This window comes from Nocardia pseudovaccinii NBRC 100343 (assembly GCF_001613225.1).
In the GTDB taxonomy this organism is placed as follows: domain Bacteria; phylum Actinomycetota; class Actinomycetes; order Mycobacteriales; family Mycobacteriaceae; genus Nocardia; species Nocardia pseudovaccinii.
Window position 1 is genome coordinate 1 of record NZ_BDBY01000106.1, and the last position, 53,969, is coordinate 53,969.

Annotated in this window: 54 protein-coding genes and 1 pseudogene; 36 read left to right on the top strand and 19 right to left on the bottom strand. The window is 65.4% G+C overall.

Annotation, left to right across the window (positions count from 1 at the left end; translation table 11 throughout):
* The 3 genes from NP3_RS12325 to NP3_RS51450 all read right to left on the bottom strand — a co-directional run.
* Nucleotides 1-564: phosphoadenylyl-sulfate reductase (locus NP3_RS12325; protein ID WP_174566204.1), on the bottom strand; the 564-nt coding region annotated here is incomplete at its 3' end.
* A 14-nt stretch (nucleotides 565-578) separates the two neighbouring features.
* The gene (locus NP3_RS12330) at nucleotides 579-2,378 is read right to left on the bottom strand and encodes a nitrite/sulfite reductase (RefSeq protein ID WP_084508505.1); all 1,800 of its coding nucleotides are present in this window, start codon (nucleotides 2,376-2,378) and stop codon (nucleotides 579-581) included.
* A 177-nt stretch (nucleotides 2,379-2,555) separates the two neighbouring features.
* Nucleotides 2,556-2,648, bottom strand: a complete 93-nt coding sequence (locus NP3_RS51450) for an Ms4527A family Cys-rich leader peptide (protein ID WP_357470198.1) — start codon at nucleotides 2,646-2,648, stop codon at nucleotides 2,556-2,558.
* A gap of 212 nt (nucleotides 2,649-2,860) precedes the next feature.
* On the opposite strand from NP3_RS51450, the gene NP3_RS12335 reads away from it, so the two are divergent.
* The 4 genes from NP3_RS12335 (at nucleotide 2,861) to NP3_RS12350 (ending at nucleotide 6,074) form a co-directional block, all read left to right on the top strand.
* Nucleotides 2,861-3,250, top strand: coding sequence for an SgcJ/EcaC family oxidoreductase (locus NP3_RS12335; RefSeq protein ID WP_063040794.1), 390 nt, complete (start codon nucleotides 2,861-2,863; stop codon nucleotides 3,248-3,250).
* A gap of 44 nt (nucleotides 3,251-3,294) precedes the next feature.
* Nucleotides 3,295-4,500: a radical SAM family heme chaperone HemW gene (hemW, locus tag NP3_RS12340; RefSeq protein ID WP_174566205.1), complete on the top strand. Its 1,206-nt coding sequence runs from the start codon at nucleotides 3,295-3,297 to the stop codon at nucleotides 4,498-4,500.
* Nucleotides 4,501-4,716: 216 nt separating this feature from the next.
* A complete protein-coding gene (locus NP3_RS12345) occupies nucleotides 4,717-4,932 on the top strand; it encodes a hypothetical protein (protein ID WP_063040796.1) in 216 nt (71 codons plus the stop codon).
* A gap of 338 nt (nucleotides 4,933-5,270) precedes the next feature.
* Nucleotides 5,271-6,074 (top strand): alpha/beta hydrolase, encoded by an 804-nt coding sequence (locus NP3_RS12350; protein ID WP_063040798.1) that lies wholly within the window; start codon nucleotides 5,271-5,273, stop codon nucleotides 6,072-6,074.
* A 19-nt stretch (nucleotides 6,075-6,093) separates the two neighbouring features.
* Here NP3_RS12350 and NP3_RS12355 read toward each other — a convergent pair whose 3' ends face one another.
* Nucleotides 6,094-6,765, bottom strand: coding sequence for a hypothetical protein (locus NP3_RS12355; RefSeq protein ID WP_063040800.1), 672 nt, complete (start codon nucleotides 6,763-6,765; stop codon nucleotides 6,094-6,096).
* A 252-nt stretch (nucleotides 6,766-7,017) separates the two neighbouring features.
* Here NP3_RS12355 and hrcA point away from each other — a divergent pair, with 252 nt between their 5' ends.
* The 3 genes from hrcA to NP3_RS12370 all read left to right on the top strand — a co-directional run bounded on the left by hrcA (nucleotide 7,018) and on the right by NP3_RS12370 (nucleotide 10,038).
* Complete coding sequence (hrcA, locus tag NP3_RS12360) at nucleotides 7,018-8,049, top strand: heat-inducible transcriptional repressor HrcA (RefSeq protein ID WP_063040803.1); 1,032 nt, start codon at nucleotides 7,018-7,020, stop codon at nucleotides 8,047-8,049.
* A 93-nt stretch (nucleotides 8,050-8,142) separates the two neighbouring features.
* Complete coding sequence (dnaJ, locus tag NP3_RS12365; protein ID WP_063040805.1) at nucleotides 8,143-9,294, top strand: molecular chaperone DnaJ; 1,152 nt, start codon at nucleotides 8,143-8,145, stop codon at nucleotides 9,292-9,294.
* A gap of 3 nt (nucleotides 9,295-9,297) precedes the next feature.
* Nucleotides 9,298-10,038 carry a 16S rRNA (uracil(1498)-N(3))-methyltransferase gene (locus NP3_RS12370; RefSeq protein WP_063040807.1) on the top strand — a complete coding sequence of 247 codons (741 nt, stop codon included), beginning with the start codon at nucleotides 9,298-9,300 and terminating at the stop codon, nucleotides 10,036-10,038.
* Between the two features lie 3 nt (nucleotides 10,039-10,041).
* On the opposite strand, the pseudogene NP3_RS12375 reads toward NP3_RS12370, so the two are convergent.
* Nucleotides 10,042-11,142, bottom strand: a pseudogene (locus NP3_RS12375) (hypothetical protein); the annotation flags it as partial.
* Nucleotides 11,142-12,074, bottom strand: coding sequence for a metal-dependent hydrolase (locus tag NP3_RS12380; RefSeq protein WP_063040809.1), 933 nt, complete (start codon nucleotides 12,072-12,074; stop codon nucleotides 11,142-11,144). The pseudogene NP3_RS12375 and the gene NP3_RS12380, both read right to left, overlap by 1 nt.
* Nucleotides 12,075-12,304: 230 nt before the next feature.
* Between NP3_RS12380 and NP3_RS12385 the strand changes: the two genes are divergently transcribed.
* Nucleotides 12,305-12,931 carry a TetR/AcrR family transcriptional regulator gene (locus tag NP3_RS12385; protein WP_063040810.1) on the top strand — a complete coding sequence of 209 codons (627 nt, stop codon included), beginning with the start codon at nucleotides 12,305-12,307 and terminating at the stop codon, nucleotides 12,929-12,931.
* Nucleotides 12,932-13,036: 105 nt separating this feature from the next.
* Here NP3_RS12385 and NP3_RS47865 read toward each other — a convergent pair whose 3' ends face one another.
* Together NP3_RS47865 and NP3_RS12395 are read right to left on the bottom strand one after the other, a co-directional pair.
* Nucleotides 13,037-13,519, bottom strand: a complete 483-nt coding sequence (locus NP3_RS47865; protein WP_063824752.1) for a zinc ribbon domain-containing protein — start codon at nucleotides 13,517-13,519, stop codon at nucleotides 13,037-13,039.
* A gap of 381 nt (nucleotides 13,520-13,900) precedes the next feature.
* The gene (locus tag NP3_RS12395; protein WP_063040811.1) at nucleotides 13,901-15,136 is read right to left on the bottom strand and encodes an MFS transporter; all 1,236 of its coding nucleotides are present in this window, start codon (nucleotides 15,134-15,136) and stop codon (nucleotides 13,901-13,903) included.
* Between the two features lie 88 nt (nucleotides 15,137-15,224).
* Here NP3_RS12395 and NP3_RS12400 point away from each other — a divergent pair, with 88 nt between their 5' ends.
* The 14 genes from NP3_RS12400 to NP3_RS12465 all read left to right on the top strand — a co-directional run bounded on the left by NP3_RS12400 (nucleotide 15,225) and on the right by NP3_RS12465 (nucleotide 31,531).
* Complete coding sequence (locus NP3_RS12400; RefSeq protein ID WP_063040812.1) at nucleotides 15,225-16,145, top strand: LysR family transcriptional regulator; 921 nt, start codon at nucleotides 15,225-15,227, stop codon at nucleotides 16,143-16,145.
* Between the two features lie 196 nt (nucleotides 16,146-16,341).
* Nucleotides 16,342-17,628, top strand: coding sequence for an RNA-guided endonuclease InsQ/TnpB family protein (locus tag NP3_RS12405; protein ID WP_063040813.1), 1,287 nt, complete (start codon nucleotides 16,342-16,344; stop codon nucleotides 17,626-17,628).
* Nucleotides 17,629-17,853: 225 nt separating this feature from the next.
* The gene (locus tag NP3_RS12410; protein ID WP_063040868.1) at nucleotides 17,854-18,918 is read left to right on the top strand and encodes a PhoH family protein; all 1,065 of its coding nucleotides are present in this window, start codon (nucleotides 17,854-17,856) and stop codon (nucleotides 18,916-18,918) included.
* Between the two features lie 64 nt (nucleotides 18,919-18,982).
* Nucleotides 18,983-19,537, top strand: coding sequence for an rRNA maturation RNase YbeY (gene ybeY, locus NP3_RS12415; protein WP_040688009.1), 555 nt, complete (start codon nucleotides 18,983-18,985; stop codon nucleotides 19,535-19,537).
* On the top strand, nucleotides 19,534-20,883 hold the full coding sequence (locus tag NP3_RS12420) for a hemolysin family protein (RefSeq protein ID WP_063040814.1): 1,350 nt from the start codon (nucleotides 19,534-19,536) through the stop codon (nucleotides 20,881-20,883). Before ybeY ends, NP3_RS12420 begins: the two co-directional genes overlap by 4 nt.
* Nucleotides 20,880-21,239 (top strand): cytidine deaminase-like protein, encoded by a 360-nt coding sequence (locus NP3_RS12425; protein ID WP_063040816.1) that lies wholly within the window; start codon nucleotides 20,880-20,882, stop codon nucleotides 21,237-21,239. Before NP3_RS12420 ends, NP3_RS12425 begins: the two co-directional genes overlap by 4 nt.
* Nucleotides 21,208-22,143: a GTPase Era gene (era, locus tag NP3_RS12430; protein WP_063040818.1), complete on the top strand. Its 936-nt coding sequence runs from the start codon at nucleotides 21,208-21,210 to the stop codon at nucleotides 22,141-22,143. The genes NP3_RS12425 and era overlap by 32 nt, the downstream gene beginning before the upstream one ends.
* 151 nt (nucleotides 22,144-22,294) lie before the next feature.
* A complete protein-coding gene (locus tag NP3_RS12435) occupies nucleotides 22,295-23,761 on the top strand; it encodes a serine/threonine-protein kinase (protein WP_063040820.1) in 1,467 nt (488 codons plus the stop codon).
* Nucleotides 23,748-25,007, top strand: coding sequence for a DUF7373 family lipoprotein (locus NP3_RS12440; protein ID WP_063040822.1), 1,260 nt, complete (start codon nucleotides 23,748-23,750; stop codon nucleotides 25,005-25,007). The genes NP3_RS12435 and NP3_RS12440 overlap by 14 nt, the downstream gene beginning before the upstream one ends.
* Nucleotides 25,004-26,563, top strand: a complete 1,560-nt coding sequence (locus NP3_RS12445; protein WP_063040824.1) for a serine/threonine-protein kinase — start codon at nucleotides 25,004-25,006, stop codon at nucleotides 26,561-26,563. Before NP3_RS12440 ends, NP3_RS12445 begins: the two co-directional genes overlap by 4 nt.
* 24 nt (nucleotides 26,564-26,587) lie before the next feature.
* On the top strand, nucleotides 26,588-28,084 hold the full coding sequence (locus NP3_RS12450; RefSeq protein ID WP_063040826.1) for a serine/threonine-protein kinase: 1,497 nt from the start codon (nucleotides 26,588-26,590) through the stop codon (nucleotides 28,082-28,084).
* Nucleotides 28,085-28,103: 19 nt separating this feature from the next.
* Entirely contained in the window at nucleotides 28,104-29,345 is a 1,242-nt protein-coding gene (locus NP3_RS12455) for a DUF7373 family lipoprotein (protein ID WP_063040828.1), read from the top strand.
* A gap of 3 nt (nucleotides 29,346-29,348) precedes the next feature.
* Nucleotides 29,349-30,890, top strand: coding sequence for a serine/threonine-protein kinase (locus NP3_RS12460; RefSeq protein WP_063040830.1), 1,542 nt, complete (start codon nucleotides 29,349-29,351; stop codon nucleotides 30,888-30,890).
* A 53-nt stretch (nucleotides 30,891-30,943) separates the two neighbouring features.
* Nucleotides 30,944-31,531, top strand: a complete 588-nt coding sequence (locus NP3_RS12465) for a hypothetical protein (RefSeq protein ID WP_063040832.1) — start codon at nucleotides 30,944-30,946, stop codon at nucleotides 31,529-31,531.
* On the opposite strand, the gene NP3_RS12470 is transcribed toward NP3_RS12465, so the two are convergent.
* A complete protein-coding gene (locus NP3_RS12470) occupies nucleotides 31,487-32,917 on the bottom strand; it encodes an amidase (RefSeq protein WP_063040834.1) in 1,431 nt (476 codons plus the stop codon). The two genes, NP3_RS12465 and NP3_RS12470, sit on opposite strands and share 45 nt — an antisense overlap.
* A gap of 163 nt (nucleotides 32,918-33,080) precedes the next feature.
* Between NP3_RS12470 and NP3_RS12475 the strand changes: the two genes are divergently transcribed.
* Both NP3_RS12475 and NP3_RS12480 read left to right on the top strand, forming a co-directional pair.
* Nucleotides 33,081-33,947: an alpha/beta fold hydrolase gene (locus NP3_RS12475; protein WP_063040836.1), complete on the top strand. Its 867-nt coding sequence runs from the start codon at nucleotides 33,081-33,083 to the stop codon at nucleotides 33,945-33,947.
* Nucleotides 33,934-34,533 carry a TetR/AcrR family transcriptional regulator gene (locus NP3_RS12480; RefSeq protein WP_063040838.1) on the top strand — a complete coding sequence of 200 codons (600 nt, stop codon included), beginning with the start codon at nucleotides 33,934-33,936 and terminating at the stop codon, nucleotides 34,531-34,533. Before NP3_RS12475 ends, NP3_RS12480 begins: the two co-directional genes overlap by 14 nt.
* 111 nt (nucleotides 34,534-34,644) lie before the next feature.
* Here the strand turns inward: NP3_RS12480 and NP3_RS12485 are convergent, their stop codons facing one another.
* The 3 genes from NP3_RS12485 to NP3_RS12495 are packed head-to-tail and all read right to left on the bottom strand — an operon-like array spanning nucleotide 34,645 to nucleotide 37,449.
* The gene (locus tag NP3_RS12485) at nucleotides 34,645-35,418 is read right to left on the bottom strand and encodes a M15 family metallopeptidase (protein WP_063040840.1); all 774 of its coding nucleotides are present in this window, start codon (nucleotides 35,416-35,418) and stop codon (nucleotides 34,645-34,647) included.
* A 7-nt stretch (nucleotides 35,419-35,425) separates the two neighbouring features.
* On the bottom strand, nucleotides 35,426-35,926 hold the full coding sequence (locus tag NP3_RS12490) for an HIT family protein (RefSeq protein ID WP_218024845.1): 501 nt from the start codon (nucleotides 35,924-35,926) through the stop codon (nucleotides 35,426-35,428).
* 38 nt (nucleotides 35,927-35,964) lie between these two features.
* Nucleotides 35,965-37,449: an AAA family ATPase gene (locus NP3_RS12495; RefSeq protein ID WP_063040844.1), complete on the bottom strand. Its 1,485-nt coding sequence runs from the start codon at nucleotides 37,447-37,449 to the stop codon at nucleotides 35,965-35,967.
* A gap of 232 nt (nucleotides 37,450-37,681) precedes the next feature.
* Between NP3_RS12495 and recO the strand changes: the two genes are divergently transcribed.
* From recO to NP3_RS12530, 7 genes are all read left to right on the top strand, one after another.
* The gene (gene recO, locus NP3_RS12500) at nucleotides 37,682-38,467 is read left to right on the top strand and encodes a DNA repair protein RecO (protein WP_063040846.1); all 786 of its coding nucleotides are present in this window, start codon (nucleotides 37,682-37,684) and stop codon (nucleotides 38,465-38,467) included.
* A gap of 53 nt (nucleotides 38,468-38,520) precedes the next feature.
* Nucleotides 38,521-39,345, top strand: coding sequence for an isoprenyl transferase (locus tag NP3_RS12505; RefSeq protein WP_063040848.1), 825 nt, complete (start codon nucleotides 38,521-38,523; stop codon nucleotides 39,343-39,345).
* Between the two features lie 31 nt (nucleotides 39,346-39,376).
* The gene (locus NP3_RS12510; protein ID WP_063040870.1) at nucleotides 39,377-39,787 is read left to right on the top strand and encodes a CesT family type III secretion system chaperone; all 411 of its coding nucleotides are present in this window, start codon (nucleotides 39,377-39,379) and stop codon (nucleotides 39,785-39,787) included.
* An 84-nt stretch (nucleotides 39,788-39,871) separates the two neighbouring features.
* Nucleotides 39,872-40,834 (top strand): ABC transporter ATP-binding protein, encoded by a 963-nt coding sequence (locus NP3_RS12515; RefSeq protein WP_084508509.1) that lies wholly within the window; start codon nucleotides 39,872-39,874, stop codon nucleotides 40,832-40,834.
* A 1-nt stretch (nucleotide 40,835) separates the two neighbouring features.
* Complete coding sequence (locus tag NP3_RS12520; protein WP_063040850.1) at nucleotides 40,836-41,615, top strand: ABC transporter permease; 780 nt, start codon at nucleotides 40,836-40,838, stop codon at nucleotides 41,613-41,615.
* A gap of 504 nt (nucleotides 41,616-42,119) precedes the next feature.
* Nucleotides 42,120-43,277, top strand: coding sequence for a sensor histidine kinase (locus NP3_RS12525; protein WP_063040874.1), 1,158 nt, complete (start codon nucleotides 42,120-42,122; stop codon nucleotides 43,275-43,277).
* Between the two features lie 212 nt (nucleotides 43,278-43,489).
* Nucleotides 43,490-44,095, top strand: a complete 606-nt coding sequence (locus NP3_RS12530) for a response regulator transcription factor (RefSeq protein ID WP_063040851.1) — start codon at nucleotides 43,490-43,492, stop codon at nucleotides 44,093-44,095.
* Nucleotides 44,096-44,171: 76 nt separating this feature from the next.
* Here the strand turns inward: NP3_RS12530 and NP3_RS12535 are convergent, their stop codons facing one another.
* On the bottom strand, nucleotides 44,172-44,792 hold the full coding sequence (locus NP3_RS12535; RefSeq protein ID WP_063040876.1) for a TetR/AcrR family transcriptional regulator: 621 nt from the start codon (nucleotides 44,790-44,792) through the stop codon (nucleotides 44,172-44,174).
* 102 nt (nucleotides 44,793-44,894) lie between these two features.
* On the opposite strand from NP3_RS12535, the gene NP3_RS12540 reads away from it, so the two are divergent.
* Complete coding sequence (locus NP3_RS12540) at nucleotides 44,895-45,875, top strand: hypothetical protein (RefSeq protein ID WP_063040852.1); 981 nt, start codon at nucleotides 44,895-44,897, stop codon at nucleotides 45,873-45,875.
* Nucleotides 45,876-46,085: 210 nt separating this feature from the next.
* On the opposite strand, the gene NP3_RS12545 is transcribed toward NP3_RS12540, so the two are convergent.
* From NP3_RS12545 to NP3_RS12555, 3 genes are all read right to left on the bottom strand, one after another.
* Nucleotides 46,086-47,045: a hypothetical protein gene (locus NP3_RS12545; RefSeq protein ID WP_063040853.1), complete on the bottom strand. Its 960-nt coding sequence runs from the start codon at nucleotides 47,043-47,045 to the stop codon at nucleotides 46,086-46,088.
* Nucleotides 47,046-47,158: 113 nt separating this feature from the next.
* Entirely contained in the window at nucleotides 47,159-47,599 is a 441-nt protein-coding gene (locus NP3_RS12550) for a Fur family transcriptional regulator (RefSeq protein ID WP_373864744.1), read from the bottom strand.
* Entirely contained in the window at nucleotides 47,596-47,946 is a 351-nt protein-coding gene (locus NP3_RS12555; protein WP_062991218.1) for an ArsR/SmtB family transcription factor, read from the bottom strand. Before NP3_RS12555 ends, NP3_RS12550 begins: the two co-directional genes overlap by 4 nt.
* A gap of 194 nt (nucleotides 47,947-48,140) precedes the next feature.
* Here NP3_RS12555 and NP3_RS12560 point away from each other — a divergent pair, with 194 nt between their 5' ends.
* A complete protein-coding gene (locus NP3_RS12560; RefSeq protein WP_040688036.1) occupies nucleotides 48,141-49,532 on the top strand; it encodes a glycine--tRNA ligase in 1,392 nt (463 codons plus the stop codon).
* A 72-nt stretch (nucleotides 49,533-49,604) separates the two neighbouring features.
* Here the strand turns inward: NP3_RS12560 and NP3_RS12565 are convergent, their stop codons facing one another.
* A complete protein-coding gene (locus NP3_RS12565) occupies nucleotides 49,605-50,045 on the bottom strand; it encodes a DUF1707 domain-containing protein (protein ID WP_063040854.1) in 441 nt (146 codons plus the stop codon).
* Nucleotides 50,046-50,168: 123 nt separating this feature from the next.
* Between NP3_RS12565 and NP3_RS12570 the strand changes: the two genes are divergently transcribed.
* Nucleotides 50,169-51,089, top strand: a complete 921-nt coding sequence (locus NP3_RS12570; RefSeq protein ID WP_063040856.1) for an NADP-dependent oxidoreductase — start codon at nucleotides 50,169-50,171, stop codon at nucleotides 51,087-51,089.
* Here the strand turns inward: NP3_RS12570 and NP3_RS12575 are convergent.
* A complete protein-coding gene (locus NP3_RS12575; protein ID WP_063040858.1) occupies nucleotides 51,086-51,712 on the bottom strand; it encodes a TenA family protein in 627 nt (208 codons plus the stop codon). The two genes, NP3_RS12570 and NP3_RS12575, sit on opposite strands and share 4 nt — an antisense overlap.
* 96 nt (nucleotides 51,713-51,808) lie before the next feature.
* Here NP3_RS12575 and NP3_RS12580 point away from each other — a divergent pair, with 96 nt between their 5' ends.
* Nucleotides 51,809-53,050 (top strand): phthiocerol/phthiodiolone dimycocerosyl transferase family protein, encoded by a 1,242-nt coding sequence (locus tag NP3_RS12580; RefSeq protein WP_245720908.1) that lies wholly within the window; start codon nucleotides 51,809-51,811, stop codon nucleotides 53,048-53,050.
* Between the two features lie 12 nt (nucleotides 53,051-53,062).
* Here NP3_RS12580 and NP3_RS12585 read toward each other — a convergent pair whose 3' ends face one another.
* A complete protein-coding gene (locus tag NP3_RS12585; RefSeq protein ID WP_063040860.1) occupies nucleotides 53,063-53,458 on the bottom strand; it encodes a PPOX class F420-dependent oxidoreductase in 396 nt (131 codons plus the stop codon).
* Between the two features lie 48 nt (nucleotides 53,459-53,506).
* On the opposite strand from NP3_RS12585, the gene NP3_RS12590 reads away from it, so the two are divergent.
* On the top strand, nucleotides 53,507-53,929 hold the full coding sequence (locus NP3_RS12590; protein WP_174566206.1) for a MarR family winged helix-turn-helix transcriptional regulator: 423 nt from the start codon (nucleotides 53,507-53,509) through the stop codon (nucleotides 53,927-53,929).
* Nucleotides 53,930-53,969: the final 40 nt, after the last annotated feature.

Sequence of the window (53,969 nt, forward strand, 5' to 3'; positions counted from 1 at the left end):
CTCGTCGTCGGACCAGGCGGCGATCGGGTTGATCTTCACCAGTCCGAACGCCTCGTCGAACGAGATGAGCGGGGCGTTGGCCCGGGTCGGGGCCTCCACGCGGCGGATGCCGGTGACCCAGGCGTTGTAACCGCCGAGCGAGCGCTTCAGCGGCACAACCTTGCGCAACCGGCAGCATTCACCGGCGTCGCGCGCGAACAAATCCTTGCCGAGCAGCTGATCCTGTTCGGCCACAGTGCTTTCCGGCCGCACATTGATCACATTCACGCCGTATACGGCCTCCACCGCATCCCGGGTGCCGATGGTCTCGGCGAAGTGGTAGCCGGTATCCAGGAACAGCACGTCCACACCCGAATGCACTTGGGCGGCAAGGTGAACCAGCACGCCGTCCTGCATATTCGAGGCGACGATGTAGCCGGTGCCGAAGACGTCCTCGGTCCACCGCAGCAAATCCAGTGCCGTGGCGTCGGCACCGAGTTCGGCCGCGCCCTTTTCGGCGATCGCCCGCAATTCGTCTTCCGACAGCTTCACGGGCAGGTCCGCCGTTACTTGATCCGTTGTCACGCTAGTTCTCCCATTTACCGAAGGTCGGCCTCGTCGGCACGAACCGCCCACTGAGCGAACCGTTCGCCGTCCTCGCGGTGCTTGATGAAGTTGCGCACCACCCGTTCGATGTAGTCACCGAGCTCGTTGGTGGTCACCTTGTGCTGACGCAATTTGCGACCGAAGGCGCTGTCGAAGCCGAGGCTGCCACCGAGATGAACCTGGAAACCCTCGACATGATTCCCGGCGCCGTCATCGATCAGCTGACCCTTGAAGCCGATATCGGCGACCTGCGCACGCGCGCAGGAGTTCGGGCAGCCGTTGATGTTGATGGTCACCGGAACGTCCAGCTGCGCATTGAGATCCGCGAGCCGCTCCTCCAACTCCGGCACCAGCGCCTGGGAACGCTTGCGGGTCTCGGCGAAGGAGAGCTTGCAGAATTCGATTCCGGAGCAGGCCATCAGGTTCCGGCGCCACAGCGACGGACGTGCCTGCAGGCCAAGGGGTTCCAGCTCGTCGATCAGCGCGTCGACCTTGTCGTCGGCGATATCGAGCACGATCAGCTTCTGGTACGGGGTGAACCGGATCCGGTCCGAGCCGTACTTCTCCGCCGCCTCGGCGACCTTGGTCAGGACCGTGCCCGAAACCCGGCCCGCGATGGGAGAGAAGCCGACCGCGTTGAGCCCGTTGCGCAGCTTCTGCACGCCGACGTGGTCGATCGGCTTCTTCGGCTGCTCCGGCGCGGGACCGTCGATCAGCTTGCGCTTCAGGTACTCGTCCTCGAGCACCTGACGGAACTTCTCGATGCCCCAGTCCTTGATGAGGAACTTCAGCCTGGCCTTGGTGCGCAGGCGGCGGTAGCCGTAATCGCGGAACAGCGAGACGACGGCCTCCCACACATCGGGAACCTCGTCCAGCGGCACCCACACGCCGACGCGCTGGGCCAGCATCGGATTCGTCGACAGACCGCCGCCGACCCACAGATCAAGACCCGGGCCGTGTTCGGGATGATTCACCCCGACGAACGCGACATCATTGATCTCGTGCACCACATCCTGCTGGCCCGAGATCGCGGTCTTGAACTTGCGCGGCAGGTTGGAGTACTCCTTCTTGCCGATGTAGCGGCGCACGATCTCGTCGATCGCGGGCGTCGGATCGATGATCTCGGTGAGTGATTCACCGGCCAGCGGCGAGCCGAGCACCACGCGCGGGCAGTCGCCGCACGCCTCGGTGGTCTTCAGGCCGACGCCTTCGATCCGCTTCCAGATCTCGGGGACGTTCTCCACCTCGATCCAGTGGTACTGGACGTTCTCGCGGTCGGACAGGTCGGCGGTGTCGCGGGCGAATTCCGTGGAGATCCCGCCGAGGGTCTTCAGCTGCGCGACATTCAATGCGCCGCCATCGCAACGGATGCGCATCATGAAGTACCTGGCCTCGAGAATGTCGATGTTCTCGTCACCGGTCCAGGTGCCGTCGTAGCCCTGCTCGCGCTGGGTATAGAGACCCCACCAGCGGAACCGGCCGCGCAGATCGCCCTTGTCGATGCTGTCGAAGCCCTGCTTGGAATAGATGTTCTCGATCCGAGCCCGGACATTGAGCGGGTTGTCGTCCTTCTTGGACTGCTCGTTCGGGTTCAGCGGCTCGCGGTAGCCGAGCGCCCACTGGCCCTCGGCCTTGCGGCGCACCGGCTTACCGGTGCGGACCCGCGGACCCGCCGCTGCCTCGGTCCGGGGACGGTCCGGGCGGACCCGTCGTTCGGAGGCCGGGCGCTGCGGGCGCGCGTGGGGCCCGGAACCGGGCTGATCCGTGGGACCGGCGTCGGTGCTCGACGTCATGGGGGTCGCTCCTGCTGGGTGAGGGTACATCCGTGCTGAAGGCGTCTAGGGGGTGGTAGCTGGCGGAGCCAGCGGGGTGGGTAGACGCCGTGCTGACTCACGCCTGCGGTGTCAGCGGGCCGATGTCCGTCGAAATCGGGGAATCACCGGGCAAACCCGGGAATGCGCGCCGCTGAGCTACCGAAGAGAACCGGGCAGACAGCAGGCGCTACAGACGCGCTTGTAGTCGACGTGGCGACGTGCCACAAGTCGTACTCCAGATCCGCGCATGCGGCCTATTGTGCCACGTCAGGGTGGCCCTTCCGACCGCGCGGCCATATTTCCCGCGAAATCGAGGGAAATTCCCTGGACTATGCGGGCCGATTGTGATGGCTGTCATAGTTAGCGGTCGCAATGCGTCGCATGATTCGTCAGGATCATCGCCAGTGAAGCGAGTCACTCGGATTGACCTCGAGTTAGGTCGAGGTAGCAAGCTCGGTGGCATGAGTACCGATACCGATCTGGACGCCATCCGCGAGGTCGTCGCCACCATTCAACATTCCCAGCAGAACGAGCTCGTCGACGAATTCGTCGGTGTGTTCCGCGAGGACGCCATCTGGACGACCGGAGGCGGCAAGCGACTGTTCGGCCGCGCGGCCATCGGTGAGGTCACCGCTCAGGTGCTGCCGGGTGCGATGCGGGACGGTACCGCGACCTACGAGGTCGAGCATGTGCTGTTCATCCGTCCGGACGTGGCCGCGGTCAAGGTGGTCCAGCGGTACTTCGACGGCGCGGGCCAGCTGTCCGGTCAGGGCTCGCCGATGTACGTCATGGCCAAGGAGGACGGACGCTGGCTGCTCACCGCGAATCAGAACACCGTGGTCGCCGACTGAACCCGCCCGCAACGGCCCAGGGGAGCGGCGGTCAAACTGGAGGGGTGAGTTCCGCCGCCGCCCCGATCGAAGCCGAGACGCCCGCCCTGGTGTTGCGCGACTTCGGCGGCGGGCCGTTCGGGATCTACATCCACGTTCCGTTCTGTGCCACACGCTGCGGATATTGCGATTTCAACACCTATACCGCTGGCGAGCTGGGCACCTCGGCGTCGCCGCAGTCCTGGCTAGAGGCGCTGCGCGGTGAGTTGGCCACGGCGGCCGAACGGTTCGCTGCGCTGCCGACCGCCACGCCCGAGGTGGCGACGATCTTCGTCGGCGGTGGCACGCCGTCACTGCTCGGCGGTGACGGCTTGGCGGACGTGCTGGACTCGGTGCGTGCGAACTTCGCCCTCGCCGCCGATGCCGAGGTGACCACCGAATCCAATCCGGAGTCGACCGCACCGGAGTTCTTCGAACGTATCCGCGCGGCCGGATTCACTCGGGTGTCGCTGGGCATGCAATCCGCGGCCCAGCATGTGCTGAAGGTGCTGGACCGCACCCACACGCCGGGCCGAGCCGTCGCCGCGGCGAAAGAGGCTCGCGCTGCCGGATTCGACCATGTGAACCTCGACCTGATCTACGGCACGCCGGGCGAACGCGACAGCGATCTGGACGCGAGCCTGGACGCGGTGCTGAGCGCGGGTGTCGACCACGTCTCGGCCTACTCGCTCATCGTCGAGGACGGCACCGCACTGGCCCGTCGCGTGCGTCGCGGCGAACTGCCCGCTCCCGATGACGATGTGCTCGCTGCCCGCTATGAGCGCATCGACTCTCGTCTCGATGCGGCAGGCCTGACTTGGTACGAGGTATCCAATTGGGCCGCAGGCGATTCCGCGCGCTGTCGGCACAACCTCGGGTACTGGGACGGCGGCGACTGGCTCGGCGCGGGGCCCGGCGCGCACAGCCACGTCGGCGGCGTGCGGTGGTGGAACGTCAAACACCCTGCGCGCTATGCCGATACCGTCGCGCGCGGTGGTTTTCCCGCGGCAGGCTGGGAAATGCTCACTGCCGACGAACAACACACCGAACGCGTCATGCTCACCGTTCGCTTGCGCACCGGTCTGCCGCTGGAGGAGCTGGCCCCGAAGGAATCAGCCGCCGCAACCCGAATCATCGCCGACGGTCTGGCAGTTCGCTCCGGCGACCATCTGATCCTCACCGACCGCGGCCGCCTACTCGCCGACGGTGTCGTTCGAGACCTCCTGACCTGACTCCGCTCGGGCATTTCGTCGCCGTCTCGATCACCCACACGGCGCGGCGACAAGGTCATCGTCGAGTTGCTGGATACCTGCGAAAACGGCACGCAGGCACCGGCATAGCGGCATTGTGACTTACCCCCACTTCACGGCCGGGTTCATGCATACCGGCCGTTGCGCTATCACAGATCGGTAAAGACGCGTAGGCTTCGGACCAACCCAAGGAGTCTTATGCCATCGGCACGACACATCACCCTGATCCCTGAGCAGAGCGAGTTCGCCGAGGCGCGCGCCGCCGAGAAGGCCGAAAACGCGAGACAGTGCGCGATAGCCGCCAGGACGGTCGCCAGCCACGCCGAGAACGCAGCGGATTGCGAGTCCTTACTCGCCATGCTCGGCCTCGACGCACTGGCGGGCAAGATGGCAAGAACCGCGTCCGAGCTCTAGCAGCGGGCTCGTCCGCCCGCACTCCGTGCCGCCTCGGGGTGGCATCCGCCCCCGGGTTGCGCTCCCGCGCACGCCGTCACTATCTCGGACATATCTACTGTGTGCGAGATAGTCGTCGGCTATGCGAGGTGCTCGAGCCTTTGCGACAGCGCGGAGTCAGCGCCACAACCGCTCCGGGCTCCGCGTCGTCGTGCACCAATTCGGGCGGGTTGATGCGCGATGGTCGGTGCTCACGCAGAGCGCCGTAACCGACTGATCAGTCCGTCTGCCTGTCGGGGCTCGGCAAAAGGTGACAACATCATGAGCCGACAGCATCAACGACGACAGGCAGGACTCCGATGAAAATCACCCGTAGTCTCCGCGCCTGCATCGCGGCGCTCACCTTGGCTTTCACGCCCGTCCTCGCGGTCGCCCCCGCGACTGCCGAACCCGTCCCGACGATCGTGCTCGTGCACGGCGCCTTCGCCGACACCACGAGTTGGAACGGCGTAGCCGCGACGCTGCGCGACCGCGGTTATCAAGTGGTTGTTCCCGACAACCCGCTGCGCGGCCCCGCCTTCGACGCCGCGGCCATCCAGCGAACCCTGGACACCATCGCCGGACCTGTTGTCCTGGTGGGCCATTCGTACGGCGGCTTCGTCATCACCAATGTCCACGACCCGAAAGTCCAAGCGCTGGTCTACATTGCGGCCTTCGCCCCAGTGCAGGGCGAAACCGGTCTCCTCGAACTCAACCCGATCAGCTTCCCCGGCAGCCAATTACTGCCTCCGGCGCTCCAGGTGCGCGTCGTCGACGATCCAAATGGCTTGGCAGGCAAGAACGTCGACGGCTACGTAGCCCCTGCCTACTTCAACTCCGTCTTCGCCCAAGACGTATCCCCAGAAGTAGCCGCCGACATGCTCGCCCACCAACGCTCCCTGGCGGTGTCCGCCAACATCGAACCCTCCGGCGCTCCCTCCTGGTCCGCAACCCCCAGCTGGTACCTCGTCTCAGCCAACGACCGCATAATCCCCCCTGTCTCCCAACGCTTCATGGCAAACCGCATGGGTGCCCACACCAGCGAAATCGACGCCTCCCACGCCTCCCTGGTCTCCCGCCCCACCGAGGTCGCCGCCGTAGTGGAAGCCGCCGCCGGTCGATAACAGGGCCCGATCGCCGGGCCTAGTAGGTGAGCACTTGGTAAGCGCCGAGCACCATGGCCAGGATCGCTATCGAGGTGAACAACAGCCAGCCGATGATGCCAGGGATCCAGCGCTGTGGTTGTGGTCCGAGTCGGCCCGGAGTGCTGACGGCCATGGAGGCCCGGGAGTAGACGCGGGTCTGGTGGCCTGCGGTGACCGGCACCATGATGTCGGCGGGCATGGGGTGGCTGCCGAAGCGGGACCAGGGCGCTCGCCATGGTGGTGGTCCGACGCGCAGATGGTGTAGGCCCGGTTCGGCCGGGATGAAGGTGGTGCCCCAACCAACCTTCTGCGGCAGGTGCTGGCCGTTGAGCACGACTTCCGGGCGGGTGAACAGATGCGCCAAGACCCTCGGCATGCAGGACGCCACCAACGCGATTCCGGTCTCCGCGGGCTCCGGCTGGAAGCGGGGCATCGGATCGTTCTCGTCGACGCCGTGCGCCAGGATGAAATTGAACGGCAGGAGGGTGCCTCGGTAGGGCGGCATCGGGGTCTGGGGGAGCGAGCCGTCGCGCAGCACATAGTCGGCAGGCTGCAGCACGCGGTAGTCCGGCGCTTTCGGCGGCAACCCGAAGGGGCGGAAGCCGATCGGTGGAGTCGCCGGACCGCCGAGGGCGGGCGCGAGGATTTGCGGATAGTCCGGTTTGTTCACGGCTTTCGAATCCCCCTGTCACACTGGCTGCGCGGTGAGGTTAGCAGTCGGATCTCGCTCGGGCGCAACGTCAGTCGGTCCCGAGGGATCTGGATCACAAGCGTCCATGGTGTGCGAACGGGCAATTGTCGAATAGGCAATTAGACTTGATAAATAGACGTACCTAGTAGCCTGCATCGAATTCGGGTCGATGCGGACGGTGCGCACGTGACCGTTACGACGTACCCGAGGACGAGCGAGGAGGTGGGGCCCATGTCGAGCACCGAGGATCGGCGCTTCGAGGTCCTGCGTGCGATCGTCGCGGACTATGTCGCGACCAAGGAGCCGATCGGGTCGAAGACCCTGGTGGAGCGGCACAACCTCGGAGTATCCAGCGCGACGGTTCGCAACGATATGGCGGTGCTGGAGGCCGAGGGCTACATCACCCAGCCGCACACCAGTTCCGGTCGCATTCCGACCGACAAGGGCTACCGGCAGTTCGTCGACCGCATCTCCGAAGTGAAGCCGCTCTCGCCGGCCGAGCGCCGGGCGATCATGGAATTCCTGGAGTCCGGCGTCGATCTCGACGACGTGCTGCGCCGCGGTGTCCGGCTGCTTGCTCAGCTCACCCGTCAGGTCGCGGTCGTCCAGTATCCGACGGTGTCGGCGTCCACGGTCCGCCACATCGAGGTGGTCGCGCTGAATCCGGCGCGGTTGCTACTGGTCGTGATCACCGACACCGGTCGCGTCGACCAGCGTCTGGTGGAACTCGGCGCACTCGTTGATGATCAGGACCTGGCCGCGCTGCGCGGCATGCTCGGTGGTGCGATGGACGGCAAGCGCCTGTCCGACGCCTCCGCGGCCGTCGCCGAATTGCCCGAGCGGGCGCCGGTGCGGCTGAAGGATGTGCTGGTGCGCGTCTCGACCGTGCTCGTCGAGACCTTGGTCGAGCATCCGGAAGAGCGGCTGGTGCTCGGCGGCACCGCCAACCTGACCCGCAATGCCGCCGACTTCGTCTTCCCCGGTTCGCTGCGTGATGTGCTCGAGGCACTGGAGGAGCAGGTGATCGTGCTGAAGCTGCTCGCGGCCGCCCAGCATCCGGGCACCATCACGGTGCGCATCGGTGAGGAGACCCAGGTCGAGCAGATGCGCGGAACCTCGGTCGTGTCGACCGGCTACGGTGCTGCGGGTGCGGTGCTCGGCGGTATGGGCGTGCTGGGTCCGACCCGGATGGACTATCCGGGGACCATCGCATCGGTCGCGGCCGTTGCCCGTTATATCGGTGAGGTGCTCGCGGAGCGCTGAGGGCACCCGTCGCTGATACGCTCGTTCCTCCGGCGGATAAAGTTGAGTGCATCCGACTAATGCTGTTGCAAACCAAGGACTAGAGAACTCAAAGTGGCACGGGACTACTACGGACTGCTCGGCGTTGCGAAGAACGCGACCGACCAGGAGATCAAGCGCGCCTACCGCAAGCTGGCGCGGGAGCTCCACCCCGACGTCAACCCCGACGAGGCGGCGCAGGCCAGGTTCAAGGAAGTGTCGACCGCCTACGAGGTGCTGTCGGATCCGGAGAAGCGGCGAGTCGTCGATATGGGCGGCGATCCGTTGGAGTCCGCTGGCGGCGGCGCGGGCTTCACCGGCGCCGGTTTCGGCGGGCTCGGCGATGTCTTCGAGGCCTTCTTCGGCGGTATGAGCGGTTCCGGCGGGACGCGCAAGCCGCGCGGCCGGGTGCAACCCGGCGCGGATTCGCTGCTGCGGACCCGGCTCAGCCTGGCCGAATGCGCGGTCGGTGTCACCAAGCACCTGACCGTCGATACCGCCATCCTCTGCGATATCTGCCACGGCGCGGGCACCAACGGCAAGTCCAAGGCGGTGCGCTGCGAGACCTGTGGTGGTGCGGGCGAGGTCCAGTCCGTGCAGCGTTCGTTCCTCGGTCAGGTGCTGACCTCACGTCCGTGTCCGACCTGTCGCGGCGCGGGTGAGACCATTCCCGATCCGTGCCACAAGTGCGGCGGCGACGGGCGGGTGCGGGCGCGTCGCGAGATCGCCGCGCCGATTCCGGCCGGTGTCGCCAATGGCATGCGAGTGCGGCTGGCCGCGCAGGGCGAGGTCGGTCCCGGCGGTGGGCATGCGGGCGATCTGTATGTGGAGATCGTCGAGCAGCCGCACGATGTCTTCGTTCGCGACGGCGACGATCTGCATTGCACCATCCGGGTGCCGATGGTCGATGCCGCACTCGGCACCACGGTCGTCATCGATACCATCCTGGACGGCCCGACCGAGCTGACCATTCCGCCGGGCACCCAGCCGGGTGAGATCTCGGTGCTGCGCGGCCACGGCATGCCGCGCCTGCGCTCCGGCGCGCGCGGTGATCTGCTCGCCCATCTGGACATCGTGGTGCCGACCAAACTCGACGCCAAGACCACCGATCTGCTGCGCAAATACAAGGGCATGCGCACCGGTGATCGCGCCGAGGTGATGTCGGCGCAGTCCGAGCACAACAGCGGCCTGTTCGCCCGGCTGCGAGCGTCGTTCAGCGGGCGATAGTCGTTGGCCGCCACGGTCTTCTATCTCTCCGGCATTCCGGAGCCGGGTGCCATCGCGGTGCTGGACGGTCCGGAGGGACGCCATGCCGCGACGGTGCGCCGCATCCGGGTCGGCGAGCCGATCACGCTGTCCGACGGCTCCGGTCTGCTCGCGGCATCGGAAGTTGTTGCGGCGCAGAAGGATCGGCTCGAGCTGAAGGTGCTCGATCGGGTGCTCGCCGCGCCCGCGACGCCGCAGGTGACCATCGTGCAGGCGCTGCCGAAGTCCGACCGCTCGGAGCTGGCCGTCGAGCTGATGACCGAGGCGGGCGCCGATGTCATCATCCCGTGGCAGGCCGCGCGCTGCATCGCCAACTGGGAAGCCAAGGTGGACAAGGCCGTTGAGAAATGGCGTGCTGCCACCCGCTCAGCCGCCCGGCAGTCCCGCCGCGCCTACATCCCCGAGGTCGCCGATCTGCACCGCACCCGTGACCTGCTCGACAAGATCCGTGCGGTCGTCGCGGCGGGCGGAATCGCGGTGGCACTACACGAATCCGGCACCGCGCGCTTCGTCGAGCTGCCGTTCGACAAAGCCACCGAAATCCTGCTGATCGTCGGCCCCGAAGGCGGTCTAGACGACTCCGAGCTCACCGCCTTCGCTGCTGCGGGCGCCGATGTAACCCTGCTCGGCCCCACCGTCCTGCGCACCTCCACCGCCGCCGCCGTCGCCCTCGGTGCCTTGGGCGCGTTGACCTCCCGCTGGTAGCGGCTCGGCTGCTCGGTACGGCACCGTGAAGATCGCCAGCACACAAAGTATTGCGACCGCGAAACACGACAGCGTGTACCAGAGATTCCCGATGGGGTCGCCATTGCTCGTCGAACCGTCGACGGCAGCGAAGTAATCGGGCAGCGCGCTTACCCAGAGCAACGCCATCACGCCGAGGTACACGACGCTGTAAATCCGTACGAAGCGGTTCGTATAGTCCGAATGGTCTCGACGTAGCCGCAGCCACTGCCGAGTCAGAATCGGAATCGCGACAATGCTGACGACGACCAATTCGGCCGCATAGAGGAATCCCCGCAACGTGGTGCTCCCGGCGCCGAAAACTGTTGCCGGGATCGGCAATACACCCGTACCCAGCGACCCGAGAATGCCGATGACGACAGTGCGCCACACCAATTGCGGTCCAGAGAAACTGCGCCCCTGGTCGATATGACGACCGACGAGCAACTGGACGAAGAACGCCAGCGACATCGGCCACAGCGCGGCGAATACCACCACACTCGGTAGCGGAACCGAGTCGAACATCGGTTGATTGAGCGAATTCTCGGTCGACCACTCCCACCAGCGCAGCTGCGGTCCCAGGTGGTCGAAGATCTCATAGAAGCCGTGGTGGACGAAGCCTACGCAGACGGCGCCGACGAGAACACCGTATCGACGGAAAACGCCGAGCATTCGGACGATTTCGAAGGCCAATGTGGCCATCAATGGGTAGATCGCCACGATATAGAGGGGGAGCCGACCCCAGAGGAAATCCACGGTGAAGACGTTGTGCGCGAACATCGTGTCGACGTGTGCGTCGATGCCGAAGGCCGCCGGAAAGTACAGCGGCGGTTCGATGATGAACAGATACGCGGTCGCGCCGAACCAGACCACGAGATCGGTCGGATCGCCGTGACGTCGCAGGCGCAAAATCGCGTAGATCAGCGCGAGCACCGCGCCGAGGACGATGGTGAACTCGAGTACCGGCAGCGTCCAGTTCTCCAATGCGAAAGGGTTTCGCACCTCGACGAGTCCACCGGCCTCCTGACAGGAAAAGCCGAGCGCCTTCGCGAGTTCATCGAAGGTGGGTGCGCAATGATCGGCCATCAGTCCCCCTGCACTGCAATGGAATCGGCGGTGTACCAATGCGATACGTCGTAACCGGCGTCATAGCGCTTGAACCACACATCGGCGAGCGCGGGCAGCTTCTCGTGATCCGGATTGTGCTTGGGCAATTGACTGCGGATGATGCCCACCATTGCGATCAGTTGTTCGCTGAGTCGTAGATCGTCGAAGGCGCGCGACATCGGACCGTTGTCCTCGACCGGCAGCCGCAATAACTTCCGCAACTTCTGTTTACCCCGGTGCGTCGCGAACATCGCCAGTGCATCGATGCGCCGATCCTCCTGCGGCACATGCTTATTGAAGCCCGAGCAGGCCACCTTGATGACCTTCATGACGTGCCGGAAGATCGACGGAGCCATGCGCATCCGGTAGGCGTCGCTGCCGACAATGGAATCGAAGATGATAAGCGCCGAACTGCGATGTTCGACTTCCTCGACGAAATGCCAGATGAACAGCGATGCGACACGGTCGTCGCCCGGCCGGAACAGGGTCGAATCGTTGTCGAGCATCAATTTGAACACCGGGGTGAAGGTGGCCTCCAGATCGGCGGTGTAGGCGAGCCGATACTCCAGGGAGGTCTGCACGGTGAGGCGGTCGAATTCCGCGATCACTTCGTTGAGGGTCTCCTGGAGCCCGGGGTATCGCCTGATCAGGCCATTGGCGTGCTGGCGGTGGGCGGTCGAGTGCTGGCCCTCCTGACGCACGAACGCGTCCGCTTCCTCCGCGACCGCGGGATCGGTTATCTGCGGCATGGCCTCGCGAATCATATTGACGATCATCTTCTCGAAGCCGATGGCCAGGAAGGACACCGCGTTGGCCATGGACGAGAAGGCCGGATTCTCTTCGTTCCACAGGAACGGTACGTCGTAGTCCGCGAATGCGAATCGCATCTTTCGGACTTGCAGATCGGTCACTTGGCTGTACCTCGTAATTCGGAAGGGGGCTGTAGCCGTGTTCGGACGTGCCGAAGCCTCGATACCGGTGATCATACACAGATTGACACGAGTGTATGATGAGAATTTGCTCGAGCTGGGACGACGACGGCCCTGTGGTAGCGTCGAGTCCCTGATCTGGACGGTCGGCGGGGTTGTCCCGCTGTCGGTTTCGCATACGAGGGACATCGTTCGAACCGAGGAAGCGAGCAGTGGCAGGAAGGCGCGGGTGGGGCGGGAGTCCGCCGAACAGTGATGAAGAAGCATCCTGTCGGATAGTCGCCGCCGCAGTCGATCTGATCGGACGGACGGGTTCGGAGATCAGCATCGCCGACGTCGCGGAATCACTGGGGGTCATCCGTCAGACGGTGTATCGATACTTCCCCAGTGCGGACGCGCTGATGCAGGCCGCGGCCATCGCTTCGGTCGACGGTTTTCTGGACCGGCTGACAAAGCAGGTCAGCGGTATCGAGGACCCTGTCGAAGCCATGACCGAGGGCGTGGTCTTCACGCTTTCAGATGTGCGTCGAACGCCCCACCTGGGCATTCTGCTGTCGAGTACATATTCGAATGTGCACCCCGAAGGCATGACTTCCGAAGCGGCACAAACCTTCGGCATGACGATGATCAAACGCTTCGACGTCGATTGGGAGCGGTACGGATACGACGACGCGTCCCTACACGAACTCGTCGAATACATTCTGCGAACGATGCAGTCGTTCTTCGTTTCTCCGGGCAATCCGCCGCGCAGTGATGATGAGCTGCGTCAGTATTTACGACGCTGGATGGGGGCCGCGATCATCGCCCAGCCGAGGGCGGACGGACTACGCGGGGGCTGACGATCCTGCGGGCCTCGGCGGCGACATGGGCGTCTATCTCCTGGACGGTACCGCTGCCGTACTCGACCGTGTCGTAATCGTCGCCGAGGCTGGCGAGGGGTCGGGTCAGTGCTGCCACCGGCCGTTCGGCGCGCTTGGGGCGGGCTGCTGCCATGGTGCGTTCGGTCCGCCGGGGGCGGGTTGCTGCACGTGGGCGTTAGGGGCGCCGAGAGCTGGCTGCTGCTGCCAGTTGGTGTTGGGTGCGGCGAGGGCGGCCTGTTGTGGGTGGGCGTTGGGTCCACCGGTGGCGGGCCAGTTGGCGTTGGGGCCGCTTGGGGCAGGCTGCTGGTACTGGGCGGCACCCATTTTCTCGGCGTTGGCGCGGGCGATGAGGCCGGTGACCTGGGGTACGGCGAGGGGTGTCGATGCGCCGCACCAGGTGCATTCCATGTAGTGCTTGTTGCCGAGCGGGATGAGCGGGATGAAGAAGACTGTGAAAGTAGTGGCCAGTCTGCGCAGCGCGTGTGCGGCGGGGTTGCCGCAGCGGCCGCAGACCAAGGTGATCATGGCGAGCGTGTGGAGACGCCGCTGCCAGCCGAAGATCAGCATGTGAAACCCCCGAAGTAAGAGAATTTGATATCGGTCACAGTAGTAGATCGGCCAGGCTGCCTCCGTAGTTAACGGACGGCCACCTCTGTGGTTTGCGTATATGGCCCAAATGCTGCGGTCTTATCCGTGGATCGATATCCAGTGGTTTTGCTTATGAATTGCTGGAAGCGTCCGAACTCAGGTGCATACAGCCGTTCGCGGTCAGCCCCGAGACCCGTTGCCCGCACCAGCCCGTCATCCGAACACCGCCGCGCCGCCGACGCCAGCGACACCAGCTCCCCTGCGAAACACGTTGGGCTGCCTTCGCCGCCGCGACCCACGCTTGGTCCGGACGGTGACCTGCGACCTCGCGGTCATGAGCGCCGTAGGTGACGCCGGATATCACGCCGTCGGCGCGGCAAAGACTCGGGAAGTAGCAACGGTTCCGACTCCGCGGCGGGTGTGAATCGCCAAATACCACACCAGGACTGCGGCTACAGCCATCATTACACCGACGCAGGCCGCCAGTCCGGCCCACCCTCCCTTCGCATAGGCGATCCCTGTGGTACCGCCGATGACGGCGCTGCCGAGGTAGTAGGTGAACAGGTACAGCGACGATCCGGCGCCACCGGGAGCTATCGCGCCGACCCAGGTGCTCGCCACCGCGTGGGCGCCGAAAAACCCTGCGGTGCAAAGGGCTACCCCGAGGATGACCGCGATCAATTGGTCCGGGATGCTGACCAGGACGCCGACACCCATCAGCGCGACGGACGCCGCGAGCACGCGGTGCTTACCGATGCGATCGGCCCAACGCCCGGCGGCGGCAGAGGCGAGTGTACCGGCCAGATACAGCAGGAACACCGAACCCGCAACGGCCGCAGGTAATTCGAACGGCGGCCGGGTCAGTCGATATCCGAGGAAGTTGTAGATCGACACGAATCCGCCCACCAGAACGAAGGCCAGCCCGAACAGCGCAAGCAGCCCGCCGTGCCGCAACGGCGCGCCGATATCGCGCAGCACGGTACGCATTCCGGCGGGTCGAGCGACGAACCCACGCGACGGTGGCAACCCACGCACGAACCAGACGGTGCACCCGGCCGCCGCAACGCCGACCGCGGCCTCGGCCCAGCGCCATGAGGTCAGATCCAACGCGAATGCCGGAATCAACCGCCCGGACAACCCGCCGATCGACGTGCCCGCGACATAAACACCCATCGCCGCACCCAACCCGTCGCCTCCGATCTCCTCCGCCAAATACGCCATTGCGACCGCGGGCACCCCGGCCAATGCCACCCCTTGCAGCGCCCGCCCCGCCAGCAGCACCTCCAGCGATGGGCTCAGCGGCAGCAGCAGACCGATGACCGCCGATACCACCGCCGACCAGGTCATCACTGTTGTACGCCCGAGCCGCGAGGACAACGCGCTCACGGGCACGATCGCCAGCGCGAGAAACCCAGTGGTCAACGACACGGCCAAAGCGGCCTGCGCCGGGGCGACTCCGAAGGCGGCCGACAGACTCGGCAGCAACGCCTGCGCGCTGTACATCGACACGAAGGTGGCCAGCCCTGCGGCGAACAGCGCGGTAGTGATCCGACGTTCGTGCGATGTGCTGGTCGAGCGGGTATCCGTGCTGGTCATGGCACCAGAATCGACACTTGTCCTTAAGAAGGGAAATGAATAGTAATCTGGTTTCTAATGCACTGTGCGCATAAGGAAAGGTCTGTACGTGCTGGGTGACGACCTGCTGTGGTTCACGACACTCGCCGAACTGGAACGTGTCGGCGCGGCCGCCGAGCGGCTGCATATCGCCCAGCCGACGCTCTCGCGCATGCTGGCCCGCCTCGAGCGCCGCCTCGGCGTCGAACTTTTCGACCGCCACGGAAAACGCATCGTGCTGAACGAATTCGGCCGGACCTACTACGAACACGCCCGCCGCGCCCAGTCCGAACTCGATGCCGCCGCCCAGGCCGTCGCCGACCTTGCCGATCCCGCGAAAGGCGTTGTCCGCCTGTCGTTTCAGCACTCCTTCGGCAGCTGGCTGATCCCGCAACTGATCGGCGGCTTCCGCCGCGGATCCTCGCGCATATCGTTCACCCTCTGGCAGGGCGCGTTCGACGCGGTAATCGATCAGGTAGTCGACGGCACAGCGGATTTGGCGATCGTGTCGCCCCGCCCGTCGGTCCCGGGCATCGGCTGGCGCAAACTCCTCGCCCAGCCGCTCGCGCTGGCCGTGCCCGCGGAACATCGGCTCGCCACCCGGCGACAGATCCGTCTCGCCGAGCTCGGTGACGCCGAATTCATCACCATGCATCCGGGTTTCGGTATGCGCCGCATTCTCGACGAACTCTGCGCCGCCGCGAATATCCGCCCCCGCATCGCCTTCGAATCGAGCGATCTGCTCACCGCCGCGGGTCTGGTCGCGGCCGGACTCGGCGTCGCGCTGCTGCCGCTGGAAGATCCCACGCCCGCAGCCGGTTCGCTATCTGGCATCGTGACCGTCCCGCTCGCCGATGCCGCAGCGGCCCGCGATGTGGGGCTGATCTGGTCGGCCACCGCCCCGCCATCGGATGCGGTGCGTCGATTTCGTGACTTCACCGAGGATTGGGCACGCCGCCGCGGGGGAATCCAGATGCCACGACGGCCGTAGCGATCGTCAGGCAATCGCTGCCGAGGTACATTTGTCGGCTAGCGAAATGTAAGACGTCGCGCCTTTCAGGGTGGGAAGGAAGTTGTCGAAATATAATCGAACATGTGAGCGATATTGGGGGATCGACAGTCGGTACACGTACGTACTGGTTGTGGCTCTCCGTCACCAGGTGTAAGGCTTTGACGGGGGAGGATGTGTGAGTCATAAGCAGGGATACCGTGTCGAGCTTGCGCCCGATGCGGAGCAGGTGGTGGTGATGGGGCGGCATTGCGGGCTGTCGCGGGTGGTGGAGAACTTCTGTCTCGAGGTCGTGCAGAAGAGGTGGGCTCAGCGTAAAGCGGAGGAAAGCTACGGCATCAGCGGCGATGAGTTGACCGAGGTGCCCTGGACGGCACCGGCATTGGAGAAGCTGTGGCGGGCTACCCATCAGCAGCGCTACCCGTGGTTCAACGAGAACAAGATGTCCTCGCGGGTGCCGAAGGAGGCGTGCCGGATGCGGGCTGCCGGGTTCGCGAACTATCTGAAATCGAAGAAGGGACAGCGCAAGGGCGCTCGGGTCGGGTTCCCTGGTTGGCGGAAACGTAAGCACGGCAGCCGCTTCCGCTATGACGGCGACCGTGCCGGGCCAGTCGATGCGCGGACCGTGCGGCTGCCGGGCGTCGGGCGCGTGGCCACTCGCGAGGACATGATCTGGCTCACCGCCAGGTTGGCGTGCGGCGCGGCTCGCATCCTGGGAGCCACGATCCGGGAGCAGGGCGGGCGTTGGTGGATCGCTATCCAGCTCGAGGTGGATCGCGACGAGATCAACACACGCCGCCGCGTGCCCGAGCGTGCGCCGAAATGTGGTATCGATCTCGGGCTCAGCACCTTTGCCGTCATCGCCAACGACGACGGTACGAGCGAGGAGATCCACGCACCCAAGCCGTTGAAGGCCGCGCAGCGTGGGCTGGCGCGCGCCAACCGGAAGCTGGCTCGCTGTGCACCGGATTCGATGAACCGAGGTAAGGCGCGGGCGCGGGTGGCGCGGTTGCATCTGCGGGTCGTGCACCGTCGCCGGGACTTTCTGCACAAGACCACCACGAGGTTGGCGAGAACCAAGTCGGCTATCGCGGTGGAGACGTTGAATGTCAAAGGAATGATCCGTAATCGGCGGCTGGCGTGCGCGGTGAGTGATGCCGGGTTCAGTGAGTTCGTTCGTCAGCTCGGGTACAAGGCCGACTGGTACGGGGCGGGGTTGTGGAAGGCCGATCGATGGTTCCCGTCGTCGAAGACGTGCGGGGCGTGCGATCGGATCAACCATGGTCTGGTGCTGGCTGACCGCACATGGTTTTGTCCCGGTTGTGACGTCGTGCACGATCGGGATTGCAACGCGGCCGGGAACCTGCTGAACGCGATGCTTGCTGACCTCGGCAGCTCCGGAGATCGACTACCCCTCGCCGGGAAGTTCCCCGGAGAGAAGAAACGCCTCGCCGAGACCACGTAAGACCACGTACCCCGGAGCGGGCAAGGGCCGATGACGCAGGAAGAGCCCCAGCGAAATAATCGCTGAGACTCATGCAACGGCGCGTTAAACTTTCATCAACGACGCAGCAATTCGAGACCGGAAAGCAGGCTATAGCCACTTTTGAGAACACAAGGCGAGATCGGCGACCCGACTACCCCTACTGCAGGCGGGAGTTTACCCACCCCACCGACTTCGTCGGCCTCCATCCCCCGGGGTGCAGACAACGGCTCGGGCCCGGCAGCGCGCACCGTGCGTTCCAGCATCGAACTCGCTCCCGAATCCGTGTTCCCCTTCCTCGGTTCGGCCGACCAGAACCTGCGTGAACTCGAGCAGTTGCTGGATGCGGATATCCATGTCCGCGGCAATTCCGTCACCCTCACCGGCAAGGCGGCCGATGTGGCGCTCGCCGAGCGGGTGATCGAACAGCTCGTCGCGCTGACCGGTCGCAATCGAGTGGTGACCCCGGAGGCGGTGCGCCACACCGTATCCATGCTCACCGAGGGTTCCTCGGAATCTCCGGCCGAGGTGCTGAGCCTGGACATTCTGTCCCGGCGCGGTAAAACCATCCGGCCCAAGACACTCAACCAGAAGCGTTACGTCGACGCGATCGACGCCAACACCATCGTGTTCGGCATCGGCCCCGCGGGTACCGGCAAGACGTATCTGGCGATGGCCAAGGCCGTGCAGGCATTGCAGACCAAGCAGGTCAACCGGATCATCCTCACCCGTCCCGCCGTCGAGGCGGGCGAGCGGCTCGGGTTCCTGCCCGGCACGCTCAACGAGAAGATCGATCCCTATCTGCGCCCGCTCTACGACGCGCTGCACGACATGATGGATCCGGAGGCCATTCCGAAGCTGATGGCGGCCGGTGTCATCGAGGTCGCACCGCTGGCGTATATGCGCGGTAGAACGCTGAATGATTCCTTCATCATTCTCGACGAGGCGCAGAACACCACGGCCGAGCAGATGAAGATGTTCCTCACCCGGCTCGGATTCGGTTCGAAGATCGTGGTGACCGGTGACGTCACCCAGGTCGACCTGCCCAATGGCGCGCGCTCGGGTCTGCGCGCGGCGAGTGAGATCCTGACCGAGATCGAAGACATCCACTTCGCTACGCTGACCAGCAGCGATGTGGTTCGGCACCGGTTGGTCTCCGATATCGTCGACGCCTACGAGCGGGCCGAGGCCGAGCGGGTCACCCAGGTCGGACCGCACTATCCGGGCAATCGCGCACAACGCCGCGCCGCGAGCCGGGGAGATCGGCGATAGTGCGACGGACGTGTCCGGGCCAGCCGCGCGGTGCGGGCCCGGGCACACCGAATACCCTGATCAGGTGAGCATCGAGATCGCCAACGAGTCGGGTGTCGACGTACCCGAAGAAGACCTGGTCAGTGTCGCGCGATTCGTGATCGGCCGGATGGACGTGCATCCGGCGGCTGAGCTGTCGATGGTGCTCGTCGATCTCGACACTATGGCGGATCTGCATATGCGCTGGATGGACCTACCCGGCCCGACCGATGTCATGTCCTTCCCCATGGACGAACTGGAGCCCGGTGGTCGACCGGACAGCGCCGAACCGGGTCCGTCCATGCTCGGCGATATTGTGCTGTGCCCCGAATTCGCCGCCGGTCAGGCCCGCAAGGCCGGTCACTCGCTCGATCACGAACTCGCCCTGCTCACCGTGCACGGCGTACTCCACCTGCTCGGCTACGACCATGCCGAGCCGGAGGAGGAGAAGGAGATGTTCGCGTTGCAGGCACGGCTGCTCGAGGAGTGGTACGAGAGCCTGCGCGAGGCACAGCGGCGCGCCGAATTGGCCGAGCGCGATGCCCGGCTGCTGGGGAAGGCCGGTTTCACAACGCCCGGTGAGGCGCTAGGCCCCGCGTGAATTCGCTGACCCTGATCCTGCTGGCGGTTCTGCTCGTCCCGGTCGGTGGGGTGTTCGCCGGAGTCGATTCGGCGCTGAACACTGTCTCACCCGCGCGTCTCGACGATATGGTCCGGGCGGAGCGGCCCGGTGCGGTGCGGCTGACCAGGATCGTGGCCGATCGGCCACGATACGTGAATCTGCTTGTGCTGCTTCGTATTCTGTGCGAGATCTGCGCGACTGTGCTGTTGGCGGCGGCGCTGATTCCGCTGTGGGACGACAATTGGGCGCTGCTGTTCACCGCGGCCGTCATGGTGCTGGTGGACTATGTGGTGATCGGGGTCGGTCCGCGCACACTCGGCCGTCAGCACGCCTACTCCATTGCTTTGGCCTCGGCGCTGCCGCTGCAGTTCATCGGCACGGTGCTCGGTCCGGTCAGCAGGCTGCTGATCCTCATCGGTAATGCGATCACCCCGGGTAAGGGATTTCGCAACGGCCCCTTCGCATCCGAGATCGAGCTGCGAGAAGTGGTCGAGATGGCCAGTGAGCGCGGTGTGGTGGCCGACGACGAACGCCGCATGATCCAGTCGGTCTTCGAACTCGGCGACACCCCGGCCCGCGCGGTGATGGTCCCGCGCACCGAAATGGTCTGGATCGAGGCGGATAAGACTGCGGCACAGGCGACGTCGCTCGCGGTGCGCAGTGGTCACTCCCGCATTCCGGTGGTCGGCGAGAACGTCGACGACATCCTCGGCGTGGTGTACCTGAAAGACCTTGTGCCATACGCGGATAGAAGTCGCAAGGTGCAGGTGCGCGATGCCATGCGCCCGGCGGTGTTCATGCCCGACTCCAAACCGCTGGACAGCCTGCTCGACGAAATGCAGCGCCGCAGAAACCATATGGCGATACTGGTCGACGAATACGGCGGCATTGCCGGACTGGTGACCATCGAGGATGTGCTCGAGGAGATCGTCGGTGAGATCGCCGACGAATACGACACCGACGAAACCCCGCCCATCGAGGATCTCGGCGAGGGCCGCTACCGGGTTTCGGCACGACTGTCGGTCGACGATCTGGCCGACCTGTACGGCTTGGAAATCGAGGAGGAGGACGTCGACACCGTCGGCGGCCTGCTCGCCCACGCACTGGGCCGGGTGCCGCTGCCCGGCTCCAAAGCCGTTGTGCACGGCCTGGTGCTGCGCGGCGAAGGCGGTGCGGACGCGCGGGGACGGGTGCGGGTGCATACCGTCGTGGTGCGCAAGGCGCCGGAGAAATCGCATGCCGAGAAGGCCAACGGCAAGCGCAAAAGTAACGGATCCGAGCGGGAAATCCCGACCGAACGTGATGAGAACGGAGACAGCGAATGACCGATTTGGACGCCGAGGACACCAAACTCGTGGTGCTGGCGAAGGGCGCGCTCGGCCGCACCGGCGGCAACTCGGGCGCCGCCATCCGCGATACCGACGGCCGCACCTACGCGGCCGGTGACGTCGCCCTGCAGTCCCTGCGACTGACCGCACTGCAGGCCGCCGTCGCGGCCGCGATCTCCAGTGGCGCAGAGGGATTCGAAGCGGCCGTGGTCGTCAGCGGCAAGCTATCGGATGCGGGCGTCTTCGCGGTTCGCGAGGTTTCGCCCGAGGCGCGCATCGTCTTCACCGACCGCTCGGGTGCGGTCTTCGAAATCGTCGACGATGCCGCGGGCGCGGAGGTGCAGGGTGGCTGACAAGCCCACCGAATTCCGTTCCGGCTTCGTCTGTTTCGTCGGCCGCCCGAATACCGGCAAGTCGACGCTGACCAATGCGCTGGTCGGCCAAAAGATCGCGATCACCTCCTCGCGCCCGCAGACCACCCGCCACACCATTCGCGGCATCGTGCACCGCGAGCACGCCCAGCTCATCCTGGTCGATACCCCGGGTCTGCACCGCCCGCGCACGCTGCTCGGCCAGCGCCTGAACGACCTTGTCCGCGATACGTATTCCGAAGTCGACGTGATCGCGCTGTGCATTCCCGCCGACGAGAAAATCGGACCCGGCGACAAGTGGATCCTGCAACAGATCAAGCAGATGGCGCCGAAAACCACCTTGCTCGGCGTGGTCACCAAGATCGACAAGGTGAGTCGCGACCAAGTCGCCGAACAGTTGATGGCGCTGTCGCGACTGCTCGGCCCGGACCACGACGTCGTACCGGTCTCCGCCGTCAAGGGCGAGCAGGTCGAGGTCCTGGTCGACGTCATCGCCTCGAAAATGCCTGAGGGCCCGGCCTTCTACCCCGACGGCGAGCTCACCGACGAGCCCGAGGAAACCCTCATGGCCGAGCTCATCCGCGAAGCCGCTCTGGAGGGCGTCCGCGACGAACTCCCGCATTCGCTCGCCGTGGTCATCGAAGAAGTCCTCCCGCGTGAAGAGAACGAAGACATGCTCGACGTGCACGCGCTGCTCTACGTCGAACGCCCCTCGCAGAAGGCCATCGTCATCGGGAAGGGCGGCGCGCGCCTCAAAGAGGTAGGCACCAACGCCCGCAAACAAATCGAACACATCCTCGGTGTCCGCATCTACCTGCACCTGCACGTCAAGGTCGCCAAGGATTGGCAGCGCGACCCGAAACAACTTGGCAAGCTCGGGTTCTGACGGCTGGATACCCCCAGGAATGGGGGCATTGGAGCCCGCTGTGGCAATGCGCCCCGCGCTGTTATAGTCGGCCCGTTGACGGCTGTCCGTGCTGATTCCGGGCCGCCGCAAGTGCGTCGGAAGGGTCCCGACGCATATGGAGGGCTGAGCTGTGAGCGTGGTCGAGGGTGCGGTATTCGCTGGGTATCAGATCGAACGCCGTCTCGGCGCGGGCGGTATGGGCACCGTATTCCTGGTCCAGCATCCGCGGCTGCCGCGTAAGGACGCGCTGAAGGTCCTCTCCGATGTCCATGCGGAGGACCCGGAATTCCGGGCCAGATTTCTGCGCGAGGCCGAAATCGCCGCGCGGCTACAGCATCCCAATCTGGTCGCCGTGCGCGATCGCGGCGAGAACGATGGCCAACTGTGGATCGCGATGCAGTACGTCGACGGCGTCGATGCCGCCCAGTTGATCAAGCGTGGTGCGCTCGGAGTCGAGCGTGCGGTCCGGATTTTCGTGGAGGCGGCCCGCGGTCTGGACGAGATCCATCAGGCGGGTCTGCTGCACCGCGATGTGAAACCGGCAAATATCCTGGTCGCCGAACAGCCGGACGGATCCGATCGGGTGCTCGTCACCGACTTCGGAATCGCCCGTGCCGCCGACGATTCGACCACCCTCGCCTCCGGTGGGACCACCGCCACCCTGGCCTATGCGCCGCCGGAGCAGATCAGCGGTGATCCGATGGACCACCGTGGCGATGTCTACGCACTGGGCTGCACGCTCTATCACATGCTCACCGGCTCGGTCCCGTTCCCCAGGGACAGTCCGGGGGCGGTGATGTACGCGCATCTGAACGAGCCGCCGCCTCGGGCTTCGCACGGAAACCCTAGCGTGCCAACGGCATTCGACACGGTGATCGCCAAGGCCATGGCCAAGCGGCCGGACGAGCGGTTCGCCAGTTGCGGAGCGTTCGCGGCGGCGGTGCGGGCCGCAATGGCCGGGGAAGCGCTCACCGATTCCGGACCGGAGACCAAGCGTCGCGATCGGTTGCTCGTGGCGGGGCTGCTGGGTGTCGTCATTGTGGCGAGCGTGATTTCGACGGTGCTGTGGGTCGGCAGCGACCCACCTACCACCACATCGGCACCCACGACCACGGCGGGCCCGCCGAATGTGAACGCCGCTGAGTGGGGTTCTTACGCATATATCGCCCAGACATTTCCCGAATTGCTGCCGCCCTCGCCGATAGCGACCGGGTACAAGGACGTCGGTGGCTGTATTCCACTCGACGCGAAAGGTAATACCGTTTCCTTCGACGACGCACCCACCGCCGTCGGCGAGTTGTTCTGCATCGGTGATGGCGACCCGGCGCGCACCATGGCCGTCAAATGCAATGTCGACAAGTCGCCGATCTTCCCCGATCGCTTCTTCGCTCGGGTGGAGGGTGATGAACGCTGGGTCCGGTCGTCCGGCACCGGACATGTGAACTGGGGTTCCGATATCGAAAGCGATGGCAAGATCCGCGGCCAGCTGGAAGTCTACTTCGACGATCCGAGCCGGAATTTCTGCACCGTGCACGTGCACGGCGCCGCGTCGGGCACCGAACTCCACGATCGGTGGTGGCCTGATGCGCCGCTGTGATCGGGTACGCAAGGTCCGTGCCGCACTGACCGGCATGATGGTCGTGCTGGCGCTCGCTACCGGCTGTACCGTGCACGGGCGGCCGAGCCCGCAACGACCCGATCTCGGTTCGCTCGATGTCGGTGGATACAGCCTCGAACCGCAGCACGAACCGGCCGTCGACAATGAGCAGTACGGCAGGGTCGTCGAATCGGTGCGGCTGGGTGAGGTCATGGCCGATCCGAGCGAGTCGGATTCGACGTTGACCTTCTCCCTGAGTGGCTTCAGCGCCGTGCCGCTGCCGACGCCTGCCAAAGCGGGCGCGTATCTCGCGGCGCCGGTTCGCTCCGTCCTCGAAAAGCGGGGAATGCTGGCTGGTTTCGCGGTCGGGCGCACAGACAAGGCGGTCGAGCGTACCGCGCTCGTCGGCGCCGCCCGGCTGTTGACCGTACTGGTGCTGCGATTTCCGGACCCCACCGCGGCGCAGCGGGCCGCCGAGGAGATCGACTCGGTCGATGCGTCGGTCAGTCCCGAGAATGTTTCCGTCACCATCCCGGAATATCCGGCCGCACACGGTCATTGGCGTCCGAACGTGCCGACGATAGCGGTCTCGCTCGCGCAGGAGTCGTTCGTCGTCACATTGCTCGCTGGACATACCTCTGCCGACCTCGCCGCCCTCACCACGTTGGCGCGCAAGGCATTCGATGCCCAGCTGCCCAGGCTGCGCGGGTTCGCGGTCACCCCGCGCGAACAGTTCGCGGCACTGCCGCTGGACCGCGACGGCATGATCGCGCGTATGGTGCCGAAAGCACCGGGGCGTTGGCCGTTTCCGGCCGTGGCCTTCGGCACCGAACAAGAGAACGCGGGTTGGGACAGCGCTCCCCAGGCGAGTGGCGTCGTGTACGGCACACATGCGACTGTTTTGTACCGGGGAGTCGGGAAGCCGAATCCGCCGGAACTCATGGCCTTCAGCGGTTTGGAGGCTCTGATGCGGTTCCCTGATGTGGCCGCCGCGCGCAAGTCCTTCGCGAAGGCTCAGGACAAGGCCGCCAAGGACGGTTTGCCATCGATACCCGGCCCGGCCGGGGTGCCGGATGTCAGCTGTTCGAAGGAGTCGGGCGACCTGATCGCACAACTGTTCACCTATACCTGCACCGTGTTGTACGGGCGTTATGTCGCAGTACTTTTCGGTCGGACGCTGCACGACTTCCAACAGCGGGTTGCCGCTCAGTACGGGCTGCTGGTGCACAGTGAGCGGGGTAGATGACCGAGACCCTCACCCCGGGAACGGTTTTCGCCGGGTATCTGATCGAGCGGGTGCTTGGCATCGGCGGAATGGGGACGGTGTACGTCGCGCGGCATCCGCGTCTCCCGCGCCGCGATGCGCTCAAAGTGCTCGCACAGACCCATAGCGGTGATGAGGAGTTCCGTGCTCGATTCATTCGGGAGGCCGAACTCGCCGCCCGGCTCGAGCATCCCAATATCGTCGCAGTGCACGACCGAGGGGTGCACGACGGTCAGCTGTGGATTGCGATGCAGTTCGTCGACGGCATCGACGCGGCCGGGCTCATCCGCCACGACGCCGCCGACCTGCCGCCGGAGCGGGTGTCGCATATTGTCGGATCGGCCGCGCGCGGTCTGGATGCCGCGCATCGCGCGGGACTGCTGCACCGTGACGTCAAACCGGCCAATATTCTGCTCGAGTCGCGTCCCGGCGAACCGGATCGGGTCTTCGTTTCCGATTTCGGAATAGCCAGGGCCGCAGGACAATCGACCGCACTGACCGCCGTCGGGTCGGTGCTGGCGACCCTGGCCTACGCCGCGCCGGAACAGCTCATGGGTGGCGTGGTCGATCGGCGGGCCGATGTGTACGCGCTCGGCTGCACGCTCTACGAATTGCTCACCCGCACCAAGCCGTTTCCGCGCGATACTGCCGTCGCGGTGATGCAGGCGCACATCCAGGACCCGCCGCCGCGTGCCACCACGGCGAATCCATTGTTGCCGCAGGCCATCGACCGGGTGATCGCGCGATCATTGGCGAAGAACCCGGATGATCGTTATCCGTCGTGTGGTGCGCTGGCCGATGCGGCGGCCGTCGCCCTGGACGGCCGGGTGGATGCGCTCACGATCGACCTGGGCAATACCGTGCCGAGGCGTCCGGCGCGGCGGCGCGTCGGGCTCGCGATCGGTATCGCCGCATCGGTCGTTGTCGTCGGTGTCGCGAGTGCGGTCGTGCTGACAAGGAATTCCGCCGAACCCTCGGTGACGCCGAGCACGATCGCGTCGACGACGAGCACTGCGGCGACCAGCCCGCCCGCCGTCACTGGTACGACCACGAGCGGTCGGCTGTCCTGGGGCAGCCACACCTTTATCGCGCAGGCCTTTCCCGAACTGCTTCCGGCCACTCCGGTCGAGAGCGGCTACCAGGGCCTCAGGTGCGTCGCGCGGGACTTGAACAATCGTCCCGTCGACGTGAACCAGCCCGCGCCCGCGGTCGCCGATCTGGATTGCAATGGAAACCGGGATCCGGTGGAGTCGGTTCTCGTTGGCTGCAATTCGAATCGCAGCCCGACCAACTACTTCGCGCACCCTGATTTCGTCCCGATCGGCGATGAGCGATGGGAGCGCCGATCCGGGCGTGGCCGGATTCTCTGGTTCGACACCACTACCGCGGACAATGACCCGCTCGGACCGAATCGGCCGCAGGGCCTGCTCCGGATTCTGTTCGATGATCCGCAGCGGAACTTCTGTTCGCTGTTCGTATCCGGCGGAAACTCCGGACGAGATCTGTACGACCGCTGGTGGCGTAGCGCGCCGTTCTGAACCGAGTAAGCGAGGAAAGACGTCGTGGACATTGCCGAGGGCACTACATTCGCCGGGTACCGCATCGAGCGACGCCTCGGTGCCGACGACTTGGGCGCCACCTATCTGGCGCGGCATCCGCGGCTGCCGCGCCGCGACGCGCTGAAGATTCTGTCCGATGACTATGCGGACAAGCCAGACTTTCGTGCGCGTTTCCTGCGCGAGGCCGAAATCGCCGCCCTGCTCCAGCATCCCAATGTCGTCGCGGTCCGAGATTGTGGTGAACAGGACGGTCGGCTGTGGATCGCGATGCAGTACGTGGACGGTGTCGATGTCGGTGAGTTGATCCGGCGCGGCCGGACCGAGCTGAACGTAGAGCGCGCGGTCCGCATCGTCGCCGAGGCCGCACGCGGACTCGACGAGATCCATCGCTCGGGTCTGCTGCATCGGGATGTGCGGCCGGGCCGCATCCTCGTAGCCCAACAGTCCGATGGGCCGGAACAGGTGCTGATCGCCGATTTCGGCATCGCCCGCGACGTGGGCGATGTGACGACGGTGGCCGGCGGTGGCGGTATGCCAGGGACCGTGGCCTATGCCGCGCCGGAGCAGATCAACGGTGCCGCCGTGGACGATCGCGCCGACGTCTATTCGCTCGGCTGCACGCTGTATCACATGCTGACCGGTTCGGTCCCGTTCCAGCGGGACAGTCCGGGGATGGTGATGCACGCGCATCTGAACGAGCCACCGCGGCGGCCCTCGCGCGGAAATCCCAGCGTGCCACTGGCGTTCGATGCGGTGATCGCCAAGGCCATGGCAAAGCTGCCGGAAGATCGATACCCGAGCTGCGGAGCACTCGCGACCGCGGCGACGGCGGCGCTGCTGCCCGCATCGGAGACCATGGTCGCACCGGCTCCGGCGTCGCGCGGGCCGGATCGTCGGCGGCTGCTACTCGGTGTGGTGGTCGTCGCCATTGCCGTTGTCGCGGTGGTGGTTTCGGCGGCGCACCGGATCAGTCGAAACGAACCGGCGACGTCCGTCGCGTCCGGCCCGAGCACCAGCGTCGACCGTGCGGCTGCGGCGTCGGCCGCGGCTTGGAGTCCACATGCCATTGTCTTCGAGGCATTTTCCGAACTACTACCGGCCACACCGCTCGGCATCGGCTATCGAGAACTGCATGATTGCAAGTTCCTCGATCAGCAGGGCAACCCCATTTCGTTCGATACGCGGGCGCCGATCGATCGGCTGAACTGTACCGGCGATCAGGATCCGATGGAGCAGATCATCCTCACCTGCAACACGGATCGTTCGGCGATGAAGCCAGTGGGACCGCAAGAGCGGCCGGAGGGTGCGGAGCGCTGGACCCGGTCCTCCGGTGCGGGCGAATTGCATTGGGGCAATTACACGAACCGTGTGGGAGGAGTCCTCGGCGAGTTGGAAGTGTCGTTCGAGAGTCCGAATCGGAATTTCTGTCGGTTACGGGTGATCGGCGCGCAGTCCGGTGCGGATCTGCGCACGCGGTGGTGGCTCGATGCGCCGATCTGAGACGAAGCGTAGCCCCCGCATGAACCACGCAGGCCAGGCGCGAGCGCTGCCCGCCACGGCGGTCGCGGTCCTGGTGACGATCCTGACGGCGGGCTGTGCGCTGTCCGGGCATCCGGTGCCGTCGAATCCGAATCCGAAATCGCTCGATATCGGCGTGAACAGTACCGACCCCCTCATCCCGCCCAACGGCAACGAAGGCTACGGGCGAACACTGGAATCAGCCCGGATGGCGGAGGCCGTCATCGATCCGGTCGAGGCCGATGCGTCCCTGAAATTCTCCTTCGAGACCGGTGGCGCGTTGCCGCTACCGACGCCCGCGAAGGCGACGCGGGTGCTCGCGAAAACGGTGCGCCCGGTGCTCGAACGGTACGGGATGCTGGCCGGTTTCATGGTGGGCGGCGCGGACAAGGAACAGGTAGGCGCGCCCGTTACCGGTCGGTCCCGGTTACTGACCGTTGTACTACTGCGATTTCCGGATGCCAACGCGGCTCAGCATGCCGCCCGGGAGATGGATGCTGCCGATACTGCGGTGAGTCCCGAAAATATGCCCGTCGTCATCGCGAACCAGCCGTCGGCATTCGCGCATTGGCGCCCGAACGTGCCGACGCTGGCCGCGACGATGGCGCACGAATCTTTCGTGATCAGTGTGCTGGTCGGGCATACGAGTCCGGATCTGGCTGTACTCACCGGAGTGGCACGCCAGGCTTTCGAAGCACAATCGACGCGGTTGGGCGGCTTTTCGGCCACGCCACCGGACAAGCTCGCCGCGCTGCCTCTCGACAGTGACGGCATGCTCGCGAAGCTGATCGCCGAGGTACCTGGGCGCTGGCCCTTTCCGACGGTTGCGATCACCGACTACGAGCAGAATGCGGGCTGGCGCACCGCTGCCATGGTGAGCGGGATCGTCTTCGGTCCACGTGGCTCCTACCTCAACGGCTCGCGCAAACACCAGAGTTCGGTCGAGCTGGACGCCATCAACGGCTGGAATGAGCTCGAACGCTATCCGGATGCGATCGCCGCCCGCCGGGCTTTCCCGGAGCCCGAGCTCGAACATGATTCCGCAATCCGTCCCGCGCCGACACCGGACGCGGTGCCGGACGTCCGGTGCTTCGAGCAGCTCGACGTGCCCCCGCAGATCCCGCTGCGAATCATCTGCCGACTCGTGCACGGTCGCTACATCGCGCTGATTCGCGGCCGCGATCTGAAGAGCACTCATCAGCAGGTCGCGGCGCAACTCGCTCTGCTATTGAACAGCGAGTAGGACATGGCTGGAAAGTTCGTTCCGGGTACGTTTTTCGCCGGATACGTGATCGAGCGGACACTCGGCAGCGGCGGAATGGGTGCGGTGTACGTGGCCAGGCATCCGCGACTGCCGCGCCGTGACGCGCTGAAGGTGTTGTCCGAAGACCACAGTGCGGACGCGGAATTTCGCGCTCGGTTCATTCGCGAAGCCGAGCTGGCCTCCCGGCTGGACCATCCGAATATCGTCGCGGTGCACGATCGAGGTGTCGAGAAAGGTCGGCTGTGGATCGCGATGCAGTTCGTCGAGGGCTTCGACGCCGCGGCACTCATCCGCCGCGGGCCCGCGGAGCTGACACCCGAACGGGTGCTGCACATTATCGATGCGGCCGCTCGGGGTCTCGACGAGGCCCACCGGGTCGGGATGCTGCACCGCGATGTCAAACCGGCGAACATCTTGTTGCAGCCCCGGCCGGGTCAGCCGGATCGCGTCTATGTCACCGATTTCGGAATAGCGAGGGCCGTAATCGAAACGACGGCGCTGACCGAGGCAGGCACGGTCTTGGCGACGCTGGCCTATGCCGCGCCGGAGCAGTTGATGGCAGGCCCGGTCGATCATCGCGCCGATATCTACGCGCTGGGCTGCACCCTGTTCGAACTGCTGACCGGGCAAAAGCCTTTTCCCCGCAGCACCCCGGTCGCGGTGATGCAGGCGCATATCCAGGATCCGCCGCCACGTGCGAGCGCCGCGAATCCGATGCTGCCGCAGGCGATCGATGACGTGATCGCGCGGGCGCTGGCGAAGAACCCGGAGCATCGCTATCCCTCCTGTGGTGCACTCGCGCAGACGGCGGCGGCCGCCTTCGATCGCCGGGCTGATGTGGCGACGCTCGATCTGCGGCCACCGGCGAGGCAGCGGTCGCGTCGGCGCATCGCGCTTGCCGTCGGTATCGCGGCATCGGTCATCGTGCTCGGTGTCGCGAGTGCGCTTGCGCTGAACGGGAATTCGAGAGGCGTGACCTCGACCGATGCTTCGGCGGCGTCCAGTGCGGTGGTCGCGTCGAGCAGTGCCGCGATGACACCCACAACGACGGTTGCCGCTGGCGCCGCATCATGGGGCGGCTATAGCTACATGGTTCGAGTGCTGCCCGAGCTGCTTCCGAAGACCCCGGCGGACAGCGGCTATCAGGGCATGCGATGTGTCGCGGTCGACTCGGACAGGCGACCGATCGATGTGAACCAGGCGGTGGCTGCGACGACCTACCTATCGTGCAACGGCGATCGCAATCCGCTGGAACTGCTCGTCATGGGATGCAATGCCAATCGAGTCGCGATGACTGTCGAGCCCTTTACCGATGCGCCCGTCGCCGGGGACGAGCAGTGGGAACGCCGGTCCGGCCGCGGCCGCGTGATCTGGCAAGACGTCTCTGGCCCGGCCGGGCGACCAGCCGGAACGGTACAGGTCGAATTCGCCGACAGCGGGCGTAGCTTCTGTCAGTTGCGGGTATTCGGTGGCGAGTCCGGCCGGGACCTCCTCGAACGCTGGTGGCGAAACGCACCGATCTAGCACCGAGAGGTCTTGTACCGTCGGAGTACTGAACCACGGGGGAGGTCACTGCGGTGCGAGGTGCCAACGATATCGGCAAGCTCCTGGAGTTGTTGCGGACGCTGTATGTGCCGCATGAGCGTCCCCGGGTGCTGCGAACCCTGGTGCGTAGACGGCGTAAGCTGCCGCGTCCGCTGATATGCCTGGTCGGGCCCGCGGCCAATGGTGACCTGCTCACGGAGATCTATCGCTGGCTCGGCGAGTCCGGTGGTCGTCGCGCAGTGCCGCGCGCCCGGGTCGAATTGCACAGTCTGGCACCGGATGCCATCCGGCCCGACCCGCGCGCGATCGGCCAGGAGGTGGACGCGCACTGCCTGCCGATTCTGCAGCGGTTGGTGGCCGGGTTCTCCACCGACGACACCGCAATGGGCCCGATTTCGTTCCCGCGCTATCGAACCGCGGACTGGCTCACCAGGCAGCGCGTCATCAGTGATGACACCGAGGCAGCGGTGGAGCTGCGGACTCGGTTGCCGAAGTTGCCGCGACTCGGTTCGCGCGACTCCGATCGCGACTCCGATATGGGTGGCGAGGTGGGGGACTGCGCCCGATCGCTGAACTCACCACCAGGGTTCGGGGCGCTGGCGATCCCAGTGAAGTTCTGATTCCAGTTGTGCCGCAACGGAAACCAGGAGCGGCTCGGTGTTCGCGGTGCCCATGAGTTGTGCGCCCACCGGCAGGCCGGTGCCGGTGAAACCGGCCGGGACATTCACCGCGGGCCAGCCGAGTACATTCCAGGGCCAGGTGTACGGGCAGGCGGCCGTGATGAGGTCGTTGGTGGCGTTGACTCCGATGCCGTCGATTTCTTCGGCGCGTGGCGGGGGAGTCGCGGTGGTGGGTGCGAGCACCAGATCGTAGTCGCGGAAGAAGCCGCCGATTCGCTTGTGCAGCAGCGTTTCCGCCTGACGCGCCGCGAACAGTGCCGGTCCGCTGAGCGCGCGGCCGAACCGGACGTTCGCGGTGGTGCGCGGATCCACTTGCACGCCAGGCATTTTGTCGTAGACGTTGCGGACGCCCCCCAGCGAGCGCGGCAGGAAGGACGCACCGATCATGATGCCGTAGTGCAGATCCGCCACGGTTACCGAATGACCGAGGCGACGCAGTGTGGTGGCGATGCGCTGCACCGCGACTTCGACCTCCGGGTGCAGCGCGGTTCTGGTGGCGGTGAACGGGATTCGCAGCGAGAGGGCGATGCGCAGTCGTCCCGGATCGCGGCCGACCGCATCGGAGACGGTGAGCGGTTCTGGGGTGTGCAGATCGCCGGGATGCGGTCCGGCCGCGGTGTCGAGCAGCAGTGCGGCATCGGCGACGGTGCGGGCCAACGGTCCGTTCACGGTGAGGCCGTGGAATGCCTCGGCGGCGGGCCAGGTGGAGATGCGGCCGCGCTGTGGTTTGATCCCGACGAGATTGGTCCATGCGGTCGGGATGCGGACCGAGCCCGCGCCGTCGGAACCCAGTGCGGCGGGTACCAATCCGGCCGCGACGGCGGCCGCGGAACCGCCGGATGAGCCACCCGGTGTGTATTCGGCACCCCATGGGTTGCGAGTGTGGCCGAAGGCGGCGCCGCTGGTGAACGGCAATTGGCCGAGTTCGCAGGTATTGGTCTTGCCGACGATCACCGCACCGGCCGCGCGCAGCCGTCGAACCGATTCCGCGTCTTCGGTTTTCGGCGGGAGGTCGCCGCCGCAGCCGAACGCCGTTGGCTCACCTGCGATATCGGTATCGTCCTTGATCGCGATCGGCACGCCGAGCAGTGGGAGTCGTTCGCCGGCGGCCAAGCGTTCGTCGGCCGCGGCCGCCTCGGCGAGTGCCTTTTCGCGCCGGACGATGCGGAAGGCGTTCAGTCCCGGCTGACTCGCCTCGACCCGGTCCAGTGCGGCGCCGACCGCGGCCACGGAGCTGATCCTGCCCTGCGCGAGGGCGGCCGCGTGGTCGGCGAGACCGAGTTCACCGGTCTCGAATGGGCGCAGGGGGGCGTCGGACACCGTCATGTGAGCTCCGTCTCCTTCGATCTTTCGTTGCACGGTAGCGCGGGAGTTGGTCAACCGTCCACATCGGCTCCTGAATCTCCACCCCAGGTAGGAGGCGGAGCTATAGACATACATACCGTATGTATGTAATGGTGGATACGAACTGCGAACACATGGAGGAACCATGGGAATCAGTACGTCACTCGGCCGCACGCATGAGGTGGATCTCCCCGGCGGCCGCATTCGGTATCACGACACGGGGGAGGGCGCGCCGGTCGTTTTCGTGCACGGCCTGCTCGTCAACTCCGATCTCTGGCGCAATGTCGTCCCAACCATCGCGGCGGCGGGCTATCGCTGTCTCAGTCCGGACCTGCCGCTCGGCTCGCACGAAATCCCGGTCCCCGCAGCGGATCTCACGCCCACCGGGGTCGCCGACCTGATCGCCGACTTTCTGGAGCGGCTCGACCTCACCGACGTCACCGTGGTCGCCAATGACACCGGCGGCGCGATCACCCAGTTGTTGCTGACCCGTCGTCCGGAGCGGATCGGCCGTGTCGTACTGGCCTCGTGCGACGCCTACGAGGCGTTCTTCCCGCCTGCCTTCGCGGCGCTGCCCGTGCTGGCGCGGGTACCCGGCTCGCTGCGGCCGCTGACCGAGTTGATGCGGATCCGTGCGCTGCATCGGCTGCCGATCGCCTTCGGCTGGGTGACCAAGCGCCCGGTCCCGCCGGAGATCGCCGATTCCTACCTGCTGCCGAGCCGGAATTCGGCGGCGATCCGCAAGGATCTGCGCCGGTTTCTGAAGACCGTGCATCGCCGCTACACGCTCGAGGCCGCGACCCGATTCCCGTCGGTGCGGGTTCCGGTGCTGGTCGCATGGGCTCGCGAGGACAAGATCTTCCCGGTGAAACTCGCCGAACGCCTGGCCGCCGACCTGCCGAACGCGACCCTGAAGTTCATCGACGATTCCTACACCTTCCTGTCCGAAGATCAGCCCGAGTTGCTCTCCGAAACGATTCTGGAGTTCACTCGGGCGCATGCAACGCCGTAGTCAGGAGGATCGCTCCCGTGCCACCCGAGCCGCGCTCGAGCAGGCCGGTCGCCGGTTGTTCGCCGAGCGCGGTTTCGCGGCGACCTCGGCCGAGGAACTCGTGACCGAGGCGGGAGTCACCCGCGGCGCCCTGCACCACCACTACGGCGATAAGCGCGGTCTGTTCCTGGCCGTGCTCGAAAAAATAGAGGTCGAGATCACGCGGGAAATCGAAAACGCCATCGGCGCAGGGAATCCCGATGACATCCTCACCTCGATGGCCATCGGCCTGAATGTCTTCCTGGAGATCTGTCAGCGCCCGGAGATGATCCGCATCACCCTCTACGACGGCCCCGCGGTCCTCGGCTGGCAGGCGTTTCGAGAATTCGAGGCGCGCCATGGGCTGGGGTTGGTCATCGCCCAACTGGAACGCGCCCGCGACGCGGGGCTGATCGCCGATGCGCCGATTCCGGTCCTGGCTCAGCTGATCTTCAGTGCGGTCACCGAGGCGGGGTTGATCGTTGCGCACGCGGACGACAAGGACGCCGCCCGGGTAGAAGCGCAACAGTCCCTGATGCTGCTCATCGGAGGCATTCTCCGCACCTGACGTGCGCGGTTGTGGAGGTGTCGCATAACTGGTGGCGTCCTCACATATGTTGCGTTCTGTGTGAGGAGAGCACTAGTTGTGCGAGGTTGGCCACTTGGGGTGGCGGGCATGTCATTTGATGGGGAAGTCGAAGTAGGTGTTCGGGAAGGGCTCGCTTTTCAAGGTGAAGTGCCACCACTCCTCGGGGAGGTTTTTGAAGCCGTGCTCGTCCATGAGGGTTGTCAGTAACTCGCGGAGGGCGCGCTGGTTACCGCTCGGTGCTGGGTTGGCCGTATGTGCCAGTGGGTCGAAGCAGTCGTAGCCGGTGCCGAAGTCGAGGCTGTTGTCCCGGAAGCGCTGGTCGGCGGGCAGTGTGCAGGCACGCAGCGGATCACCGCCGTGATACTGCTCCTGATCAGTGGGCGGTAGCGCGACGATCGTGAGATCCAGAGTGCTGCCCCGGCTGTGTCCGGACTTCTCCGCGATGTATCCGTCCCGGAACAGATTCGCCTTGTCCACCGTCGGATAGAACTCCGCCCGCATCTTGGTATCGCCGAGATCCTTTGCCCAACTGACGAATTGGTCCACCGCCCGCTGCGGCCGATAACAGTCGTAGGTCTTCAGCCCCAACCCCATCGGCCGCAATTCCCGCTGCACTTCCGCAAGCGCCGCAGCCGCCTCTTTCGTCAACAAGCACTTGGGCGCTTCATACCCATTGATCCGCCCACCGATGAAGTTGTGCTCCCCGAAGTACCGCGCATCGACAACGATCGTCGAATCCAATTCCGTCACCGAAACGAACGCCGTCTCATCGGCCGCGGGCGAACTCGGGTTGTCTGCACAACTCGCGACCGCGACAGCCGCGACCGCCGCCAAAACCACTGAGCAGAACCGAATTCCGCGCATCCGCAGATCATAGCCGCGGATCTGGGTTCCCGAACCCGAGTTCCGCCCGCAACCGCCCACCCAACTCCGCCGCCTCCGCGTCCGACCAAGAAATCACCCCGTTCTCCGCCATCAACGCATGAAACTGCTGACGCTCATACGGCGTGCCGGGAGTGAGCGGCTGCACATGCCAGTGCACATGAGCGTTCCCCTGTTGGCTGCCGAGGGAGAGCAGATAGGTGCGCTCGGACGGCACGACGGCTTCGACAGCGCGCGCGACCCGATGAACCACCGCCTGCAATCGCAGGTACGCATCCTCATCGAAATCGCGAACCACATGCTCGACGTGAATCTTCGGCGCGACCAGCACATGTCCGTACATCGTCGGATATCTCCCGACGAAAGCAATGTGCACATCGTCATCGAACACGACCTCGTGCTCGGACCCGGGTGCACCGGCAACAAGGTCGCAGATGAAGCAAGCCCCCGACCGCACCCGTTGTCGATAGCCCGCTAGATCGAACGGCACCCGATCTTGTTGGCTGGGTACCGTCGAGCTGGATTCATTCATGACGGTTGGTAGAGGCGGTCGAGATCGATCAGCTGGATGTCTGGTCGGCTGGCGGCTGTGCGTTCGAGGTCGACGGTGAAGCCGGTAGTGCAGAACAAGGCCAGTACGACGTCGGTGGTGTCATGGCCGAGATCGGTCAGCAGTTCCTTGATTCGAACGAGGCGTTCGAGATCGGGTAACCCGCGACGATCGAGTGTCGCCTTGGCTTCCCCGATGACCGTCACGCGCTGGCCGACCATGGCGAGCACGTCGATCTCGTGCTTGCAGCGGCCCGGATTGTCTTGGACGGTAGCGAATCCGACGTCTCCGAATCCTGCCGGGCTACCGAGTTCGTCAGGCGCGAAGCGGAGTGTCCAGTCCCGGGCGAGTTCCTCGAAGTGGGCACCGAGGATGTTGGAGCGGAAAGTTGGTGCCGCCGCTTGCCAGACTCGTTGGGCGCGACCGAATTCGAGCTGTCCCAGATGTGGTGCTGTGATCAATCGATCGAAGCGGATGACCGGGTCCGAAACGGTGATCGTCGGTTTGCGTGCTCGTAGCATGTCTTGGCTCTTGGTGAGATAGCCTGCGGATTCGAGAACGCCGATCGGATAGCGCACCGAGTTGGCGTCGCGGCCGATCGCGGCGCCGATCTTGCTGGGTGTGCTGTTGCCCGAAGCGACGGCGCTGAGTATGTCGAAATACAAGGCGCGGCTGCTGATTCGCGGATCTTCGCGCAGCAGGTAGTCCACCTCGGTGTGGGTGAAGACGCCGATATCCGTGGTCAGCAAGTTGTCGATGACCCATTCATCGAATTCTCCGATCGAGCCCGGCGCGCTCGTGATCAGCGAGCGGTAGCCAGGGATACCGCCAACGCAAGCGTGGACGCGGAGGGCCGCCGCCGGGTCTGCGATTCCCCACAGCCGCGCGGCTTCTCGGTAGTCCAAGGCGGGTAGCCGCAGATCCATCATCACGCGACCGCGCAGCGGCTTTGCGCCGGAAAGCAATTCGTGCATGACGCTCAACGCCGAACCGCACAGGACCAGTCGTCCACCGGGGCCGTTGCCGTTCTGCGAGGCGTCGTATAGATGCTGGATCAGCGAAGGCAGCTGAGGCGCGTTGGCAGTTGCGTAGGGAAATTCATCGATTACCACGAGGGGTGGCTGGCCCGTGCGCGCTGTGCGCGCTGCTGTTTCCAGCGCGGATCGCAGCAGCCGCTCCCACGGCTCCGGTTGTCCGAGCGCCGAGGCGGGCAGTCCGGCGTGCTCTGCGATCGTGCCGGCGAACCGCGCGCGGGCGGCACGATCGCCCTCATCTTGGACGCATACCGTGTACAGGCCGCCGACCTCTTTGCATGCCGCTGCGAGCAATTGCGTCTTACCGGTCCTGCGTCGACCGGAAACCAAACCGATCCGCAGCGGACCGTCGATGCCGCCATCGAAGAGAAACCGCTCGGTAGACCGCCACTGTCGGTCACGTCCGACGATGGTTGTCGGCTTGTCCATGTCCACCTCCGCCGTTGAGGTAAGCTAACCTACTGCTAATTAGTGTAAATCGATTTACCCTAATTAGAGTAAATGGTGGTGCAGAAGATCCCGTGCTGGTCCGCACAGTGGTTCTGGCAGGTGCGCATCGGCAGCGCACGCATCGGCTCTAGGACTTCTCATAGAGTGCGATCGAGTCGACTCGAGCTCGTGCCTGACGGTGGGCGTCGGCCATTCGTGAAAGGATGGGCAGGTGCGGTTGTATCGGGACGAGGCGGTGGTGGTTCGCCAGCATAAGCTGGGCGAGGCGGATCGCATTGTCACGTTGTTGACGCGGCAGCACGGGTTGGTGCGGGCGGTGGCCAAGGGGGTGCGGCGGACCAAGTCGCGGTTCGGGGCGCGGTTGGAGCCGTTCGCGTACGTGGACGTGCAGCTGCATCCGGGCCGCAATCTCGACACGGTCACCCAGGTGCACACCATGGAGGCATTCGCCGCCGATATCGTCGACGACTATGGCCGCTACACAACGGCCTGCGCGGTGCTGGAGACCGCGGAGCGGCTGGCCGGTGAGGAGCGCGCGCCCGCGCCGAAGCTGCACGCATTGACCGCGAGCGCGCTGCGGGCGATCGCCGCCAAACAGCGCCCGCACGAGCTGATCCTCGACGCATACCTGTTGCGTGCCATGGGTTTTGCGGGCTGGGCACCCGCGCTGGACGAATGCGCGCGCTGCGCGACACCCGGCCCGCATCGCGCCTTCCACGTCGCCGCGGGCGGTGCGGTCTGCGTGCACTGCCGTCCGCCGGGGTCGGCCACTCCGGCCCCGGGCGTGCTCGATCTGCTGGTCGCTCTGCTGAAAGGCGAGTGGGATTACGTCGAGCAGGTCCCCGATCAGATCCGCAGACAGGCCAGCGGCCTGGTCGCGGCGCATCTGCAGTGGCATCTCGAGCGTCAGTTGCGCACACTTCCGCTGATCGAGCGTTCGCGTTCGGCAGACGCAGCGACCGGGCTGGAGTCGTCAACCGCCGCACAGGTGGGCTGAGGAGGCGAGACGTCGTCGCATTCCCTTCACAACCATCAGGCAGGATAGGTGCCGTGATCCTCCGTCGAGACTCTGCCGCGCCGACCAGGTCGACCAGCGCACGGTCGGGTGCCGAACGCACCGTCCGCCCGCCGTCGCCGCATCCATCGGGGGCGACGCCGCCGGAACTGCCTGCGGAGTTGGTGCCCAAGCATGTGGCGCTGGTGATGGACGGCAACGGTCGTTGGGCGCAGGAGCGCGGGCTGCCGCGCACCGCGGGGCACGAGCGCGGCGAGGCGGTCCTGATGGACACCGTCGAGGGCTGCATCGAGATCGGCGTGAAGTGGCTCTCGGCCTACGCCTTCTCCACCGAGAACTGGCGGCGCAGCCCGGAGGAAGTGCGCTTCCTGATGGGGTTCAACCGGGATGTCATCCGCCGCCGTCGCGACGAGATGCACGAGATGGGTGTGCGGGTGCGCTGGGCCGGGCGGCGACCGCGGCTGTGGCGCAGCGTGATCAACGAACTCGAGACCGCGCAGGAGCTGACCAAGGACAACACGGTGATGACCCTCACCATGTGCGTCAACTACGGTGGTCGCGCCGAAATCGCCGATGCGGCAAGGGAAATCGCGCGTCGCGTGGCCGCGGGCGAGATCGATCCGGAGCGGGTGACCGAGGCGACGATCGCGAAATACCTGGACGAGCCGGATATGCCGGACGTCGACCTGTTCCTGCGCCCGTCCGGCGAATTCCGCAGTTCGAACTTCCTCATCTGGCAGTCCGCCTATGCCGAATACGTCTACCAGGACACGCTGTTTCCCGATTTCGACAGGCGCAACTTGTGGGAGGCCTGTCTCCAGTACGCTTCGCGTGATCGCCGCTTCGGGGGGACCAAGTGAACGGCGGCAGCAAATGAACGGCGGCACCGACATGGACGCAGCAGTCACCCCCGAACAAGAGCTACAGGCCCGCGCCGGTGCCTGCCTATCGCTCTACGACGTCGACGTGCGCGTCGACTCCGAGGGTTCGATCGGCTTCGAATACGAGGGCGCGCTGTGCTCGTTGCGCGCGGTAACGCTGGCACCCGGCCTGGATGTGCTGACGCTGACCTGTGTGCTGGCCTGGGACCGCCCGCTCAAGCCGCAGCTGCACAAGCGAGTCGCCGAGCGCAACAGCGCGATTCAGTTCGGTTCGATCACGCTGATCACCCGCGGCAACCAGGCCGATGTCATGCTGCGCTACACCTTTCCGGCCGCCGGTCTGGACGATCAGGCATTGGCCACCATGCTGCTGCTCGTGCTCTCCGGCGCGGGTAAGGCGCGGCAGGGACTGCTGCCCTGAACCGCTGACCGCATGACAGATGCCATGGCAGGTTCGTGACACTCGTGCGAGGTACCGCCCCCCGTTTTGGGTGACCGTTGAGTCATGACTTCGGCACTGACATCCACGGCCATTTTCGCCGCGGCGGGCGGCTCGGGCAGGCACCGGGCGTCGTCCGCGATCGAACTGCGCGATCTGCACAAGAGCTTCCGGCTCCCGGGCGGCGGCGAGGTGCGTGCCGTCGACGGACTCGACCTGGTGATCGCGCCGGGTGAGATCGTCGCCTTCCTCGGCCCCAATGGCGCGGGTAAGACCACGACCATCGATATGCTGCTCGGGCTGGCAACGCCGGACGCGGGCAGTGTCCGGGTTTTCGGCGGCCCACCGGCGGAAGCGCTTGCGGCAGGCCGTATTTCGGCGGTAATGCAGTCCGGCGGGCTACTGCCCGATCTGACCGTCGCGGAGACCGTGCAACTGGTGGCCACCCTGCACGCGCATCCGCGTTCGGTCGATGAGGTGCTCGCGCGCGCCGGTATCGCCGATATCGGCGGTCGGCTGGTCGGCAAATGCTCGGGCGGCCAGAAGCAGCGCCTGCGCTTCGCGCTCGCGCTGCTGCCGAATCCGGACCTCATCGTGCTCGACGAGCCGACCACCGGCATGGATGTCGAAGGACGCCGGGAATTCTGGAATGCGATGCGCGAGGACTCCGATCGCGGCCGCACCGTCCTGTTCGCCACCCATTACCTCGACGAGGCCGACGCATACGCCGACCGGATCGTACTGGTGCGCGCGGGCCGGATCGTCGCCGACGGCAGTGCCGCCGAGATCAAGAACCTGGCCGCAGGGCGCGCCGTCAGCGCGACACTGCCCGGTGCCGATCCGGCCCGCCTGCTCGCGGTCCAGGGCATCGATGACGTCGAGCTGCGCGGTGACCGAATCATCCTGCACACCAAGGATTCCGACGCCATCGCCCGCTATCTGCTCACCGAGACGGCCGCAGTCGATCTCGAAATCACCTCGCACAATCTCGAATCCGCATTCCTGGCGCTCACCACCGGAGACAATTGAAATGACCACCCTTGCCTCACAAGCTCTTTCGACCCGTGTTCCGCTCGGCGGCTTCAGCCTCGGCTTCCTGCGCCTGGAACTGCGCCGCATGCTGCGCAACCGGCGCACCATGATCTTCACGCTGGTCATGCCGCCGCTGTTCTTCGTCATCTTCGGCCTGCAATCCGACTACCGGACAGAGTCTTTCGGATCGGGCAATGTGACCGGCTATGTGATGGTGTCGATGGCGGTATACGGCGCGATGCTGGCCACCACCAGCGGCGGCGCGATGGTCGCGATCGAACGCGCGCAGGGCTGGAGCCGCCAATTGCGGCTCACCCCATTGCGTCCCGTCGCCTACATCGCCACCAAGGTCGCCGTCGCGATGGTGCTCGGGCTGGTCTCGGTTACTGCGGTCTTCGTCGTCGGGGGAATCGTCGGCGCCCACCTGACGGTCACCGCCTGGGTGAGCTGCTTCCTGCTCGCGTGGATCTGCTCGCTGGTCTTCGCCGCCTTCGGCCTGTTCGTCGGCTACCTGCTGCCCTCGGAGAATGTCATGCAACTGCTCGGTCCGGCCCTCGCGGGCCTGTCCTTCGCGGGCGGGCTGTTCATGCCGCTGCACGGCTGGTTCGAGACGGTCTCCAAGATCTTCCCGACAAACGGCGTCGCCACCTTGGCCCGTATGCCCTTCGGCGACACCAGCGGCGGGTCGATCGCACTGGCCATCCTCAATGTCGTCGTCTGGGCCACGATATTCGTCGGCGGTGCGGCCGTTCTTTTCCGCCGTGACACCGCACGCTGAACCATCCGGCACCATCAGCCGCCTACCCCTGAGGGTGGGCGGCTATGTCGTGCGATGCGGCAGCCCGGTGCGAATGGACCAGGCGGTGTGTGGGGCTGTAGCGACGATGCCGCGTGGATCGGTCGTCGGATGGCGGTCGGCTGTGCCGCGCGGGCCAGCCATGCGATGCCGGGCGACTTCGTGGTGCGCCGGTGCGGGCGAATCGATCATCCTGTGCGAAGCGAGCGCGCGGGCCTGCGGCCAAGACTTCCGCAGGGGCGGGGCGGAGTGGCCGACGATGCCGCGGGCTGATCGCAGGGCGGGTGGTCGGCCGCTCCGCTCGGGCTTGCTATGCGATGCTGGGCGGCGGCGGTCGGCGCATGTGCAGGATGCCGAGCGAGTGTTTCGTGCGCTGCCAGGGGTACCCGCGGCTGCCCGTTCGGTAGCGTCGACACCTGTGATCAACCACCGCGTGCGCAACCGGGATCGGGTTTACGCATGCGCGCTGTCGGTGTGGGAGCGCCGATGGATGTGAAGTCCGTGCTGCGGGGTGGCGCCGCATCCGAATTACTCGATCTGGTGGTGCGGGACGGCGGCATCGGTGCGAACGTGAAGCGGCGCGGATGGTTCGGCGGGTTCATGTCGGTCATCTGGCTGGCGTACATGATCGGACCGACCATCCAGCGCTGGCGGAACGCGGATCAGCCGACGGCGAGTCTGGCTACCGCGACACTGTTCGCGTTCGCGGCGCTGATCGTCGGTTCCTTCATTGTCTTCCGGCGCGCCGATGGGACCAGCCGGTGGGTGGAACGTCCGGTCGATCGGCGCATGTGGCCGGTGCTCGCCGGTATGACAGCGTGCAGCGCCGGGTTGATGGCATTGCTCGGCACGGTCGCGCTGCCGACATTGATCTTTGTCGGCGTGATCGCGATCTTTCATATGCCCTCGCGCGAATCCGGTTATGTCGCGTGCACGGTGACGCTCGCGATGTTGCTCGTGCCGGTGGTGCTGCCGCGCCTGTCCGGGGTGCCCTTCTACGTTTCCTTCGTGCCCGTCCTGATCTGGGTGGCCAGGCAGCTCGGGCTGCGTGGTGAGCGGTTGACCGAGCTGGCCCGACGGCAGCAGGCCGAACTCGCGATCGTCGAGGAACGCAACCGGGTCGCGCGCGACGTGCACGATATCCTCGGCCACTCGCTTACCGTGATCACGGTGAAAACCGAACTCGCACAACGTCTTGTCGATGTGGATCTGACAAGGGCGAAGGCCGAGATGGCCGATGTCGAGCGGCTGGCGCGCGAGGCGCTGGCCGGAGTGCGGGATACCGTCGGCGGTCTGCGCGAGGTATCGCTACGCGGTGAATTGGCCAACGCGCGAACCGCACTGGCGGCCGCCGATATCGACGCCGCGCTGCCGGAGGCCGTACCCGATACGCGCCACAGCGAATTGTTCGGTTGGGTGCTGCGCGAGGCGGTCACCAATGTCATCCGGCACAGTGCGGCCCGGCATTGCACGGTCACGGTGACCGAGACGAGCATCGAGGTGGGCGATGACGGACGCGGTCTGGGCACAGTCGATTCCGGGTCGGGACTGTCCGGCCTGCGCGAACGGGTGCGGGCCGCGGGGGGAACATTGACGCTGTCGTCCGAAGGAGGTGTTCGTGTGCGTGCAACAGTGCCCGAGTGATCCGGAAATGATTCTGAGCGTGTACTTTTCGCGCTGTCGTAGCAGTTTCCAACTGTTTCGAAATGCGTGCGGATCGCGGACGTGACGCAGGTCATATGCCAGCAACGGCCGCTGCCGCACGGTCGATCCATTCCGCGGCAGCCGCTTTTCCGCCACCGTTCGGCTAAAAGCGCACTCCCATATCCATTCCTGTCGTCGAAGGACCACGTCGCATGATCCGCCTCCTACTCGCCGATGATCAGGCACTCGTCCGCGGCGCACTCGCCGCACTGCTCGGCCTGGAATCCGATCTGGAAGTCGTTGCGGAGGTCGGTCGCGGTGACGAAGTCCTGGGCGCGGTCGCGCGCACCACGCCTGATGTGGTGCTGCTGGATGTGGAAATGCCGGGCATGGACGGCATTGCGGTCGCGGCGCAACTACATGCCGCCCATCCGGATCTCCGCATCCTCATGGTCACGACCTTCGGCCGCCCCGGCTACTTGCGGCGCGCAATCGACGCTGGCGCAAGCGGATTCGTCGTGAAGGACACCCCGGCACGCGAACTCGCGGACGCGGTGCGCCGAGTCCACATGGGCTTACGCGTTGTCGATCCAGCCCTCGCCACCGAAACCTTGACCGTCGGTACTTCGCCACTGACGGCCCGCGAACGCGAGGTCCTCGCCGCCGCGGCCGACGGCGCCACCGCAGGCGCCATCGCCAAACAGTTACACCTCTCGGAAGGCACTGTCCGCAACCATCTTTCATCCGCTATCGGCAAAACCGGAACCAGCACCCGCGCCGAAGCCGTCCGCGCCGCCGAACGCCTCGGCTGGCTCTGACGAGCGATCCCGCACAAGCAGTGACTACCTCGCACCAGGTGCGCCTTATGCGAGGCAGTCACTGGATATGCGACGCCTAGGAGTCGACCGGCTGGACGGCAGGCTCGCCAAAGGGCAGTAGAACCGCCACACCGCGAGCCAAGGTTTCCGGATCCAGGTCGCCGACGATCAAGTGCTGCAACATGAATCCCGGCACCAGGCCGATGATCGCCGTCGCCACCGCGTGGATGTCGGTATCGGGCGGTAACCAGCCGACCCGCACCATGCGCTCGGTGTACTCGGTCCAGCGATCACGCATCGCGAGCACGGCGGACTTGACGTATTCGGCCGCCTCGTCGTCCACCAGCGCCAGCGCCCACGCCTGTGGCGCGAGCCGGACATGACCGTCCGGACCGCTGTGCGCGACCATGTACTCGGCGACGATCCGGAGAACCTGGGCCGGGGTCGGCAGCGGATCGGACCGGATCGCCCTGGTCATGGTGGCGCGCAACTCGACCGTGGTATCGGTGGCCAGTGCGGCGATGATGTCGTTCTTGCCCTTGAAGTACCGGTAGACCGCCCCGGCCGAGAGGCCCGATTCGGTGAAGATGTCCTGCATCGAGGTCTCGTAGAAACCCTTGCGGGCAAAACAGAGCTGCGCGGCGTCGAGGATCTGCTGCCTGCGACGTTCCAGGTGTTCCTCACTGACTCTGGGCATGGCTCCAAAGTAAAACGAATGCTCGTTCTTGACAAGCTCGAGGGGGCGTGCGACGGTATCCACATCGAAAGAGAACGGTCATTCGATTTCCGGGAGAACGTCATGAATACGATCCAGCGGGCAGTCGGTGTCGGCGTCGCCGCGGCCCTGCTCCAGGCATTGATGCTGATCGCCTTCGCCTGGCCCGCGGCCCATATCGCGCCGCGCGATCTGCCCATCGCCGTCAGCGGCCCACAGGCCGCGGTGGTCGCCGACAAACTGACCCAGCACGATCCCGATGCTTTCGATATCAGCAACCCCGCCGACGAAGCGGCGGCGCGCGCGGCGATCCAGAACCGGGACGTCTACGGTGCCGTCATCACCGGCGGCGGCTCCGCCCCGCGCGTATTAGTAGCCTCTGGGGCGAGTCCCGTTGTGGCACAACAACTCACCGCGATTGCCCAGCAGCTGTCCGGTACGCCCGCCGCGCCGGTAGAGGATGTGGTGGCCGCCGATCCGGACGATCCGCGCGGCACCGCCTTCGGTGCGATGGTATTGCCGCTGGTCATGTCCGGTATCGCGGCGGGTGTGGTACTCAGCCTGTTGATTCCGTCGGTGGGCGGTAAGGCGATCGGACTGATCACCTTCGGCATCGCGGGTGGGCTGTTGAGCATCGTCATCATCCAGACCTGGATGTCGGTGGTCCCCGGTCCATATCTGACGCTGGCTGCCGTCGCCGGTCTGGTGTCCTTCGCGGTCTCCGGCGCGGTCGTCGGACTGTCCACCGCCATCGGGCGCGCGGGCATCGGCATCGCCGCGCTGACCATGCTCTTGGTCGGCAATCCGTTCTCGGCAGCGACCTCGGCTCCGGAACTGCTGCCGCAGCCGTGGGGCGCCATCGGTCAACTACTGCCACCGGGTGCCGCCGCGTCACTGCTGCGCTCGGTTGCCTTCTTCGACGGTGCCGCCGTCACCAAACCCCTTGTGGTCTTGAGTATCTGGGCGCTCGCCGCTTTAGCGCTCCTTGGTGTCGGCGCACTTCGTGGACAGCGTCCGGCTGCAGAGGCAACAGCGGTCCGCTCCGGCGAACCGGTCGCCGCCTGATCTGGATCGCATCGAAATCGACTGCAGGCCGCCGCTACCGGGCAACTCCGGTAGCGGCGGCCCGCGTCCGGTGCTAGTCGGAACGCCCGGCGTGCACGATCGGGAACCGTACCCATCGCAGGCGCGTATCAGCGGTGCGGACCTTGCGCGGCGAAACACATGGGCCACCATCGCTCGGATATCCGGATGATGGTGGCCCAGGTCGGTTTGTCAGGAGATGGTGAAGGAGAAGTTCGGGGCGGCGCCCTCACCCTTCTTCGCGTCGTAGGTCACGACGTAGGTGCCAGTGGCGGGGGACGGAACCACGAAAACGACGTAATTCTTCGCGTTGTCGATGGTTTCGTTCGTATTCAGCAGCTCGTTGATCGGCCCGCGGATATCGGCGAGAATCGTCTGGCCGTTCGGAGTTTTCACCGTGAAGTAGTCGTAGAAGATATTCGATCCGCCCGCGGGGATCCCGGGTCCACCAATGATCTTGATGTGCAACGAGAGATCCATCTTGTCGCGCTCGTTCTTGGTGTAGCTCGGAGCCAGTGTGCCGCCGGTGATTTCGATCGTCGTCTGATCCTGCACCAGTTTGCCGGTCACATTCAGCGTCTTCGGTGCGATACCTTCGACCTGAGCCGAGGCCTTCAGTGGAATCTTGGTCTGGTTATCCGAGGCCTGTCCGTAGATCACGGTAATGGTGTCGAGCAGATGCTCGGCATCGTGCAGTGTCTTCACCGACGTGGTTACTTTGCCGGTGGCCGAACCCTTTCCGGGCACGGTCGGCGAGTCGAAGCTCGCTCCGCCGTCGACCTCCTTGTCGACCTGCAGGTAGGTGTTATTGCTGATCGTCTTGTTGTCGGACGTGGTGTTCTTATAGGTGATATCGATCAGGACCTTGGCGCCGCCGAATTCGTCGGGCACCACGGTCGCCTTGTCCACCGTGATATCGAAGCCCTCGTACCACCCGGTCTTGCCGATGGTGCGGACGGTGGACTGACCGCTGTTCGCCCCCGGCTGCCCCTGGCCGATGGTGCTTTGTGCGGACACCGGCGTCGTCGGTCCCGCTTTGGTGTCCTTGTCGTTGCAAGAGGTCATGAGCAGGGCGGAGCTGCCGATGAGTACGGCCGCTCCGATTGTGGTGATTTTCCGGCGTCTGTCCGCCGCGAAAATGGTCGATCGCACGCTGCCTCCCAGAAGATTTCGATCTCAGTGCGCGACGCCCGGAACCCCCGGACGCTATGTGATTCGCAGTGAAATCTTCCTCGGCGCCAGCGCCGTTAACCATGTGACCGCCATCACACTTTGGAGCGGTCCGTCTTCGCGCATTCGCAGCAGGTTCCGAAGATCTCCATGGTGTGGCTGACCTCGGTGAATCCGTGTTCGCAAGCGATGGTTTCGGCCCATGCCTCGACCGTCGGGCCCTCGACCTCGACGGTGCGACCGCAGTGTCGGCAGACCAGGTGGTGATGGTGTCCGGTGGAGCACTGCCGGTAGACGGATTCGCCCGTGTCGGTGCGCAGTACATCGACGAGTCCGGCATCGGCAAGCGACTGCAGGGTGCGGTAGACGGTGGTCAACCCGATGCCCTCGCCGCGGCGGCGCAATTCGTCGTGCAACTCCTGCGCGGAGCGGAACTCTTCGATATCGCCGAGCAGCGCGGCGATCGCGCTGCGCTGGCGGGTACTGCGAATGCCCACCGGCTTTTCCGGCAAGGCCGTCTTATCTGGCACGATCACCCTTCCTCGGCATGGGCCACGGCATCGACCACGATATGCGCCAGGTGGTCGTCGACGAGTTCGTACAGCACTTCCCGGCCGGAGCGTTCCCCGTGCACCACGCCCGCCGACTTGAGAATCCGCAGATGCTGGCTGACCAGGGGTTGGGTGACACCGAGAACATCGACCAATTCGTGTACGCAACGCGGCGATTCGCGCAATTGGAGCACAATGGCAATGCGCACCGGGGCGGCGAGGGCGCGTAGCAACTCACCCGCGTCCTCCAGGACGCTCCGCGTCGGCACCGGCACCGGCGCGGGTGATCGGTACGGGTTGTGCGGGTGGGCGGTAGCGGTCTCGGCGGTCATCGAACCAACTCCTTATTGGAAAGCGATTCCATTTTGATATGCACAGTTGCGCATGTCAAACGAGCGCGCCGACGGCTAGGCGTGTGCGGTGCAAAACCGGTTGGCCGGTGCCGATAGGCTGGAGGGCAATCTTCCGCCGGGTCGTGCGACTCGGCGCAATCGAATCCGACTCGTAGTGGATGGAGAATTCTCGAGTGGCACCCAAGTCGAAGGTGGACACCGTTGCCAACCTCGCCAAGCGCCGGGGTCTGGTGTACCCGTGTGGTGAGATCTACGGCGGCACCAAATCGGCGTGGGACTACGGTCCGCTGGGTGTCGAGCTCAAGGAGAACATCAAGAAGCAATGGTGGCGGTCCATGGTCACCAGCCGCGAGGACGTGGTCGGCCTCGACTCGTCGGTGATTCTGCCGCGTCAGGTGTGGGTCGCCTCCGGCCACGTCGGCGTGTTCAACGATCCACTGGTCGAATGCCTGAACTGCCACCACCGCCACCGGCAGGACCACCTGCAGGAGGCCTACGCGATCAAGCACAAGATCGACGATCCGGACTCCGTCTCGATGGAGTTGGTGGTGTGCCCGGACTGCGGCACCGTCGGTCGGTGGACCGAGCCGCGTGACTTCAACATGATGCTCAAGACCTACCTCGGCCCGGTCGAGTCCGAAGAGGGTCTGCACTACCTGCGCCCGGAAACCGCGCAGGGCATCTTCATCAACTTCGCCAATGTGATGACCACCGCGCGCAAGAAGCCGCCGTTCGGTATCGCGCAGATCGGCAAGAGCTTCCGTAACGAGATCACTCCCGGCAACTTCATCTTCCGCACCCGTGAGTTCGAGCAGATGGAGATGGAGTTCTTCGTCAAGCCGGGTGAGGACGCGGAGTGGCACAAGTACTGGATCGACACCCGGTTCGCCTGGTACACCGATCTCGGCATCGACCCGGAGAACCTGCGCCTGTTCGAGCACCCGAAGGACAAGCTGTCGCACTACTCGGCGGGCACCACCGATATCGAGTACCGCTTCGGCTTCCAGGGCAACGAGTGGGGTGAGCTGGAGGGCATCGCCAACCGCACCGACTTCGATCTGAAGACCCATTCGGAGCATTCCGGCAATGACCTGAGCTACTTCGACCAGACCACCAATGAGCGCTACACCCCGTACGTCATCGAGCCCGCCGCCGGTCTGACCCGCTCGCTGATGGCGTTCCTGGTCGATGCGTACACCGTCGACCAGGCGCCCAATGCCAAGGGCGTCATGGAGGAGCGCATCAGTCTGCGGCTGGACCGCAGGCTCGCGCCGGTCAAGGCGGCGGTGCTGCCGTTGTCGCGCAATGCGGATCTGACGCCGAAGGCGAAAGATCTTGCCGCACAGCTGCGTAAGAGCTGGAATGTCGAATTCGACGACGCCGGCGCCATCGGCCGTCGCTACCGGCGCCAGGACGAGATCGGCACGCCGTTCTGCATCACCGTCGACTTCGACACCCTCGAAGATCAGGCGGTCACCGTCCGCGAGCGTGATTCCATGGCACAGGAGCGGATTGCGCTGGACAAGGTCGAGGGCTACCTGGCGCAGCATCTCATCGGTGCCTGAATTCGATAGCGATCAACGCCCTGTCGCGCCGCGGCAGGGCGTTTCGCATGTGCCGCTGGGGATCCGTAACCGCTAAGTGGATTCCGGTGGTCGCGGGTTTCGCACGCCGGATGTGGATTCGGCGCCAGGTTTCCGGTTCGACTGTACGAGCATCCCGATCGCGCTCGGGATCAGCAGCGCGCAACCCCACGGCACCGCGACCCAGAACGGCCAGAAGTATCCCGCGCCAGTGGCCACCCAGATCGTGAGACACAGTGCGTTCACTGCGGCCCATGGAATCCACATGATGATGACCCATTGCGGCACGCGTTGTGCCGCAGGTGCTGCTTTGCGCGGCACAGGCAGGTCCGAGAGCAGCGGAGTCAGCTCGCCATAGGTTTTGGCGGCATACACCTGTTTGAGTCGGTCATCGTATTCATGCAGCGACAATCGGCCATCGTTCATCGCCACCCGCAATTGTTCGGCGATTTTCTCGCGGTCTGCGTCCGATGCCCGCAGCCTTTCCTCACCCACGGGTGTCAGCTTAAGGCTTGGTGCCGTTCATGGCAGTGCGTCGCGAAGATCGTCGGTGCATGGAAATTTCCTGCCGGGTTACTCGGTTGACGGCGTATGTCACCGAGTAGGCGGGAGCCGGATATGGCAAGAGCTGTGAAGTTCGATCGTTATGGCGGAGTCGAAGAGCTGAAGGTTGTCGAGGTGCCGACGCCGAAGGCGGGACCCGGTCGGGTCGTCGTCGAGGTCGTGGCGGCCGGTATCAATCCGGGGGAGGGGTATATCCGTTCGGGCGCGCTGCACGAGCGTTGGCCCGCGACCTTTCCTTCGGGTGAGGGGACCGATTTCGCGGGTCGCGTCGTCGAGATCGGATCGGGTGTCGGCGGGATCGAGATCGGCGCCGAGGTGCTCGGATTCACCGATGAGCGGGCCAGTCATGCCACCCACGTGGTGGTGCCCGCCGAGCAGGTGACGCTCAAGCCCTCGAAACTGGATTGGGATGTCGCCGGATCGTTGTATGTCGCCGGGACAACGGCTTTCGCGACCGTGCGGGCCGTGGATTCGCAAGTGGGCGATACGGTCGCGGTCTCGGGTGCGGCGGGCGGCGTCGGATCGATCGCCGTACAACTCCTGCGGGCCAGGGGCGCAACGGTTCTCGGTATCGCGAGCGAGGTCAATCACGATTGGCTGCGCAAGGCCGGGGTGATTCCGGTGGCCTATGGGGCGGGCCTGATCGACCGGATCCGTGCGGCCGCCCCCGATGGCGTGGACGCGTTCATCGACACGTTCGGTGCCGAATATGTCGACATCGCAATCGAACTCGGCATTGCGGTCGAACGCATCGACACCATCATCAACTGGGAGGCCGCCGAGAGGTACGGCGTGAAGACCGACGGCAATGCCGCCGCGGGCACCATCGATGTGCTCGCCGAACTCGCCGATCTGGCCGCCGCGGGCACGGTGGAGGTACCCATCGCGGCTGTCTATCCGCTCGACAAGGTCCAGGAGGCGTATCGCGAACTGGAGCAGCGCCACACCCGCGGCAAGATCGTGCTGCACCCCTAGCCGGACACATCCCAGAACTTGTATTCGTGGCGCATGCCCTGCAGGAATAGTGCCTCTGCACGCGCCGGATCGCCACCCGCCTCGTCGAGCATCTGCCCACAGCGGCGGGTGAGCGCCGCGAATCCGGGGTCGGCATAAGTGTCGACCCAGCGGCGGTAGCGCGGCTCTGACGGCGGATTCTCGGCCAGGATTGTGCCGAGGGTCGAATAGCCCCACATGCACGGGTACAGCGCGGCCAGTCCATCGGCGTAGGACGCGGCCGACTCCAGCAGGAATGCGGTGTAGGCCGCGCACGGCGCACCCTTGGTCGCACCATCGAGATCCGCGCCGAATTCGGCGGCCAGCGACCGGTGCAGGGACAGCTCCTCGTGATACGTCGCGTGCGCGAGATCCACCAGATCGCCCAGATGTGACGCGGGCGCCTGCCAGGCCAGCCGGGCGAACACCCGCACATAGTCCAGCAGGAACAGATAGTCCTGTTCGAGCCAGGACCGGAAGACCGGCTCGGGCAGATCGCCCTTGGCGATGCCCGCCACCGTCGGATGCGCCAACTGGTCCACCACCAACGGAAAACCGAGCTCTTCCAGATGCGTCGTAAGACTGATGTGTGCCGCGGGACTCATGTGGGCAGTCTCTCTCAGTCGGAGCGGCTCCGGGTTTGCGCCCCGGTCTGTAGTTGCCGCACCCTGAGCAATGTGTTGTGGGATGAGGAGGTTTTGGTGCGGGTGTTGGGTGCCTCGGAACAACGTTTCGTGCGGGCGGGGACCTACACCGGACGATCCGTCACGGTCGTCGGTGATCTCGATACGAATGCGTTGGGGGCGGCCTTCACCGCACTACAGCGCGCCTATCCGGTGGTGACCTGCCGGATCAGCGAGGATGCTACCGGCCGCGGCTATCTGCTACGACGCGGCGAGGCCCCGGAGATCGGCATGACCGCGAGCCTCGGTGATCCGGACGCCATCCGCATCCCGGAGCCGATCGATCCGGCGGGACAGCTGGCGTACCTGGATGTCGTGCGTTCCGAGCGCGGCCGTTCGCGCGTGACACTCTTCGCCCACCACAGCATCGCCGACGCGGGCCACTGCGTCGAACTGCTCGCCCGACTATGGGACTTCTACACCGATTACGTCGAATCCGGTACGACAACCGTTGTGCCGCACGACTATCCGCAGTCGCTGGAATGGCATGCGTCGGCGCGCGGAATCGCCCGCTCTTCGATCTCCGGTTTCGAAGATGTGACCAAGCCGCTGGAGCCCGTGGTCATTCCGCGCGCGCCCGCGATTCCCGCGCCCGCCGCACTGGTCCAGCCGCGGCGCATCGTCCTGGACGAGCAGGCGAGCGCCCGCATCATCGGCCTCGGGCGCTATCCGGGAGTGACCGTCAACGGGGTGGTGACCGCCGCACTGCTGCGCGCTTTCGCCTCGGAAAAGGCCAGGGCCACCGGAGATCCCGTGCCGCTCGGCTGTCTGTATCCGGTGGATATGCGCACCCGCCTCGACCCGCCGGTCGCGCGTGCGGAAGGCACCAATATGGCGGGGCTGGCCTCGTTCACCGCGGCGGTCGACCTCTCCGCGGACATCCTCGAACTGGCCAAGCACATTTCGGCCCGATTGCGCCATGATCTGGCCGAGGGCATCGTCGGGCAGTCGGTACTGCACTTCCCGGATTACTTCGGCCCAACCCGGGTCCACTCCCTGGCCGGGCACGTCGCGGTGACGAATACCGGTGCCGTGCCCGCCTTCCGCATCCCCGCGAATATCGCGCTCACCGACTACGAGATCGTTTACGTCTCCGCTCATCCGCGCCCCTCCGCGGGCGCCTCGGCGGCGGTCACGTTCCTGGTCTACACCTTCGAGGGCCGTCTGACCGTCGGCGTGCTCGGCGGCGATGCCGACCGGCTCGTGCCCGCGGTGCGCGACGAATTGACGGCCCTCGCGGAGGAGGCCGTCAGCTCCTGAGGGCGCCTGCTGCTACTGGTAGGTGGCGTGCGTCGGGCGCATGACGAGCACGACCCGGCGCGGATGGTCGGCGACCGGACGCTGATACGGCAGGTCGTAGCGGCGTGCGAGCACATCGAAGAATTCCCCGTCCGGATCGGGTTCGATGGCCTCGATGACGCCGCGGACCTCGAGGTAGCGGTAGGGCTTCTCCGGATCGTTGATGCTCACCGCTACTTCGGGATTCTGCTTGGTATTGACAGCTTTCCGTCGATCGATCGTGGTGGTGAAGCGCAGGCGCCCGCCATCCCACACCTGCCATACCGGCGTCACCTGCGGAGTGCCGTCCGGGTTCAGCGTTGCGAGATGGGCGAACAGCGGGCGCGATAGCAAATCGGCGTGGCTCTCGGGGATTACGGGGTTGTCCATACTTCGAAGACTATCAAGGCTTTGATACTTCAGCTATCTTTGACACTTATGAAATTGCCTGCGGAGCAGCGGCTCGGTCTGGACCTCAAGCGCGCCGAGCAGGAGCTGATGGCCGTCAAACACGAGGCGGTCAAACCGCTTACGGTGCCGCAGTACGCGGCGCTCTACGCGCTGTCGGAGAACCCGGGCGTCTCCGCCGCCGCCCTCGCCCGGGAATGCATGGTGACGCCGCAAGCGATGACGGTGGTGCTCAGGAACCTGCAGGAGCGCGGTTTCGTGGAACGCACACCGCATCCCTGGCACCGCGGTGTGCTCGAAACCCGACTGACCCCCGCCGGTCGCAAAGCCTTCGCCAAGGCCGATGCCAAGGCCGCCGCCATCGAGCGCCGCGTGGCCGCCGCATTCAGTGCACAGGAGCGTGCACAGTTGCGAGAGTTGTTGGCCCGGTTCACCGAGGCCTTACAGGAGTGAGGGGCGGTAGGTTCGTAGCGAAGGCGTTGTGATCGAGGAA

Bases quoted from the DNA above. Each gene is read 5' to 3' on its own strand.
- NP3_RS47865 (WP_063824752.1), bottom strand. From the start codon at position 13,519: ATGCTGATCTTCGGCTGGCAGCGGCGTCTCCACACGCTCGCCATGATC.
- NP3_RS12525 (WP_063040874.1), top strand. From the start codon at position 42,120: ATGGATGTGAAGTCCGTGCTGCGGGGTGGCGCCGCATCCGAATTACTC.
- NP3_RS12540 (WP_063040852.1), top strand. From the start codon at position 44,895: ATGAATACGATCCAGCGGGCAGTCGGTGTCGGCGTCGCCGCGGCCCTG.
- NP3_RS12535 (WP_063040876.1), bottom strand. From the start codon at position 44,792: ATGCCCAGAGTCAGTGAGGAACACCTGGAACGTCGCAGGCAGCAGATC.
- NP3_RS51450 (WP_357470198.1), bottom strand. From the start codon at position 2,648: ATGCGCGGATCTGGAGTACGACTTGTGGCACGTCGCCACGTCGACTAC.
- NP3_RS12345 (WP_063040796.1), top strand. From the start codon at position 4,717: ATGCCATCGGCACGACACATCACCCTGATCCCTGAGCAGAGCGAGTTC.
- NP3_RS12555 (WP_062991218.1), bottom strand. From the start codon at position 47,946: ATGACCGCCGAGACCGCTACCGCCCACCCGCACAACCCGTACCGATCA.
- era (WP_063040818.1), top strand. From the start codon at position 21,208: ATGCCGCGGGCGCGGAGGTGCAGGGTGGCTGACAAGCCCACCGAATTC.
- NP3_RS12440 (WP_063040822.1), top strand. From the start codon at position 23,748: ATGCGCCGCTGTGATCGGGTACGCAAGGTCCGTGCCGCACTGACCGGC.
- NP3_RS12460 (WP_063040830.1), top strand. From the start codon at position 29,349: ATGGCTGGAAAGTTCGTTCCGGGTACGTTTTTCGCCGGATACGTGATC.
- NP3_RS12350 (WP_063040798.1), top strand. From the start codon at position 5,271: ATGAAAATCACCCGTAGTCTCCGCGCCTGCATCGCGGCGCTCACCTTG.
- NP3_RS12335 (WP_063040794.1), top strand. From the start codon at position 2,861: ATGAGTACCGATACCGATCTGGACGCCATCCGCGAGGTCGTCGCCACC.
- NP3_RS12530 (WP_063040851.1), top strand. From the start codon at position 43,490: ATGATCCGCCTCCTACTCGCCGATGATCAGGCACTCGTCCGCGGCGCA.
- NP3_RS12455 (WP_063040828.1), top strand. From the start codon at position 28,104: ATGAACCACGCAGGCCAGGCGCGAGCGCTGCCCGCCACGGCGGTCGCG.
- NP3_RS12470 (WP_063040834.1), bottom strand. From the start codon at position 32,917: ATGACGGTGTCCGACGCCCCCCTGCGCCCATTCGAGACCGGTGAACTC.
- NP3_RS12590 (WP_174566206.1), top strand. From the start codon at position 53,507: ATGAAATTGCCTGCGGAGCAGCGGCTCGGTCTGGACCTCAAGCGCGCC.
- NP3_RS12485 (WP_063040840.1), bottom strand. From the start codon at position 35,418: ATGCGCGGAATTCGGTTCTGCTCAGTGGTTTTGGCGGCGGTCGCGGCT.
- NP3_RS12520 (WP_063040850.1), top strand. From the start codon at position 40,836: ATGACCACCCTTGCCTCACAAGCTCTTTCGACCCGTGTTCCGCTCGGC.
- NP3_RS12585 (WP_063040860.1), bottom strand. From the start codon at position 53,458: ATGGACAACCCCGTAATCCCCGAGAGCCACGCCGATTTGCTATCGCGC.
- NP3_RS12515 (WP_084508509.1), top strand. From the start codon at position 39,872: ATGACTTCGGCACTGACATCCACGGCCATTTTCGCCGCGGCGGGCGGC.
- NP3_RS12480 (WP_063040838.1), top strand. From the start codon at position 33,934: ATGCAACGCCGTAGTCAGGAGGATCGCTCCCGTGCCACCCGAGCCGCG.
- NP3_RS12330 (WP_084508505.1), bottom strand. From the start codon at position 2,378: ATGACGTCGAGCACCGACGCCGGTCCCACGGATCAGCCCGGTTCCGGG.
- NP3_RS12510 (WP_063040870.1), top strand. From the start codon at position 39,377: ATGGACGCAGCAGTCACCCCCGAACAAGAGCTACAGGCCCGCGCCGGT.
- NP3_RS12425 (WP_063040816.1), top strand. From the start codon at position 20,880: ATGACCGATTTGGACGCCGAGGACACCAAACTCGTGGTGCTGGCGAAG.
- NP3_RS12575 (WP_063040858.1), bottom strand. From the start codon at position 51,712: ATGAGTCCCGCGGCACACATCAGTCTTACGACGCATCTGGAAGAGCTC.
- NP3_RS12395 (WP_063040811.1), bottom strand. From the start codon at position 15,136: ATGACCAGCACGGATACCCGCTCGACCAGCACATCGCACGAACGTCGG.
- NP3_RS12475 (WP_063040836.1), top strand. From the start codon at position 33,081: ATGGGAATCAGTACGTCACTCGGCCGCACGCATGAGGTGGATCTCCCC.
- NP3_RS12445 (WP_063040824.1), top strand. From the start codon at position 25,004: ATGACCGAGACCCTCACCCCGGGAACGGTTTTCGCCGGGTATCTGATC.
- NP3_RS12570 (WP_063040856.1), top strand. From the start codon at position 50,169: ATGGCAAGAGCTGTGAAGTTCGATCGTTATGGCGGAGTCGAAGAGCTG.
- NP3_RS12495 (WP_063040844.1), bottom strand. From the start codon at position 37,449: ATGGACAAGCCGACAACCATCGTCGGACGTGACCGACAGTGGCGGTCT.
- hrcA (WP_063040803.1), top strand. From the start codon at position 7,018: ATGTCGAGCACCGAGGATCGGCGCTTCGAGGTCCTGCGTGCGATCGTC.